Source organism: Arthrobacter sp. Leaf69, assembly GCF_001422645.1.
Classification (GTDB): Bacteria; Actinomycetota; Actinomycetes; order Actinomycetales; family Micrococcaceae; genus Arthrobacter.
Genome location: NZ_LMLR01000003.1, coordinates 1 through 50,098, shown reverse-complemented (window position 1 = coordinate 50,098; position 50,098 = coordinate 1). Strand labels below are relative to the sequence as shown.

The following is a 50,098-nucleotide window of genomic DNA, read 5'->3' as shown; positions in this document are numbered from 1 at the left end:
CCCTGGTCACCGAAATGCCCCACACTTTCGCTGCGTTGGAGGCCGGGCAGCTCAACGAATGGCGCGCCACCCTCCTGGTCCGGGAGACCGCGTGCCTGACCGCGGAGGACCGCACCGCCGTCGACGCCGAACTCGCCGCCGACACCGGGACGTTCGACGGCGCCGGAGACCGGCGCATCATCGCCGCGGCCCGGGCCGCGGCCTACCGCCGGGACCCGCGAACCGTCACCCAGCGGGCCAGCCACGCCGCCACCGACCGGCACGTCAGTCTCCGCCCGGCCCCGGACACCATGTGCTACTTCACCGCCCTGCTCCCCGCCGGTCAGGGCATCGCGATGTACGCCGCCCTGACCCGGCACGCCGACACCCTCCACAACAACGGTGACCCCCGCACCCGCGGCCAGCTCATGACCGACACCCTCGTCGAACGCACCACCGGCACCCCCGGCGGGATCACCGGCATCGAACTCCAGCTCGTCATGACCGACCGCAGGCGACAGCGAACCCGCCCGCCTCCCCGGCTACGGCATCGTCCCCGCCGGCTGGGCCCGGGACCTCCTCCAACATGGAGAACAAGCCACCCGCGCGCCCCAGGAACCGGAACACGGCACGGGAACAGGTGTAGACACGCCGGAAATAGTCGTGGGCCTGGCGCGAACAGGCATCGGCCGCGCCGGAGCAAGCGCCGGCGGCGCGCGAACCGCGGGAAGGGAGACGGACGTGGACAAAGCCTTCACCGTGTGGCTGCGGCGGCTCTACACCGCCCCCGGCACCGGCGAACTCACCTCCATGGACTCCCGCGCCCGGCTCTTCCCGCCCGGACTCCGCCGCTTCATCCAGGCCCGGGACGACACCTGCCGGACCCCGTACTGCGACGCACCCATCCGCCACATCGACCACATCATCCCCTGGCACCGCAGCGGACCCACCNCGATGCCACGAGCGGGATAATAACCACCGGCATCATGCCGAGGTCCGCTGGAGTGAGCTGGTGGACCAGCTCGAGGGACGGCTGGACATCCTGGCCCAGGCTTTCACCGCCCGGACTCCGCCGCTTCATCCAGGCCCGGGACGACACCTGCCGGACCCCGTACTGCGACGCACCCATCCGCCACATCGACCACATCATCCCCTGGCACCGCAGCGGACCCACCACCCGGGCCAACGGCGCCGGACTTTGCGAAGCCTGCAACCACACCAAAGAAAACCCCGGATGGAGTGTCCGGCCCCGGCCCGGCCCCAGACACACCCTCCAGATCCGGACCCCCACCGGCCACACCTACCACTCCACCGCACCCCCACTGCCCGGGCTGCTTCGTGGATTNCTCTGCGAAGCCTGCAACCACACCAAAGAAAACCCCGGATGGAGTGTCCGGCCCCGGCCCGGCCCCAGACACACCCTCCAGATCCGGACCCCCACCGGCCACACCTACCACTCCACCGCACCCCCACTGCCCGGGACGGGTCTGACCGGCTCGCCACCGCTGGGAAATGCCGGCCCCCTGATCAAAACCAGGAACCACCGCCGCAAACTGCGACACCAAGCGAAGACCCTCAAACGTGCCGGCAGACGCCTATCCTCGGCCGCGTAGAGGTCAGGGTGGCGGCTTCCGGGACGGTGTCGGAGCCAGTGCGTGGACAACTCCCCGGCGTCCCGATCGCCGTGGCCTACCGGGTGATGTTCAGCGGTTTCATCGGTATCACGCACGACACCCGCTCAAGGGCGAGCGCCGCTCCTGCCCCGGTGACCCGGTTGTTCCTGCCCGTGTCGTCGCACCAGTCGATGTTGAACGGCATCGCCGTGATGAGCGACTCTCCGGCTGCGGTCCTCGCCGGTACTGCAAAGGAATAGGTGAAGCCGCCGGCGCCGTCCATTGGGGCGGTCGCAGCCAAGACCTCCACGCCGGCGACGTCGGTCATGGTCACCTGGATGCGGGCCTTCCCGCCGTAGCGTGGGTCGCAGTTGGCGTCCGGCGCTGTGACGGTGACAGTATCGCCCGGTTTCGCACTTGAGGGAGTCACGGTAAATGCCGGCGGGAAACACGGCGACTCCCCGTTCCAGGGGAAGGAGGACGCACAACCTGAGGCCCCGGAAGCCAGAAGCAGGACACCCGCCGGCAGAAATGCCTGGGACAAGCGGCTCATGCGGCGGCCTGAATGCCCGGCGCGGGCGGTCAAAGCTTCACGCATGGCGGGGACCGCCGCCAGCGGATTGCACACGAGGGTCCGGTAGGCGCTGGCCACTAGTGGACGATTCTCATCTCGTGCGAGGTCTGGTTGAGTCGCCGTCCGCCGTCGGGAACTACCGTCACAATGTCCTCGATCCGCACGCCGAACCTGCCGGGCAGGTAGATTCCGGGTTCGATCGAGAAGCACATGCCGGGGTGGAGGATCTGGGTTTCGCCCTCCACCATGTACGGCGGCTCGTGCGTCGTCAGTCCGATTCCGTGCCCGACGCGGTGAATGAAGTAGTCGCCGTAGCCGGCTTCGGTGATCACCGCCCGGGACACGCGATCGATCTCCTGGCACTCGACGCCTGGCCGCACGGCCTCGAACCCGGCCTGCTGTGCGTGTCTGACGACGTCGTGAACCTCGCGCTCCTCGGCGGTGGGTTCGCCGACGTGCACGGTCCGCGTCGTGTCTGAGCCGTAGCCGTGTTTGAGGCCTCCGAAGTCGAGTACCACCATGTCTCCGTCCTCGATGATCCGCGGGCCGATCTCGTGGTGGGGGTTGGCCCCATTCGGACCCGAACCGACGACGGTGAAGTCCACCTGCGAATGACCGAATTGGCGAAGCAGGTCGGCGAGACCAGAGCCGACGTCGGTCTCGCTGCGCCCGGCGAACCGCACTTTGACGATCTCCTCGTACGCCTGGTCTGCTGCCGCGCCGGCCGCCGCGAGCCGCTCGATCTCATCGTCATCCTTGATCGCCCGAAGCATCGGCAGGGCGGTCGTCATCGAGACATAGGACGACTTGGGCACCCGACCCTGCAGGCCGAGGAGGTGCATGGCCCAGGCCGAGTCAGAGACGGCATAACGTCCGGTGCCGGCCAGCAGTCTCGCAGATTCCGTGTAGGGGTCGCTCCCGTCGGTCCAGTCGGTGATCCGTAGAATCGAGGCGCTGGCGGCCGCTTCCGCGTCGGGCCTCTCGAGCCTCGGAACGATCATGGCGGGCTCCGCGTCGACCGGGACCACGAGCATGGTGATGCGTTCAGTGATGGCCACGGGTGCATACCCGGTGAGGTACAGCAGGTCGGGTCCGGGAGTGACCAGGATGCCGTCGAGCCCGGCATCTTGGGCGGCGTGGGCTGCTCGCCGCAACCTCTCGGCGAAGTCATCGGCGGTGAACGGCGCCGGCTCGGAATGGCTGCGATGGTCACTCATGGTTCGCATTCTCGTGCGCGGGGCAGCACTGGTCAACCCATCGCCCGGACAGCCCCTGCTTCGGTGCAGCCGTTGCGGCAAAAGTAGCAGGACCATCCGCGATTCCCCGGGAAGCGGAGCACTGGCAGGCGCGCAGCCTTAGAAACTTGCTGGGCACGTTTCCCGACGATGGCTATCCTGACGATATGGACGTGCTGATGGCGCCCGGTGCAGGCCTGCTGTGATGGGTTCTGCTGAGTACAACCGGGCGACCCCGGCGGAGGGGTGGCCGGACGGCCCGGTGGTGCTGGGCGTGGCCTGGGAACCGTCCGGGCAGTTGATCCGCGCAGCCGCGGACCTGGCGGCTACGCTGGGCGCACATTTAATTTGCGCTTACGTGGATCCGGCCAGTTACCTTACGGAGTGGGAACCCGCAGACCTACGGACAAGCGCATCGTTGGATCCGGCCGACAACAGTGAGACTGACTTCCCATCGAGCCACGTTCGTGGGGTTCTCCAGGTTCTCCTGGGGCCGCCTGGCGAGGAGTGGTCGTTTCGGGTGCTGAACGGAGCCGTTGCCCGGGCCCTTGGCCGGCTTGCAGCGAGCACGGACGCCTCGTTGCTCATTGTCGGCGGGCAACGGCCCGGGCGGCTTGCTGCCATGGAGCGGATGCTGGAGGGATCGGTCGGAATGGATCTGGCCGGTCAGCAACGCACACCCGTGCTGGTCATTCCACGGCCGGGTGGCTAACGCCTGGCGGGCCCGCAGGCGCCTACGTCCAGCGGAGGGGCGCGGGGGGAGACGAGCTCCACGCGCCGAAGAATTTCCGGCGGGATTCCTCGCCAGCCAGCTCTTCCAGTGCGTGCAGCCGGCCATAGGTGAAAGCACTGGTGCCGGGAGCGCTGGCGGCCAATTCGCGCAGCAGGTCCCGGGTGACAGCGCTGTCGTGGTGATCGCCGAGATGCTCCTGGATCTCCTCCGCGGCCCGCGCCAGAGTGGAGGCGCGCTTCCCGAAAATCGGGGTGGCCGCTTCCGCCGCGTAGCGGAGTCTCTTTGCGCTCTTCCGGACTTCGTGGAGGGCGGCGTCCGCGGCCGGAGTGGAGGACTCGGCGTCGAGTGCACGCACCTCCTTTTTCAGGCGCTTGCGCTGCTTCGAGACGAGCCGACCCACTGTCGGAAGGGCGTCCTTCCCGGCTGTTTCGGTCAACGGAGGGTCCGCCAGGAAGTCGTCCAAAGCATCGAGGAGGCGGAAGTAACGGGAACTCTTCAGGGCAGCGAGACCCTTCGCGCGGGCACGGTGAGCGGCAGCATCGAAGTGCTCCTCGACGGTCTTCGCTACCGGCCCCAGTAGCAGCTCCGGCGGTTCGGCGCCGATCAATTCCAGCAGCCGCGCCCGCATCACCTCGTTGTCCCTGGCCTCTCCCACGGTGCCTGCCAGCCATTGAAGCTCTGAACGCAGGGATCCGGTGACGTCCGGATCGGCAAGTTTCCGGAAGGTCGCCAGCGCGGATCGGATCCGGCGGGCGGCCACCCGGAGTTGGTGGACGGCGTCCGGCGCGTTTTCCCTGACTCCGGGGTCATGATTCTTGAGTGCCTCGACCTGTTGCCTCAGGTAGGAAAGGAGGACTGCCGACGCCGGCCCCGTGGGTTCAGGACCGGGGGCAGGGTCCGCGCCAGCAGGATACTTCCTGCCCAAGCCGCGGGCGAGCTTGGAGGGCAGCGCCGACGGATGGTGGCCCGTCGAAGCGAACAGCGCGTCGGCTCCCTTGAGTAGCCCCTTGGGGCCGTCGATGAGCTCGATTTCCCACTCCCGCCAGGTGGCCCGTTCCTGGGGCGCCAATAGGGTTTGGGAATCCACCCGGTCATCACTGAAGTCAGCCAGGGCGGTCCCGTCGGCCGCAAAGAGACGCTGCGTAGTGCGCCTGGTCTTCAGCCTCGCAACCGGAATCACGTCATGATCCCTCGTATGGACTTGGACGAGTCGTCGCAGCCTCCGGGGCACCGACTCCGGGTTTTTGCCCAACCGCACCGTGAATTCCTGACGTTCCCCCACCGCGACAGGGAGCTTCAGGTGCCACCCGTCGTCGTGTCCACCGGTTCTCCGGCGCAGCGTGATCCCACGGGACGACAGCGCCAGCCCCGCGGTATCGAAATAGACGGCGTCAAGCGACTCGTCCTCGGGTGCCTCCACCCGGTCCACCCCCGGCAACGACTCCAGAACCGGCAACTCGTCGCCCTCGCCGACGTCGTACTTTCGCTCCACTTCGAGCACCTCGGAGTCGGTCATGGCACAGCCTAGGCCCGCTGGCGAGCCAGCGGGATGAGTCAAAGGTCCCGGTCTTGAGGCCCCTGATCCGGTGCCGCAACGCCCGAGGGCCACGCACCAGTTCGAGGCGGAACCCGGCGTCCCGGCTTTGTAGGCACAATGGAAGCGTGACTTCTCCGCCGGCCCCTGCTCCCGTGCCCTTCGATCTGGGGGCAATCGGTGCCGGCCTGGCGTTCGGGCGCGCCCTTGGCGAGCTGGCAGACGTGCTGCGGGCACGGGTCCCCAATGCAACCGCCGTGGTGCAGGCGCCTCCGGGAACGGGCAAAACAACTCTCGTTCCGCCGTTGCTGGCCAACCTCGCCCTGGGCGCCGTGCCGGGCCCGGGACGGGAGAACCGTCCGCGCATCATTGTCACCCAGCCGCGCCGGGTTGCAGCGCGTTCGGCGGCCCGGCGCCTCGCAGCGTTGGACGGCAGCCGGCTGGGGGACCGCGTGGGGTACACGGTCCGCGGGGAGCGCCAGACCGGCCCCGGCACCATCATTGAATTTGTCACGCCGGGCATCCTGTTGAACCGCCTGCTCGCCGATCCGGGACTGGAAACCGTCAGCGCCGTCATCCTCGACGAAGTGCACGAACGCGGACTCGAGTCCGACCTGCTGCTCGGCATGCTTAGCGAGGTCCGCCAGTTGCGTGGCGACCTCACGCTTGTCGCCATGTCCGCCACCCTGGACGCGCCGCGCTTTGCCGCGTTGATTGGCGAAGCGGGAGACACCGGAAACCACGACGGCGGCGGGCTGGCACCCGTCGTCGACTGTCCGTCCGCGCTGTATCCGCTGGAGGTGGAGTGGGTGCCGGCCGCGGCGCCTCGGCTGGATGAGCGGGGGGTGACGCGCACCTTCCTGGACCATGTGGCGGACACAGCTGCCTCGTCCCACGCCCAGGCACTCACCTCCGGCACGGACCTCGACGCCCTGGTGTTCGTACCGGGGGCATGGGAAGTGTCCTATGTCGCCGGCCGGCTGCGCGGCCGGGCGGGCGCGGAGATCCTGGAGCTTCATGGGCAGGTGGGCCCCGCGGAGCAGGACCGCGCCGTTTCCGGGCGGGAACCCGGGGGAAGCCCGCGGATCATCGTGGCGACGTCCCTTGCCGAATCCTCCCTGACGGTCCCGGGAGTCCGGCTGGTCATCGACTCGGGGCTGTCGCGGGAGCCCCGGCGGGACGCCGGCCGGGGTATGTCCGGCCTCGTCACCGTGTCCTGCTCCCGGGCCTCCGCCGAACAGCGGGCCGGGCGGGCGGCCCGCCAGGGACCTGGACGGGTGGTGCGCTGCTACGACCAGAAGACGTACGGCGCGGCCCCGGCCCACCCGACGCCGGAGATCGCCGTCGCGGACCTGACCGGGGCAGCCCTGGTTCTCGCCTGCTGGGGGTCTCCCGGCGGCCGTGGACTGTCGCTACCCGACGTTCCGCCGAAGGCTGCGATGGACGAGGCCGTCGAGGTGCTGCGGGAGCTCGGTGCGGTCGGTACGGACGGCCTCGCCAGCGATCTGGGCAAGGCACTGGCCCGGGTTCCCGCCGACCCCAGGCTGGCCCGGGCCCTGCTGGACGGGGCCGCCGTCGTGGGTGACCGCACGGCCGCGGAAGCTGTCGCCCTGGTCGCCGGGGACCAGCGCGCCCCGGGCGCCGATCTCCCGCGCCTCCTGGCCGCCCTGCGGGCGGGCAAGGACCCGGCGTCCCGGCGCTGGGCGGAGGACGTCCGGCGGATGCAGACGATCGCGCGCCGGGAGGGATCCGGTGGCGCCGTTCCTGCCATGCCGGCGGAGGTGACCGCCGCAGAGGCCGTCGGTTTCGTCGTCGCCCTCGCGTTCCCGGACCGTGTCGCGCGCAGGGTCCCCGGCGAAGGGCCGGAGCGGTACCTGCTCAGCTCCGGCACGCGGGCCGGTCTTCCGGCCGGAAGCTCCCTGTCCGGGCACGAATGGCTCGCCGTCGCCGAGGTCTCCCGGGCCCAGGGACGCGACGCGGCCGGCACCGGCGCTGTCATCCGGTCCGCGGCGCCCCTGGCGGCGGACACGGCCGCGGCCGCTGCCCGGCATCTCCTGAGCGACACCGTGGAGGCCCGGTTCAGCCAGGGCCGGGTCACGGCCCGGAAGGAACGCCGGCTGGGCGCGATCGTCCTTTCCTCCACTCCGGTGCGCCCCTCAGCCGAGGAAGGCCGCGCGGCGGTTGCCCGGGCGCTGGAAAAAGACGGGTTGGGAAGCATCGGGTGGTCCGCTGCCGCGGACGCGCTGCGCCGCCGGCTTGCCCTCGTGCGGCGGGAACTCGGGGACCCCTGGCCGGACGTGTCGGAGCAGGCGCTGCTGGCCCGGCTCGAGGAGTGGCTGGCACCGGAACTGCAGGCGCTGGCGGGCGGCGCCGCCACGAACGGTATCGACCTGGCCGAGCCGTTGAGGCGGCTTCTGCCGTGGCCCGAAGCCGGCCGGCTGGGGCAGCTGGTGCCGGAACGGCTGGAAGTGCCGAGCGGCTCCTGGGTGAGAATCGATTACCCGGAGGTGGACGACGACGGCGGCCGCCCGGTGGTGGCCGTCAAGCTGCAGGAATGCTTCGGCTGGGACCGGACGCCGCGGCTGGTGGGCGGCAGGGTGCCGGTGCTGTTCCACCTGCTGTCGCCCGCCCGGCGGCCCCTGGCCGTGACGGACGACCTGGCATCGTTCTGGTCCGGGCCCTATGCGCAGGTCCGTGCCGAGATGCGGGGCCGGTACCCGCGGCATCCCTGGCCGGAGGATCCGTGGACGGCTCCGGCGACCGCCCGGACCAAGAGCAGGAGCTGATTCCGGGCGGCTGTTACGCCATTGTGACGTGGCTCACGGCGTGTTGGGTATCCTGATAGCGGTCAGGAAGTCGGCCGTTCATGCTTCACAGGGGATATATATTATGACCAGCAAACTCGACATCAACGTCGCTGTCGATCTCAGCTCCAAGGCCGCACTCGTGTCTCCGGAGGGCCAACTGCCCGGAACAGGCAAGGCCGGCCGGGCGGGTGCCGCATGAGGCCCGCAGCGGCTCTCGGCGGTTCCCTTACGCATAGCCACGGTGCGGAATTGATGTTCGATTCCTTCCGCCGTTGGCCCCTGGTGCCCTCCTCGCAGTTGGTGCGGCTCCGCTCGGCGCTGCTGCAGTGCGTTGAGCTGGCCTCACCGGACACCGGCAGGGATCTCTCGGAGTCGGCCGGAAAACTACTGCAGCTTGTCACCGACGAGCTGGAGCGCCGCAATGACCCCTCGGCCGCGCCTGCAGTCCTGCCGGCACGGTTTCGGCGGGCGGCCCGGCGGCTACCCTACGCATAAATCGTGGGAATGGCCGGTTCGCCTCGCTGGAGCCGGTTGACGACGTCGGGCAGTTCGGCCATGGTCGCGCTGTGCCGCTCCCGGGCCCGCGCCACAGCCTCCGCCCCGGTCCATCCGGGCAGAAGCTCTCCAGCCCGGATGAACTGCCGCAGCAGGGGCCTGCTGCGGGGTTCTTCCGCCGGCGGGTGGCCCACCCCCAGAACTTCGTGGGTGGCCGTGCCCGAGCCGTCGAGTCGGCGCACCGCGTACTTCCGCCCGCCAACATTGATCTTGTTCTTGGAGCTCTTGGCGACGGCGACGAACTCTCCGGAGTCGTTGGTGCGGCTGACCAGTTTGTAGACCATGCCCGCGGTGGCGGCGCCGGAACACGTCACCAGCGCCGTGCCGATGCCGTACGCGTCGGCCGGGGCGGCCCGGAGCGCCGCGACGGAGTATTCGTCCAGATCGGACGTGACCACGATCTTCGTGTGCACGTTGCCCAGCCGGTCCAGCAGCTCACGGACCCACGTCGCCTGTGCCACCAGATCGCCGGAATCGAGCCGGACCGCGCCCAGTTTGTCCCCGGCGAGCTCGACGGCGGTACGGACGGCCGTCTCGACGTCGTACGTGTCGACCAGCAGCGTGGTTCCGGGTCCCAGCGACTCCAGCTGCGCCCGGAATGCGTCACGTTCGGTGTCGTGCAGGAAGGTGAAGGAGTGTGCCGCCGTGCCGACGGTCCGCAGGCCGAAGCGCCGGCCGGCTTCCAGGTTCGAGGTGGCGACGAAGCCCGCGATCACGGCGGCGCGAGCGGCCGCGGCGGCGGCTTCCTCATGGGCCCGGCGGGAACCCATTTCAAGGCAGGGCCTGCCACCTGCCGCGCTGACCATCCGGGAGGCCGCCGAGGCAATGGCGGTGTCGTGGTTGAGGACGGACAGCACCAGGGTTTCCAGGATGCAGGCCTCGGCGAACGTGGATTCCACAATCAGGACAGGGGAGTAGGGGAAGTACGCCTCGCCTTCCGGGTAGCCCCAGACGTCGCCGGAAAACCGGAAGTCCGCGAGGCGGTCCAGGGTATCGCCGTTGACGACGCCGGTTCTTGCCAGAAACTCCAGCTCCGGCGGGCCAAAGCGGAAACGGACGATGCCCTCCAGCAGTCGGCCCGTTCCGGCAACGATCCCGTACCGCCGTCCCTCCGGCAGCGCGCGGGCGAACGCCTCGAACACGGTCTTCCGCCCGGACGCCCCGGAGTGGAGGGCGGCCTGCAACATGGTCAGTTCGTAGTGGTCGGTGCAGAGGGACGTAACGGGGCCGTCCCGGGACGGCAAGGTGTCCATGATTCACCGTAGTCCTCCGCGCGCCCGCCGTCAGCGGCTATTCAGTTACCTGGCCTGGGGGTACCGTGTCCCCATGGTCAGGGAAGAAGCCACCGTCACTGTCAGCAGCCCCAGCGGAGAGCGCGAGCTGCGGATTTCCAGCCCCGGCAGGGTCCTCTGGCCGCAGCTCGGGCTCACCAAGCTGGATCTCGCCCGGTACATCGTCGACGTCGGGGATGCTTTTCTGGCGGCGAACGGCGGCCGTCCCGTGACGCTCCAGCGGTTCGGCGGCGACATCGACGGCGAGCAGTTCTTCTCGAAGAACCCGCCCAGGGGCGCCCCTGACTTTGTGCGGTCGGTCATGGTGGTTTACCCCAGCGGCCGCTCGCACCCCCAGCTTGTGATCGACGAGGTTGCCGCCGCAGTCTGGGCCGTGCAGATGAACACGGTGGTCTTCCACCCCTGGGCGTCGCGGGCCGGCAACCCGGACAATCCCGACCAGCTCAGGATCGACCTCGATCCGCAGCCCGGCACCGGCTTCGAGGAGGCGGTCCCGGCCGCGCAGGCACTGCGGGCCGTGCTGTCCGAGGCGGGGCTGGAATCCTTCATCAAGACGTCCGGCAACCGGGGGCTCCATGTGTTCGCCCCGATCGATCCCGTCCGCGAGTTCCTCGACGTGCGGCATGCGGTGATCGCCGCCGCCCGCGAACTGGAGCGGCGGATGCCGGAGAAAGTCACCACCGCCTGGTGGAAGGAGGAACGGGGAACACGGATCTTCGTCGACTTCAACCAGGCGAACCGCGACCGCACCATGGCCGGGGCCTACAGCCCGCGCGCCCTGCCCGGTGCCACGGTTTCCTGCCCCATCAGCTGGGAGGAGCTGGAGCACGTCAGCACCAAGGACTTCACTATCGTTACCGTGCCGCAGCGGCTCAAGGCCACGGGGGACCCGTGGGCGGCCATGCATGCGAACCCTGGCACGATCGACGTTCTGCTGGAGTGGTGGGAGCGTGACCTGGCTGCCGGGCTGGGGGAGTTGCCCTTCCCGCCGGACTTCCCCAAGATGCCGGGTGAGCCCATGCGGGTCCAGCCCAGCCGGGCCAGGACCACGGACTAGTTCTTAGGCGGACTAGACGCCCAGCAGCCGCTGCCCGTTGAACCAGCAGACAACCCGCAGCCAGTCGTCGTCCAGCCGTGGCTCCTTGTCCCGGAGCCGTTCCAGCGCCTCCAGCTGGTGGGCGTACGGATACGGGATGTTCGGGAAGTCGCTGCCGAGCACAATCCGGTCGGGCATCCCGGCCAGCCGTGCCAAAAGCTCAGGCGGGAAGGGGGCGGCCGCCTCGAAGAAGTCCGTGAAAACCATAGTGGTATCCAAGTGGACGCGCGGATACCGCTCCGCCAGGTCCAGGAACTCGCCATACTCAGGCGCCCCCAGATGGGCGACGACGGCGGTCAGCCGGGGATGGCGCCGCATCACACCCTCGAGCTTGTCGGGGCCGGTAAACCCCGGCCGTGGCACCGGCCCGCTGCCGACGTGCACCACCACCGGAATGCCGGCCTCGGCCAATACGCCCCACACCGGGTCGAGTATCGGCTCGCGCAGATCGAAGCCGCCCACCTGCGCGTGGATCTTGAACACCCGTGCGCCGCGTTCCAGGGCCGACTGTACCTGCGCCAGGACGCCTTCTTCGGGGTAGAACGTCGCGCTGGGGACACAGTCCGGCTCGGCTGCGGCCAGCTCGAGCGCGAAGTTGGTGAGGTCCGCCGCCATGCCCGGGCGGTGCGCGTAGGTCAGCGCGGTGAAATGCCGCAGCCCCAGCCGGCGCAGTTGGGCCAGCCGGCTGGCCTCGTCCGAGCGGTAGGTGATGGGCCAGGGCCGGCCGATGAGTGGACCGGCCTCATCGAAATGCGCCCACACGCGCTGCAGCATCCGTTCCGGGAGGAAATGCGTGTGGATGTCGATCAGGCCCGGGAGTCCGAGCGCTCCCCACCACTGCGGCACGTCCGTGTCCCGCATCGTTTCCACGTGGTCTCCTCTTCGACGTCGTCTCCGCTAGTCCCGGCCACTCGGCCCAGACCAGTCTGCCATTAGAGACTGGCAGCGGAAAACTACCGTCGCTGCGGTCGGAGGATCCCCCGCACGGTGTACCCGACGGCACAGACAAGTGGTGCCAGCCCCGCGAGCAGTGCGATGGTATTGGGCCGGAAAGCCACCTGCCCGCTCCCGTTGCGGCTGTAGACGCCGAGCGGGAGCACGAAGCCGCCGCCTCCTCCTCCGGCCGCATTCTCCGGGCCGCCGTCGGTGGCGATGCTTTCGGCTTCGGAGGCTCCGCCACCGCCAAACCCAAAGGTCACCAGGGCAACCGGGATTATTTCCTGCCCGTCCACCTTGACGGCCGGGCCATAGGCCCGGGACACACCCACATTCTTGAACGTCTCCGTAAGGGACGAAAGTGCTTCAGTCATGGCTACGACGATAGGCGTGCAGCCCGTGGGAGCGCCAGAGCCGTTCGCCCCGGAGTCGCTATGCCGTGGAACGCGTAGATCCTGGACCGCTTATGTCCTGCAACGCCGTGGCCGGCAGGGCCTTCCGACCCCTATTTTCCCGCCGGGCGTCGAAATAGATTGGGACCGGACTATCGCACCGGAAGAAAGGCCATGATCATGACGAAACAGACCGGGGTGGCGCCGCGGCTGGCGGAAGTGCTCGCCATCGTCCTGGGCGCTGAGGAAATCCCGCTGCGGCTGAAAGCCTGGGACGGCTCGGAGGCCGGACCGGCCGGCGCGCCGGTCCTCGAGTTCCGGTCCCGGCGGGCTTTGCGCCGGATGCTGTGGTCTCCCGGTCAGCTGGGCCTCAGCCGAGCCTACGTTGCAGGGGACGTCGACGCCCCGGGCGACGTCTTCGCCAGTTTCGCCGCTCTCAGCTCCACCGGCAAGTTCGCCGAGCCCGGTCCGTTCCGTCGTCCCACCGTCCGCGAACTCGCGACAATCCTGAAGAACGCCGCCCTGCTGGGCGCGCTAGGACCCAACCCGGCACCCCCGCCGGAGGAAGCGAAGGTGGTCCGCGCCGGCCGGCGGCATACGCCGACGCGTGATGCGGCGGCCATTTCCCACCACTACGACGTCGGCAACGATTTTTACGCTCTTGTCCTTGGCCCGTCCATGGTCTACTCCTGCGCGGTGTGGGAGGACGAACCGACCGGGCTCGAAGCCGCGCAGGACGCCAAAATCGATCTGGTCTGCCGGAAGCTGGGACTGCAGCCGGGCATGAGGGTGCTCGACGTCGGATGCGGGTGGGGGAGTTTCGCCCTGCACGCCGCCCGGAACTACGGAGTCGACGTCGTGGGCGTGACGCTTTCCGGCGAACAGGCGACCATGGCCGGCAAGCGGGTGGCAGAGGCCGGCCTGACGGACCGTGTGGCCATCCGCGTCCAGGACTACCGCGACGTCGACGACGGGCCGTTCGACGCGATCAGTTCCATCGGGATGTCCGAGCACGTGGGCCGCGAGCAGATGCCCGCCTACGTCGCCAGGCTGCACGGGCTGCTCCGGCCGGGCGGCAGGCTGCTCAACCACGCCATTTCCTGGAACGCGGGCCCCACCGCGCCGGATCCGGACTCGTTCATCCCGCGCTACGTGTTCCCGGACGGCGAGATGCTGGGCCTCGCGGAGATGGTGGGGGCGCTGGAGGCCGGCGGACTGGAAGTGCTCGACGTCGAAGCCCTGCGCCGGCACTATGCGCTCACCCTCCGGGCCTGGGTGCAGAACCTGGAGGATCACTGGAGTGACGCCGTGCAGGCGGTAGGAGAGGGGCGGGCCAGGGTCTGGCGGCTCTACATGGCCGCCAGCGCGCTGGGTTTCGAGTCGGGCATCACCGGCGTCAACCAGATCCTCGTCCAGCGTCCCGGCGGCGCCGAGCCGCCGCTGCGCCGGACGGCCTGGCTGTGAGGCCGCCGACGCCTCAGCCTGGGCCGTGGGCGGTGATGAAGGCCGCGGCGGACGCCGCCAGCGAGGCTCCGACGTCCTCCGCGCTGCGTTTCGTTCCGGCGACGTCGAAGGTATGGCCGCCGCCGTCACGCCACTCCAGCGTTGCCGAGGGGCCGATCCGGGCCACCACGGCCTCCAGCAGTTGGGGAGTGGCGAACGGGTCGCGGGTGCCCTGCAGGAAGAGCATGGGTAGCGTCACCCCGTAGAGGTGTTCATCCCGGAGTTTCTCCGGCTTGCCCGGGGGATGGAGCGGGTAGCCCAGATAGATCAGTCCTGCCGCCGGCATCCCCTCGGCAACCGCCATGGAGGCCATGCGTCCGCCGAAGGACTTGCCCGCGGCCCAGAGCGGCTCSCCCGCTGACCGGCCAGCAGCCTCGGCCATGGCCGCCCGCCACGTGGCGACGGCAGCGGGAGGCCGGTCCGGGAACTTCCGGCCGGCTTCCCGGTAGGGGAAGTTGAAGCGGAGCGTGGCGATGCCCAGTATATTGACGGCGCGGGTGAAACCGGCCAGGAACGGGTGTTCCATGCCGGCTCCGGCGCCGTGGGCGACCACCAGCGTGGCAGATGGCTGCTCAGGGCGGGCATAGACGCCCGATACGGTGGACTCGCCAACGGCGATCATGACGGGAGACTCGGGGATGGTCATGACTCCATCATGACGCCTGCGAGACGGCTAGGCTGGTGGCATGAGCAATACCGAGGTGGCCCCTCAGGAGATACTTTGCGGGACGGATAGCGACGGCGGCAGCGTGGAAATCCTGGTTCCCCGCCAGGTCCCTCTGGGCGGGCCGCGGGCCATGGACGTACGACGGACCCTGCCCCAGCGCCAGCGTAGCCTCATCGGCGCCTGGTGCTTCCTGGACCATTACGGCCCGGACCGGGTGGGCGACTCCGGGGGCATGCGCGTGCCGCGCCACCCGCACACCGGACTGCAAACGGTCAGTTGGCTGTTTACCGGTGAAATCGAGCACCGCGACTCGGCCGGTTTCCACGCCGCCGTGCGGCCCGCTGAGGTTAACCTGATGACCGCAGGACGCGGCATCAGCCACTCGGAGTTTTCCACGCCGGCCACGGAGCTACTGCATGGTGCGCAGCTGTGGGTGGCGCTGCCGGACCGGGCGCGCGGGATGGAGCCCACGTTCGAGCATTTCCGCCCCGAGCCGCTGTCCGGTCCCGGCTGGACCATCCGGGTCTTTCTGGGATCGATCGCCGGCGCCAGTTCGCCGGTCACCACCCACACGCCGCTGCTCGGCGCCGAGATTCGCCTGGAACCGGGAGCCAGGCTGACGCTGGATACGGATCCGTCCTTTGAGCACGGTCTGCTGGTGGACGCCGGAGCTCCCCTGGTGGATGGCCGTCCGGTTGCCAAGGACCACCTCGCTTACCTGCCCGTCGGGCGCACGTCCCTGACCCTGGAGGCCGGCGTCGAGCCCCTGCGCGTGCTGCTGATCGGAGGCGAGCCCCTGGGCGAGAAGATCGTCATGTGGTGGAATTTCGTGGGACGGAACCATGAAGAAATCGTCGGATTCCGGGCTCAATGGCAAGCGGAAATCGGCGTCGAGGCCCCTCCGTCAGTCCATCCGGAATCCGGTGGCGACAATGGCGGCCCGCGTTTCGGCACGTTCCCTCCGGGCGAACCGGCACCGCTGCCGGCCCCCGCCCTCCCCAACGCCCGGCTCCGCCCCCGCGACTGATGCCCGGTACGGACACCGTGCGCTGCGCACTCCGCGCGCCAGAAACGAGAAGTCGTTGAGCGATATCACCATCCGCAATAATCCGGCACGCCTGCGCTTTGAAGTGCTCGACGGCGACTCCGCAGTCGGCCAGGCTGCCTACGTCGACGACGGTGCAACCCACCGCATTTTCTACCACACGGTCATCGAGGACGGATACGGCGGCCAGGGGCTGGCCGGACGGCTCGCGGCGCACGCTCTCGACGAGACGGTCGCCGCAGGCCTGAAGATCGTTCCGGTGTGTCCCTACATCAAGAAGTACCTGGGAAAGCACCCACAGTATGAGGCCATGATTCAGAAGCCCACGCCGGCGCTGCTGGCTGTGCTCAAGAACGCCTTGGGGCAGCACGCCCGCGGCTGACCCGGTGCGCAGGAGGAGTTCCGGTCGGCGGGCCGGCTCAGGAGTCCGGGGTGTCCGCTCCGGCCGGGGGCTGCAGGCGGGCGCCTGCGGCAAGGAGGGCCTCGATGAGCGCTGCCGGCGCAGGACGGGACAGCAGGTATCCCTGCCCCAGGCGGCAGCCCAGGCCGCGGACCAGGGCCAGCTGCGCGGGGTCCTCGATGCCTTCGGCGATCGCGTCGAGGTTGAGCCTGCGCGCGAGGCCTAGAATGCCCTCGAGCATGGCAGCGGACGGTGCGTCGGCGGAACTGCCGGAGAGGAACGACCGGTCGATCTTGAGGATGTCCGCGGGCAGTTCGGCCAGGGCGCTCAGCGAGGAGTAGCCGGTCCCGAAGTCGTCGATAGCGATGCGGACGCCGAAGCCCTTCAGCCGGTTGAGGGCGGTGATGCCCCCGTCGACGCTGCTGGCCAGGGCCGTCTCGGTGACTTCCAGTACCACTTTGTCCGCCTGCGCGCCGGGGTCCCGCAGGATGTTCTCGATCGCGGCGAGGTTCCGGGGGCTCGGCAGCTGCAGGGTGGAGAGGTTGATGGAAACCCAGAGGTCGTGGCAGTGGGCCATCGAGTCACGCCACCGGGCGGCCTGGCGGCTGGCGGTGCTCAGCACCCAGCAGCCGATCGCTTCGATGTCGCCGGTCTCTTCGGCGAGCGGGATGAACTCGCCGGGCTCCAGAAGCCCCAGCGTTGGATGATCCCACCGCACCAGCGCCTCCACGCCCAGAATTTCGCCGGTGCGCAGGTCGGCCACGGGCTGGTACTCGAGCCGAAGCTGCCGCTGGGTCACTGCGGCAGCCAGGTCGGCCCGAAGGGCGGCGCGGTGCGTCATCCTGTCATAGCCCGCGGCGTCGAAGCGCTGATAGCGCCCCTTGCCGTTTTGTTTGGCCGTATACATCGCGAAGTCGGCCTGCCGCAGCAGCTCGGCGGGATCGCCGGTTTCCGGGCGGCGCTGCGCAGCTCCCATGCTGACTGAAACCTTCAACCGGACTTCCCCGACAGAGAACGGGGCACGGAGTGTGTCATGGATGCGCTCCGCGATCCCGGCGGTGACGGATCCATCGGCGTCGTCGCTGACCACAATCGCAAACTCGTCGCCGCCGAGGCGGGCGGCGAGATCGTGGGACCGCACGCAGCCCTGCAGCCGGCCGGCCAGTTGGACCAGCAGGGCGTCGCCGCCTTCGTGCCCGAGTGAATCGTTGACGTCCTTGAAGTCGTCGACATCAATGATCAACAGCCCCTCGTGCCGGGAGCGGCGGTCCGTACCGGGTTGGAAAGTCGCTGCGAGACGCTCGGTCAAGGCCGCACGGTTTGCGAGCCCGGTCAGCGGATCATGGGTGGCACGGTGGGTCAGCGCGAGGTGGCTGTCGTGGACGGCGGCGGCCATGGAGTTGAAGGCGTCGGCCAGCTCGCCCAGCTCGTCCCGACGGACGACGTCGATGCGGTGGCTGTAGTCACCCGACTGCAGCCTGAGGACACCATGCCGCAGGGCTTCCACGGGCCGGATCAGGAATTTGACGATCCTGGCGCGGAAGTAGACCACGCCTGCGGCCGCCAGTCCGAAAAGTGCGCTGCGGGCTGCGATCACGATCTGCTGGAGTTCGGCGCCGTAGGCCAGGCCGGAGTCCATCGATTCAAGGGCGGAGCGCTGGATCCGGTCCAGGAGTGTACGGACGCCCGCGCCGGACGCGGCGAGGCCGGGTGAATCGGCCACGCGGTCTCCGGTGAGGGACTCGACCTGGCTGCCCCAGAGTCCGTGCTCCGCGAGGCCGTCCTGCCACTCGTCGCGGGCCCGGCTCGCGGAGGCGCGCATGTCCCGCTCGGCCGGCAGCAGGAGGATGGCGTCCTCGAAGCGGCGGGTGACGTCCTGCTGCTGTTGGCGGTACGCCGAGCGGTCGGCCTGCGCACTGGACAAAAGGCGATGGCCGGCCTGTTCATGGGCATCGAGGGCAGAGCGCAGATCCGCGACGGTCTCCGATTCACGATGCAGGCGGGCGGCCGTTTCCTCAATCTGGTCCGCTACGGCCCTGACGCCGACAATCGTGGCCAGGGCCCCCAGGAGAAGCGCCACCAGCATGAGGGCGAAGGCCCTGGACCATTCGGCCTTCAGGCTCCAGGTCCGTCCGGGGCGCCGGCCTTCGCTGCCAACGGGGACAGCCCCGGTACCGGCAGGACCGGCGCCAGGGCTGCCAATGCCGGAGCTGTCGATGAGGAGCTGGCCATCAGCGGCGGCGTCATCCGCCATCGGAGGAGGTCCCTCCGGCATAGTGATCCAGTCCCGCATGAGTTCCGCCTCCGGCTACGTGCCGGCACGCCCCGCATCGTCTGTGAGGAGCGTATAGCAACCTGCCATGCAGGGCATGCCCGGCGGTGTTGTTGCGGAAATGTGAAGCTGAACGCCTGCTAGCTCATGCAGTCAGCGCAGTACGAATGACCCGCCTTTTCGCGTGCGAGCTGCGAGCGGTGCCGGACCAGGAAGCACGAGTAGCACGTAAATTCGTCTTCCTTCTGTGGAATGACGGTGACCGTCAGTTCCTCGCCGGACAGGTCGGCGCCCGGCAGTTCCACGCCCTCGGAGGTGTCAGCTTCGTCGAGCTCACGGGTGACGCTGCGGGCGTCCGGCGCGTTCGCGGAGCGAAGGGCCTCTAGTGAGGCGTTGCGTGATTCCGCAACGTCTGATCGGACTTCGTCATAATCGGTTGCCACCTGGTTGATTCTCGATTCCGTTGTTCTGGGTTTCCCGGGATTGAACCGTACAGCATCTACCCGTTAATTTGCTGGGTGTAAAGGGGCGGCATGCAGTGACGCTCATGACACGTGCGTGTGGCCGGCGAGACGGGCCCGTCGCCGCGTCCCGGCCCGCGAGGTGTTCGAGGATAGTCGTCGGGAGTTAATGCGCCGTTCATGGTGCGAACCTAGGCTGGTTCCTTAGGCACCACCCGCCCGAAGGGAATCATGATGGCCGATATCGCAGCAGTGCTCGGACGGCTCACGCCGGAAGAACTCGACGGCCTCCGGGCTCTGGGGCCCGCGGGTCACCTGCCCAGACACCTTACGGATGCATTGGACCGTGCAGCCGGTGGTCCGGGTGCCGGACGCGGGTATTACGTTCCGACCGGCAGCGTGAGTGCCACCGGAGGGCCCCACTTGGTCCTGCGCAGCGACGTTTCCGGCTGGCTGTTCGGGTCCCCTTCCCAGGTCCTGAAGGCCCCGAGGGACGCCTAGAGTCAGGACAGTGGCGTAACCCTGAGCCAGACGAACTGCTGCGGTTTGAGCACAATTCCTTGGCCAAGCCCCAGGCGGGTCCCGGTCAGGAGATCGAAGGCGTCCGCGGCGAATCCGGAGAGCGTCACCGCGGCCACTGCCTGGGCCAGGTCGCTGAAGTTGGCGAGCGCCAGGATCCTGGTCCCGTCGCCGGGCCGCTGATAGCCGAGGACACCCCGGTTCTGCGTGTCGAAATCCAGCAGCCTGGTCCCGGCCAGTTCCGGCGTGCGGGACCGGACGGCAATCATGTTCCGGAGCCCAGCGAACACCGCGCCCTCCGGAGTGGAGGGGTCATGGCGCCGGGCGTACCGGGCAGCGGGATAGGGCGGGCGGTGGACCCAGCGGCTGTCGGTGCCGTGGCCGTCCTCGAGGGCATAGCCATAGTCGTTGAGCTGTCCCACCTCGTCGCCCAGGTAAAGCAGCGGGACGCCGCCGGTGCTGAATGCGACCGAATGCGCCAGCAGGATGCGGTCCACAGCCTGGCCGGTGCCGCCCTCCAGCCCGCAGAGTGACGCCGTCGTGCCGGAAATGCGGCAGTCTCCCGTCCGCGGGTTGTCCTGGAACGGGACGCCCCGGGCGAAGCTGTCCGGGAAGCGGTTGACGTAGAAGGAGTTCAGGAACCTCCGGTGGTCGAAGCCGTTGATGCCCAGCTCGGCGGCGTCCTCGTCGGCAAACGTCCAGCCGATGTCGTCGTGGCTCCGGACGTAGTTGACCCAGGATGTTGCCTCGGGGATGTTGTGCCGCCGGTCCAATGCCTGCGCCAGCAGGGAAACATCCCGTGTGGCCATGGCTTCCCAAATGAGCGCCATCTGCAGCGGGTTGTAGGAGAGCTGGCATTCCGCGGGATCGATGTACTGCGCCACCTCGTCGGGGTGCACGATCGCCTCGGACTTGAACAGGAGGGACGGCGCCGCCAACCGGCACACGGCGTTGAACGCCCGCAGCAGCAGGTGTGCTTCGGGGAGGTTCTCGCAGGGCGTTCCGAGCTGCTTCCAGATGAAGGCGACAGCGTCCATCCGGAGGATGTCCACACCCTGGTTGGCCAGGAAGAGCATCTCGCCCGCCATGGCCCGGAACACCTCAGGGTTGGCGTAGTTCAGGTCCCACTGGAAGGTGTGGAACGTCGCCCAGACCCAGCGCCCGTCCGGCATCGGCACAAACGAGCCCGGGTGATCGTCCGGGAAGATCTCCCGTACCTGTTCCTCAAAGGCGTCCGGCATGGTCCGGTCGGGATAGATCCAGTAGTAGTCGCTGAAGCCGGGATCGCCGGCGGCGGCCTTCCGGGCCCAAACGTGTTCATCGGAGGTGTGATTGAAGATGAAGTCCACGACGAGGCTGATGCCGTTGGCCCGCAGCTCGGCGGCAAGAGAGCGCAACTCCTCCATGGTGCCGAGCGAGGGGTTGACTTCACGGTAGCTGGAGACGGCATAGCCGCCGTCGGAGTGCGGCTCCGGCGCCAGGAACAGGGGCATCAAGTGCAGGTACGTGAGGCCAAGTTCCTTGAAGTACGGGATCCGGCGGCGGACGCCATCCAGGTTTCCGGCGTAGCGGTCCACGTAGCAGACCCCGCCGAGCATCTCGTTGGACAGGAACCAGCCGCTGTCCTGCTCGCGGGCGGCGTCGAGGGCTTTGAGCTCCGCTGGCCGCTCCGCCCACGAACGGGCGGCCTGCTGCACCAGAGCCGTCAACTGGTCCAGCCAGTCCGTGCGGCTCCCGTAGAGACTGTGGAACAGCAGGGCGAGGTCCGGGAGGTGGGCATCCAGGCGGCGCCGGAAGGCAGCCCGGTCCTTGTCCCCGGGCATCGATCCCGCGGCCAGCCCGGCGAGCACGTGCTGCAGGGCCGTTTCGACATCGTCCGCGAATTCCACCATGAATGTCCTCCCTCTTCGGTTTAGCCGGGAACCCGGATGACGAGCGGATCCATCGGCTGCCCGGCCGCATACTGGCCGTCGAAGAGTTCGGACCCGTCCGGAGAAACCACGACGTCGACGTGATCCCAGACCAGGAAACCGCCGGCGTCGCGGGGTTTCGAGGGGCTGAGGAAGCCGACGGCGGTGCGGTCCTGGCCGCTGTCGTCCCCGGTGCTGATGGACAGCACGCCGCTGCCGCTGGAAAAGGTGACCCAGGGGTCCAGCAGCCGGACCAGGAGCATGCCGTGGTGCCCGGCGAGCCGAACGTCGCCACGGAAGCGCAGCACGCCGGTACCGCGCGCGACGTCGTAATCGGAGGTTTCGGGGCTGAAGCAGAACAGCGAAGTTCCGGCCACGGTTGCCCCGTCGGTCGCTGAAACGGACCCGTCCGGCAGGCTGGCGATGTAGTCGACGAAGCTGCGCTTGATGCCCCAGCTCAGGCCCAACGGCGACAGCGGATCGGGTGAAGCGGACGCTGGGTTCACGCGGGTTCTCCTGTGGCTCAAAGGCGGGTCTCCTCTGAGCCTAGCGGCCGATTGCCTGCGGTATGAACTGCCCTCCGGGCGGCGTGTCATGGAGCGTATTCTGGACTTGCCGTTTCCAAGGGGTGACCAGGAAGTTTCGGTTCCGAGCTGCACGCTGAAAAGCCGGGCACATGATGCGGCAATGGCCTTCTGAATTGTTTTTTTGCAGTTGGAACATGACCTTCCGCCGCTCGTCAATTTCCAAGGGAAAAGGCAGAATATTGAAATTTCCCTGCCGGACCGGTGCGGCATTCACTGGTATGGCGGATGGGTTTATTTCCGCCCGCAGTCGTGGGATGCCGGCTGTCGCGGGCGACACGAGAGTGGCCAAAAGACGGTCGCTTCCGGTCTGCGTCTGGCCTGCGGCGACAGTTGCCAGGTCCCGGGATTGCCTACTCGACACCGTACCGTCGACGGACAGCCGTGATACTTGCCAATCGACCGGAGTACTCACTTTAAATTCGCCGGTTACTTGGTGGCGTTCCCAGGGTGTACTCGACTTTACGCACGGTAAAGGAACGGGTAGCTTCATTGCTTGTTGTCCCCTGTTTTGCATGTCACGGTTTCCCTAGAAAGTCGGATGGAAGCGAGTCTCAGCACGACGTTCCAATAATTCTTTCCGGCTCTCCGAATAATGATTAAGTTGTAAATGGGGAAATCGGAGATCGATGTGGATAACTTGCGCGGCGCAACGCCGGTAATTTCTGTACGACTATTCGGCGCATTTGAGATCCGGCGAGATGGCGCAGTGCTCACGGCTGCGGACCTGGGTGGCTGCAAGCCCCGGCACATTCTGGAAATTCTTTTGCTGAATCTGGGGACACCTGTTTCCAAAACGCGCCTTGTGGAGATCCTGTGGGGGCCCCGGGCCAGCGGCGGCGCCGTCGCCACCCTGGAGAGCTACGTCAGTGGCATTCGCAGGGCGATCCAGCCGGGCAACACCAAGACGGGTCCGCTGCGCACCGCGAACAGCGGCTACGTACTGGACCCTCAACTGGTGGAACTGGATCTCTCGGCGTTCCAGCAGTTGCTCAATGCGGCCCGGCATGCCGCTCCGGCCGAGGCCCATACGCTGTCCATGCAGGCCCTGGAAATGGCCGCCGAGCCGCTGCTGGGATTTGAACTGGTGGCTGACTGGGCCGAAGAGGCCCGGTTGCGGCATGCTGCCGAGAAGGTCGCCGCACAGGTCCTCGCGGCCGAGACCGCGGCCTTTCTGGACAAACCAGACCTGACCATTTCACTGGCGCAGTCCGCTGTCCAGGCCGAACCGCTCAACGAACGTGCGTGGACCATTCTTGTTGCGGGATACGAACAGGCCGGTCTTCCGGTGGAGGGGCTGTCGGCCTATGAGCGCTGCCGCCGGCTCTTTGACCGCGACCTGGGCTGCACGCCGGGCCCCGCCCTGCAGGCCGCCCACCTGAGGCTGCTCCGACAGCGCGCCGAGGGAAACACCGAACTCTCGGAAGTCCTTGCGGCGCTGCTGTACCTGGGGGAGCGGCTGCACGGACCCAAGTGCACGCAGCACCCCGCCGAGGAATCCCGGCGCATGCAGGAGAACGCCGGCAGGGTCCTCGACTCGTTCCTGCAGCAGGCGCTGGCCGTCGCCGTCTGACCGGTTCGCGCGGAGCCTTTCCCGCAGTCGGTGTTGCCCGCCAGGGTGGTCACGCGGCTTTGACCACGGGGAGTTCTGCCCAGTGCGTCGTGTACCGCGGGGACAGCATGTCCCGCTTCATGCTCCAATCCGGTCCGCCCCGGATCCCGGCGAAGCCGAGGCCGATCGACCCCCGCCCGTATCTCCGGCTGACGTCCTCCAGCAGTGGGCCGATGCCTCGTTCCTCGTGCGGATTTTCGAAGATTGCCAGCGGCGCCTGGTTGCCGGTGGGGCGCAGATCGGTGACCATGATCCCCGCGCGGACGTACTTGACGCCGTCGTCAATCCGGGGGAGCAGGGCGTACGCCGCCCTCGCCAGGAGGACGGGATCGGCGGTGGGCATCGGCAGGGGCACGTAGACGGTGGGGTACGAGTTGTCCTGCGGGTTGTAGAAGGACGTGGCGGCGAACGCCGTCAGAAGCTTGGCCTGGAGCCGGTGCCGCGCCAGCCGGGCGCTGGCCTGCTGGGCGTAGATGCCCAGCACCTGGCGCACCCCGGCGCCGGTGGTGATCGGCGTGGCAAAGGAACGGCTGAAGATGAGCTGGTCGCGGCCGATCCGTTCCTCTTCCAGGGGGATGCACGGTGTTCCGTTGAGCTCCAGGACCGTCCGCATCAGCACCACCGAAAAGCGGTCCCTGATCTTGATGGGGTCTGCGCGGGCGAGGTCCAGGACCGTGTGGATATTCTGTGCGTTCAGCCGTTTGGTCAGCCGTGCTGCCACTCCCCAGAGCTCGACCACGGACAGGCCCGCCATGAGTTTCTCCCGCCGGGCGGCGGGAACAGCGTCCCAGTGGCAAACGCCGTCGAACGCCGGATTGTGCTTGGCCCACTTGTTGGCCAGCTTCGCCAGGGTCTTGGTGCCGGCGATGCCGACGCAGACGGGGACGCCGACGTTGCGGCGCACTGCGGTTTTCATGGTGTGGCCCAGCCGCTGCAGCTCCTCCGGGGTGCCGTTGACGCCGAGGAAGGCCTCGTCGATGCTGTAGACCTCCAGCCAGGCTGAGTAGCGGCCGAGGAGTTCCATCACCCGGGCGCTGATGTCCCCGTAGAGCTCGTAGTTGCTGGACCGAGCCACCAGCCCCCATTCCTTTGCCCGCGGTGCGAGCTTGAACCATGGCTCGCCGAGGCTGATTCCGAGTGCTTTCGCTTCGGGGGAGCGGGTGACCGCGCAGCCGTCGTTATTGGAGAGCACCACCAGCGGACGGCCCTCCAGCGAGGGGTCGAAGGCGCGTTCGGCGCTGGCATAGAAGCAGTTCACATCAACAAGGGCCACGCTGCCCCGGCCCGGCATGGCCCTAGACATGGTGCAGGCAACGGGTCGCGACGCCCCAGATGACCAGGTCCGACAGTGCCGGCACCCTGATGTCCGGGTACCGCGGGTTGTCGGCCTGCAGCACGACGCCGGACGCCGTGATGCGCAGTCTCTTGACTGTGAGCTCGCCATCGAGGACCGCGACGACGACGCAGCCGTCGCGCGGCTCGAGGGCGCGGTTCACGATCAGCTCGTCGCCGTCGCTGATCCCGGCACGCTCCATGGAGTCCCCGGACACCCTGACGACGTAGGTGCTGGTGATGTCCTTGATGAGGTGTTCGTTGAGGTCGATGCGGCCGTCAAAGTAGTCCTGCGCCGGAGAAGGGTAGCCGGCGGCAACCGGCACCGGCGAGATAAGGACCGAAAGTAGAGAAGTGCCCGCGTCTATCACGCGGGGCCCGATGATTACGCCCACAACACACCCTCGCTACACCCATATTCGAATATATGTTCGATACTTCAGTGTAGCTCCGGACGCCGACATTGGGCATTCTTTGCCGCATTACGCCTAACGCATGGTTGGCGCCATCTGGCGTTGCATGAGGTTCCTCGGACTGCCGTCCGGGTCCACTGTCACCGCGGACTCCTCAGGACTCTCCCGCGTCTCATGGAGGAAAGTTGCGGCTGAAGGGGGCTGGTTGCTTCTGAGTTGGGCCCGGTGTGTCCGACGCTAGACTCCGGTTATGACAATGGGGGAAAACCGGACCAAGAGTGAGAGCCAGAGGCGCCTGGTTTGGATTCTTGTCACTGCACTGCTGCTGGTGGGGCTCGCCACCTGCCAGGGGATGCGTGACCCTAACCCTGTGATCCAAAGGTGCAAAGACGCTGGCGGAACGTGGATCGGCGCAGAATTCAGCCCCAACCCTTACTGTGCTCTGGGCTAGCATGCGCCCAGGGCGGGCCGATTTGGGGACAACGCAACATGAGACGTAGCGAGATCTGGGGTTCAGCCCTGCTCATTCTTACTGCCGCCATCTACACGTGGGTGACCTTCTACTTCTCGGCACATCCGTTGGCTCCCGATGGTCAGCGGCTCATTTTCTTCTGGGGGATTGACGGGGATGCCGTAGTTGGCCTGACCTACCTGGTCGGCGGCTTAGTCGGCTGCGCCGGGCTACTTCTCCTGGTTCCGTCGCTGATTCGCCGGGTCTCCCTCCGCTGGCTTCGAGTGCTCACAGGGTGGGCGACAGCCGTTGCCGGCATTGCCGCAGCCCCGTTCGTTGGGCTTTTTCTGCTGGTCTCGTTGATCCTCTGCTTCGGAACTACCGTCCGTGAAGTAGCCCCGGACGGGCGCTCGATCATCGTCACCCAGGATGAATTTGATGGCGATGTAGTTCATATCTACTCGGAATTCGATGCCTTCCACTACAGGTGGTCCGGGGAAGCGCCAGAGCTCTCCGGCCCGCGGACCATCAGCAGCGAGAACTGCCGCCTCGAAACTTCCGGGGAAGCGCTTGTACTTAGCTGCGGCGCAGGCACTGTGACGATCCATTCCGACCAGCGCCCCGCTGGCTGACAAAAGCACCGATGAGCCACCGAGGGTTCCCTTCCGGAAATCTCCGTTCCCTTCGGAGACCTATTCGTTCTAAAGCAAATCCGCAAGTTGCCGAGATGCCTCAACATGTTGCATCTGACGGAGGATCAGATCCGCGCTGCGGCGCAGCTTCCGCCTCCCGTCCTTAATGTGCCGACTGCCGTAGCTTTGACTCTCAGCGCTGGGCAGGGGAGGGACTCGAAGTCTGGCCGACGGCGAAAAGTATTTTGGCGGAGCGGGAACCTTTTCGGGTCCTGCGGACACTACAAGGCATGAGGCTAATGGGGGACACCGACGAAGACCTGTGGCGTAAGTGCATTGCAGGCGATGCTGATGCCTTCGGGGTCCTGTTCGACAGGCACGCCGATGCGGTCTTTCGGTACTGCCTGTCCCGGTGCGGTTCCTGGCACGACGCGGAGGAACTCGTCTCGATCACCTTTTTGGAGGCGTGGCGGCAGCGGAACAAACTCAGGCCGGAGAGGGACACTGTCCTGCCGTGGCTGCTAGGAGTGGCAACGAACGCGAACCGCAATCGTGCCAGGGGATCGAGGAGGCACGCCGACTTCCTGGCCAGGCTGCCGCACTCCGATCCCCGGCACGGCCAACCTGCAGCAGACCATGCGGAGGCAGTCGCCTCGAGGCTCGACGCAGAACGTGCCGTCCGCGAATTGCTTGACACGACCGCGGGCTTGAACGATGGGGAACGTGACGTCGTGATTCTGTGCCTGATGAACGGAGTTGGTCAGGAAGAGGCCGCCAAGACCCTCGGCGTCCGAATCGGGACAGTGAAATCGAGACTGCATCGCGCACGGGCCAAGCTGGCTGCCACGAACCGGGACCTGGAGCCCAAGGAACAACTCGACACGACGATCGTTGAAGCGAGGCTCTCATGAACCTGTCTGAAGTGACCTACCCGAAAGACACCAAAAACCGCGTCCAGAACCTCCTCGTCCAGGAGGCCCGCCGGACGCCCAAGCCGACCCCCCAGTGGCGCAAACCCGCAATGCTGACCTTCGCCGGGCTGGCACTGGCCGGCACCACCGCCGCCGGCGTCTACGTGTCATTGGCACCAGTGGAGGATAAACGGGACATCCGCTGCTACTACCACGCCGACATCACCACCAGAATGCCCGTCATCGGCTCGCCCGGGGAGACAAGGCCTCCTTACATCACCACCGGGACTTTCATCGCAGGTTTCGACACGGAGAACAACCCAAACCCGGACGATAGGAACGCCGGAATGAAACAGATCAACGACCCCATCAACCAATGCAGCAAAGCGTGGGATATCGGGACAATGAACCAAAGCGGAGAAACCGATGACCTCATCCCGGACGGTTTCGTGTCGCCTCCCCAAGGTCCCAGGGGCGACCGTATCGTCCCTGAGGACGCGAACATGGACCAGAATGGCAATCCCCTCTACCCCGGACCGGACAACCTGGCATTGGGACACTACGTTCCATTCCTGACCCCGTGCGTCGTCGACAACACCGTCGCCGTCATCCCCGGCCCAGCCGAAGTCTGCGCCCGGCTCGGAATCCCCGCGCTCGAGAAATAGCCGGAAGCAATCTGAGCGCTGGAACGCGTGCCCCCGGGGCCCGCCGGAACGAGTGCGCCCATCCGCCGACATCGGCGTCACTGCGGCCATCGTCCTGCGTCCTCGGGGGCCATGCGTACAAAAGCTCCTCCGCAGGTTACCGGCAGACTCTGCGGACTGCCGACCGCCCAGGACGCTGAGGCGGACAGGTACCAGCGGCCGGGATCAGGTGGGCTCATATGGAGTGCGGAAGAGGGTGGCTGTCCACTCCGGGTCGTGCAGGACGATGACCCTGACCGTGCAAGAAGCACACGGGAACCGCACCGTCATCAACGGGTGACCGGTTAGGCGGTATCGATCCAGTAGCGTCGTTTGCCGTTGCGGGTGTCCTCGTATACGCCGCCGTTCTTTTCGATGGTCGCCCGGGAGCCGGTGTTGTTGTCATCGCAGGTGAGCAGAACCCGGGGAATTCCCAGGTTTCGCGCTACCGGCAGGGCGTCGGCCAGCGCGGCAGCCGCGTGGCCGCGGCGTCTCGCGGAAGGCCTGATGCTGTAGCCGATGTGCCCACCCTCGTTGAGGAGGAATTCGTTCAGCTCGTGCCTGATCGCCAGTGAGCCAAGGAACGTGTCACCCTCCACGATCCACAGGTAGGTGCAGGGCACGTATCCCGGCTTCCGCGGGCTCTCCGGCAATGCATCCATAGCAAGCGCCTCCACAAACCGGTGGAATGTCAGGGCATCCCTGAGTTCTTCCAGCGGCCAGTCCTCCGCGCCCCCGCCGTCCCTGCGGGCGCCGGAAAATTCAGCGGATCCTTCCAGCCAGGAGGAGTGGTATCTGACGTCCGGAGCGGTAAGGCGAGGCATCACAAGATCGTATGCGCAGGATCCCCGTTTCCCGTGCCGCCGGCCCGGCATTTCACGCCCTCTGACAAGGGGAAATCAGATTTTCAGGTTCAAGCTGGTTCGCGACGCCGTCCCAGCAGCCGCTCGCCCGCACCCAGGACGATGGGCGCGATGTGGAGCCGCAGTTCCACCGCCCGGCGGTTCAGGGCAGGCTCGGCGAAGGAATTCGCAGCGACGTTCGTTAGCTTCGTCACGTCGCGGGCATTCGACGAAAATCCGGTTGCGGCGGGCCCCATACTTGGAATGACCCCGGCGGATTCTCTCCACCGCCAGGCATGAGGAGGGTCCATGAAAACCTTGATGATTTTGCAGAGCACCGTGAAAACCACTGTCTCGAGCGAGTACTTCCCCGCGGCAGCGGTATTGGCCGGCGTGGTCTTGTTTTGGGGCATCGGGCTCCTCGGCGGGCTCTCCCTGCTGAGCAACCACCAGACGCTGCTGACGACGCTCAGCTGGTTGCTCTTCGTCTACGTCGCGGCCGTGCTCACGCCCCTCGCAGGGCTTGTCGCCGTAGTGGATCTGTCGCGCCGCTTGCTCCGGAACCGGGCGTCGGGCGACGCCGGTTCGGCCGGGACCGCTTCCGCGTAGGTTCCCCCGGCGGGGTTATTCGAAGCGCGACGGGTCGCCCATGCCGCGCCGGACGACTTCCGCCGTGCCGCTGGAGTAGTCAATGACAGTGGTCGGCTCCGCGCCGCAGTCGCCGGAGTCGACGACTGCGTCCACCACGTGCTCCAGCCGTTCCTTGATTTCCCAGCCCTGCGTCAGCGGTTCTTCCTCATCCGGCAGCAGCAGCGTGCTGGAGAGCAGCGGCTCGCCCAGTTCAGCCAGCAATGCCTGCACCACTTTGTTGTCCGGGATCCGAACGCCCACCGTCTTTTTCTTCGGGTGCAGCAGCCGCTTTGGGACCTCCTTGGTGGCTGGCAGGATGAACGTGTAGCTTCCCGGTGTGACGGCCTTGATGCTGCGGAACACGTCATTGTCGATCTGCACGAACTGGCCCAGCTGGGCGAAGTCCTTGCAGACCAGCGTGAAGTGATGTTTGTTGTCGAGGTGGCGGATGGTCCTGATCCGGTCCAGAGCATCCTTGTTGCCCAGCTGCGCGCCGAGCGCGTAGCAGGAATCAGTGGGATAGGCGATCAGCCCGCCGGAACGGACGATTTCCACCGCCTGGGTGATGGACCGTGCCTGTGGGTTCTCGGGGTGAACATCGAAGTATCTCGCCATGGCACGAGCTTACGCCCGACGGCGGGCGGCGCGGCGCGGCGCGTCCAGCCGGCAGTCACCGACGCTTGTGCACAGACAGTTCTGTCTGGTAGCTTCGTGCCCGACCCGGACAAATCTGTCTAAGTCCGCTGACGGAAGTGTGTCCGGCGAACGAGCACCGAGAGCGAGACCCGAATGCAATCAATGGCAGGAAAAACCGTCCTGATCACCGGAGGCACCGGCGGGATCGGCAAGGCCACAGCGCTGGGACTGGCCGCCAGGGGTGCCCGTGTTGCCGTCACCGGACGTGATGCCGCCCGGGCCGCCAGGGCGGCGGAGGAAATCCGCGCTGTTGCCTCGGCCCCGGTCGACGTGTTCATCGCAGACCTCTCCTCCCAACAGGAGGTGCGCCGCCTGGCTGGCGACGTGCTGCAAACTCTGGACCGGCTCGACGTGCTCGTCAATAACGTGGGTGGGTTCTGGAACACCCGGCGCCTCACGGCCGACGGGCTCGAGCACACTTTCGCCCTGAACCACCTCGCGCCGTTCCTGCTGACCAACCTCCTCCTCGAGCGGTTGAAAGAGAGCGGACCGGCCCGGGTGGTGACAGTCTCCTCCGGAGCCCAGGCCATGGGCCGCATGGACTTTGCGGACCTGCAGGCCGAGCGGTCCTACTCCGGACAGCGGGCGTACAACCAGTCGAAACTGGCGAATGTCCTGTTCACCTACGCACTGGCCTCCCGGCTCTCCGGCACCCGGGTCACCGCCAACGCGCTGCACCCAGGAGTTGTGGCGACGGCGTTCGGAGCCGAGGACCCCGGTTCAGTGCAGGCGTTCCTGACGCCGCTGGTCCAGCGGTGGATGAAAACTCCGGAGCAGGGTGCCCTGACGTCCATCCATCTCGCCTCGGCTCCGGAGCTGGAAAACCTCACTGGCCAGTACTTTGCCAACAGCAAGCCCAAGAGATCATCAAAACGCAGTTACAGCCAGTCCGATGCTGACCGTCTTTGGCAGGTCAGCATGGCCCTGGTCGGCCTCGGATCCGATTCTGAAAGAAGCACAATCCATCCATGACTCCACACCGCACCCTCGTCATCGTTGCCCATCCAGACTTGGCGGCGTCCCGGATTACGGCACAACTCACCGACGCCGTCAGGGACCTCGACGGCGTGACCATTCGTGACCTCCCATCCGCTTACCCGGACCGGCGCGTCGACGCCGGCCGGGAACAGAAGCTCCTGCGCGAGCACGACACCATCGTGTTGCAGTTCCCCTGGCACTGGTACTCCGTTCCCGGGGTACTGAAGGAATGGATGGACCAGGTCCTTACCTACGGGTTCGCCTACGGGGCCGGCGGGGACGCTTTGCACGGTAAGCGGCTGCAGCTGGTCACCTCCACCGGCGGCCCGGAATCGTCATACACGGCCGAGGGGCACAACCGCTTCACCATGACCGAGCTGTTGCGGCCCCTGGAAGCCACCGCGCACCTCTGCGGGCTGAACATGGCAGAACCCCTGGTTCTGCATTCCGCGCGCCAGGTGTCGGCCGAGGAGCTGGCGGCGCACGCCGCGCGCTACCGGGAGTTGCTCTCTCCCGTGGCGGCAACTGTCGGCAGCTGATTATCCGGATGCAGCCCGTGCCGGCGTCATGCCGCGAGCGCCGCGAACATAACGGCAATGGACGCCGAGCCCGCGAGTTCCAGGAGCGCTTCCCCGCTGCGGGGACGGCCGGGGGTGCTGAGCCGCCGAAACAGGAGCAGGCACCACACGGCTCCCGCAAGCCCGAAGGCGAGCGCCAGGACGACGGCGGACTGGCTCACCCAGCCTTGCTCCGCCACGGGAAGGGCACCCGGCAGGGACAGCGCCACCGCGGGGCCAGCGTGGTGCGGCGCCTGGTCAGGGATGCCTGCGGCATCAGAAACCGCCAGCGTTCCATAGGCGCCGTGTAGGTCCATGGCCACCAGCATGTAGGCCATGGCGGCCATGGTCAGCGCGTCGTACAGCAGGCTGCCGCGGCCGGCTCGTTCCGCGCGGCCGCGCCCCGGACTGGCGGCGGGCGCATGCATCCCTGCAGGCGCCGGCCGCCAGGCGACGGCCCGGAGGACGAACCACCACGCGGCGAGGCCGAAGAGCAGGATCTGGGGGAGTGCGGGCCACTGGAGTCCGGGAACGACCATCAGCACCATGGCGAACATCATCCCGGCATGGAGCCCAAACCCCACCCGGGTGGCGGGAGGCGACGGGCGGCCGGCGCGGAACACCGCATAGAGAGACGCTGCCAGCAACAGAGCCGTCAGCCCCCAGCGCAGGAACTCGCTTCCGAACACGGTGCCCCGTCAATGCTGCTCGTCGTGGTGGATGCGCTCGCCGAGCCGCCGGAGGGGTTCCCCACTCCCGCTCCACTGCTTCGCGATGAACTCCGCTGCGATGGACACGGCTGTCTCCTCGGGGGTCCGGGCGCCGAGGTCCAGGCCCACCGGGCTGTGCAGTCGGGCAAGCTCCTCGGCGCCCAGGCCGGCCTCGCGCAGCCTGGCGATCCGGTCCGCATGCGTCCGGCGCGAACCCATGGCACCGATGAAGGCGACCGGCCGGCCGCGCAGGGCTACCTCCAGCAGCGGAATATCGAACTTCGGATCGTGGGTGAGGACGCATATCACCGTGCGCTCATCCACCAGGCCCTGTTCCAGCTGCTCTGCAAGGTAGCGGTGCGGCCAGGCGTTGACTACCTCGGCGGCATCGGGAAAGCGCGCGGGCGTCGCGAAAACTGCCCGGGCGTCACACACCGTGACGCGGTAGCCCAGGAAGGTGCCCAGCCGGGCCAGCGCCGAGGCAAAGTCGATCGCGCCAAAGACCAGCATTCGCGGCGGCGGGGCGTAGCTTGCGAAAAAGACGCGCATCCCGGCGTCCAGACGCTCCCCATCTGGTCCGTAGCTCAGGATGCCGGAGCGGCCGGCGGCCAGCAACCCTTGGGTGTCATCGCCCACTGCATGGTTGGCCCGCTCGGAACCGAGGTCGCCCTCGAAGCCGTCCGGCCGCACGATCAGGTGCCGGCCCAACCAACTGCTGTCGGGGTGCTCGATCACCGTGGCGATGCCGACGCGGCGCTCGCCGGCGATGTCCGCCCTGACGGCGTCGAGTTCGGCGAAGCTGTGCCGCGACACTGGCTCGACGAAGATGTCGATGATCCCGCCGCAGGTCAGGCCGACGGCGAACGCGTCGTCGTCGCTGATTCCGTACCGCACCAGGACGGGCGTGCCGTCGGCCTTGACCTGCGTGGCCAGCTCGTACACGGCGCCCTCGACGCAGCCGCCGGAGACCGAGCCGACCGCTTCGCCGTCGGCAGTCACGAGCATGGACGCGCCGGGGAGCCGCGGGGCCGATTTGAACGTGCTCACGACGGTGGCCAGGCCGGCGGTGTCACCTTTCCGCCAGCCGGGCATCATGGCTGCCAGGACATCACGCACGGTCGGTCTTCAGCCTCCCGATCGCCCGGATCAGCCGGAACGCGGAACACCGGCCCGCCCAGTACGAGACGCACGCCACCACCGCCACGAGGGCCAGAACCTTCCCCGGGCTGGACAGCTGCTCCGCCGCGATCCCCTTCGCGAGGCTGAGCGCGTCCAGGCTGCCAGCGGGGGCGGGCACCGGTAAGGGCGCGGATGCCCGTGAGGGTGCCGCGGGAACGGCACCCGGCGGCACGCCCGGAAGTTCCGCCGCCGGGGCGGGGGCCGTCGCTGCGGAAACCTTCGCCGCAGCGGCTGCCGCTTCAGCCTCCGCGTCCAGCCCGGGCGCGGGCGCCCCGGCTGCCGCTTGTTCTCCGGCTTCCGCTGGTTCTCCGGCTTCGCCGGGAGCCGCAATCATGGCCTGCAGGTTGCCGGCGAACAGGCCCATCATCTGTTCCGTCACGCTGCCGATCACACCCTTTCCCATCGCGGCGGCCTTGCCGGACAGCGACAGATCGGCGCTGACAGTGCCGCGGGTGGTGCCGCCGGCCACTTCCGCCAGGAGCAGGGTCACCGTGGCCTCGGCCGTGCCCTGGCCGCGGGTTTCCTGGGCCTTGCCGCCCAGCACGGCGCGGTGTTCGGCGGCGTTCCGTTCGATGACGTTGAGCAGCCCCTTGTATTGCATGTTGACCGGGCCGAGCTTCACGGTCATGCCCACCTGGTAGGCGTCGTCCGAAAGCTTGTTCAGGATCCGGGCGCCGGGGACGCAGCCGGCCACGCGTTCAAAGTCCATGATGGTTTCCCAGACCGTGTCGATCGGCGCGACGACCGAGAATTCGCTGTTTATCTGCATTGGGTCCCTCTTCCCTTGAGTGATGTCCGGCCGTCGCCGCGGATTGCGGCCGCCACTTCCGCCAAAGCCGTGTAGCTGTGTCCGCTGACGAACGCGTCGCAGTAGGGCAGGGCCGCTGCCATGCCACCGGCCAGCGGCCGGTAGCCCGAGGCCGCCTTACGGGGATTGACCCAGATGATCCGGTGCGCCAGGCGCCGCAGCCGCGCCATCTGGACCGCCACCTGGTCGGGGTCCTCCTGCGCCCAGCCGTCGGAGAAGATCACCACTACCGCGCCCCGGGCTAGCCCGCGGCGGCCGTACTCGTCGAGGAAATGCCGGATGCTGTCACCGATCCGGGTCCCGCCGGCCCAGTCCGGCGCGGCCACTGCGGCGCGGGCCAGGGCCTCGTCCGGGTCGCGCAGCGCCAGTTGCCGGGTGAGGCGTGTCAGCCGGGTGGAAAAGACGAAGGCCTCGGCACCGGCCGTCGCCACTGCCCCTTGCAGAAGGGAGACGAAGATGCGCGCATACGGTTCCATGGAACCGGAAACATCGCACAGCATCACCAGCTTGCGGCGCTGCTCCCTGCGCCGGGCATACAACAGTCGGGTGGTGTCGCTCCCCGAGCGCCGGGCGGCGCGGACGGTGGCGCGGACATCCAGGCGGGCGCTGCTGTGGGCTGACTTGCGGGTGCGTCGGCTCAGGCGCGTGGGCGTGGCGAGCAGCAGCCGGGACGCCAGCCGCCGGATCTCCAGCACTTCCGCCTCGGTCAGCCGGGCGAAGTTCATCCCATGCAGCCGCTCCTCGGTGGAGGCCATGGCCAGCACGGCTTCCCGTTCGGGGACGTTGCGGTCCCCGGCGCTGTCCGGTCCGGCGGAGGCAATGGCCGGTGCAGTGGGCAGGTGGGCCGGCGCGCGTCCAGGGGCGCGGTCCTCGGCCGGGGAAGGACGGGTGCGTGCTTCCTCGGGGAGGGCAGCCGGGGACGCGGCCGGTGCCGCGGCTTTGCGGGCCGGGGCGGACGGGTCGAAGCCGCCGCGGAATACCGCGGCGAAGACGGCGTCGAACACCGGGAGTTGCTCACGCGAGGCCACCAGCACGACGCGGGACGCCCAATAGAGCGATTCGACGTCGGACGGCGGGACCAGGCGGAGGGCCTCGGCCAGCCGGACCGCCCGGTCCGGGGAGCATGACAGCCCGGCCCGGCGCAGGGCGGTGACAAACGCCGCAGCCACGGCGGCTCCCTCCACCACGGGGAATGCGGCGGCCGTGTCCGGTGTGGTCCCGGCCATCACCGGGCTCACCCGCCCGTCCCGGCCACGAGCCAGTCAGCCCCGCGGGCGCCGACCAGTTCCAGGTCGTCGCGGTTCTTGACGATCGAGCCCAGGGTCCGGTCCGCCGTTGCGGCGTCGATGCGGTCGATGCCCAGCACGGCGAGCGCCGACACCCAGTCGATCGCCTCTGAAATCCCCGGCGGCTTGGCGAGGTCCAGGGTGCGCAGCTTCGTGATCACCGCGGCGGCTTGCAGCGCCAATGGGCCGCTGCTGGCGGGCACGCGGCGGCGGACGATTTCTGCGATCCGTTCCGGGCCGGGATAGTCGATCCAGTGGTACAGGCAGCGCCGGGTCAGCGCGTCGTGCAGGTCCCGTGTCCGGTTGGAGGTCAGGATGACGATCGGGGGGTGGGTGGCCCGGATGGTGCCCAGTTCCGGGATGGTGACGGCGGCCTCGGCGAGCAGTTCGAAGGTGAAGGCTTCGAATTCGGCGTCGGCGCGGTCGATCTCATCCAGCAGAAGGACGGCCGGGCGAGGACCGGGATGTTCGATCGCCTGCAGCAGCGGCCGGCGCAGCAGGTATTCCGGGCCGAAGAGGTCCGTTTCGGTGACCGCGGCGTCACGGACCTCGGCCAGCCGGATCCCGAGCAGCTGCCGCTGGTGGTTCCACTCGTAGAGGGCCTCACCGGCGTCGATCCCCTCGTAGCACTGCAACCGGTACAGGGGCGTGTCCAACAGCCCGGCCAGGGCCTTCGCCGCCTCGGTCTTGCCCACGCCGGCCTCGCCCTCGAGCAGGATGGGCTGCGGCAGCCGCACGGCGAGGAACAGCGCCGTGGCCAACCCGACGTCGGCCAGGTAGTCGCTGCCGTCCAGCGCCGAGATGAGGGTTGCGACGTCGGGGATCCGCCGCTGGACGTCCTCCTCCGCTCCGGTGCGAGACGGTGTGCTCATAGCGCCCCCGCCAGAACGGCCAGGACGCGCCGGTAGTCGTCTTCCGTGTCCACGTCCAGGGGCACCGCCCCCGGCACGGCGAGTTCGACGACGTCGTCCGCCCGTTGCTCCAGCAGTTTCCAGACCGCCTTGTCGCCGTGCAGGCGGGACAGCTCCGGGAACATCCGCCGGGTGAACGCCATAGGGTGGCCGACGCCGTCGGCGTAACGGCAGACGGCGATGCCGGGGGAGTCCTGGCCCCTTTGCCCGGAAGTTGCCGGCTCTCCGGTGAAAAGCAGCTCCAGCAGTGCCCACGCATTGACGGCCACGACACCGGGCTGGTCACCGAGCAGCAGGACCACGGCGTCCGTGTCCGGGTGGAGCGTCTTGATGCCGGCGGCGATCGAGGAGGCGCAGCCGGCACCGAAGTCCGGATTGAGCACGATGTCGCAGCCTGTGGTGTCGACAGTGCGCTGCACTTCCGCGGCCGAGCCGCCCAGGGCCAGCACCGTCTGGTCAAAGCCGCAGTGCCGGGCGGTCTCCAGCACGGCGTCGAGGAGTGCCCCGTGCCCGTAGGGGAGCAACTGCTTGGCCCGGCCCAGGCGGCGGGAGGCCCCGGCCGCGAGGACCAGCCCTGCCGTCCGGTGCTGTGCGGGGGTGTGTTCAGGGGGTGAGGGCATAACGCTCCGGATCTTTGCGGAAGGCCGCGCGGCAGCCGGGGGAGCAGAAGTAGACGGTGACGCCGTTGTACTCGATCTGCAGTGAGGATTCCATGGCGGGGACGGTCATGCCGCAGACGGGATCGACTGCCGTCGGTGGAACGGCCCCTGCAGCCGCCTCCGCCCGGTCCGGGGACAGTGCCGCCGGGGCCGTGTGCCGGGACGTCGCCCGTTCCTGGATGAGCTGCGCCAGGATCGACAGCGCGATCTCGCCGGGGGTGCGGGCGCCCAGCCGCAGCCCCGCCGGCGTGAAGACCCGCGAGCGCTGCGCCGGGTCGACGTCGAGCGACTCCAGCACCGCAGCGCCCCGCGTCCCGCTGGCCACCAGCGCCACATACGGGACCCCGGCGCGCAGGGCCGCCTCAAGCGCGGCTTCCTCGGCTTTGCCGTGCGAAGCCACAATCAGCGCCGCGTCCCCGGCCTGCGGACGGGCGGATTCCCCGTCCATGAGTTCCACGGCGAGGCCCACGCCGGCGCCGAGGGTTTCCAGGGCCTGCGCCACCGGGGTGGTGCCGACCACGAGCACCCGGGGAGCGGGGACGCGGGGCTGGAGGAAGATCTCGATGGCTCCGCCGCTCAGGCAGGGGTTGGACACCTCCACCGCGCCTTCCTCTGCGGTGCGGGACGGTTCACCGGGGACCACGCGCAGCAGCAGGGGTTCCCGGGACGCCAGGACCTGCAGGCTGTATTCCCGCACCGAGGACTCCACGCAGTTCCCGCCGACGAAGCCCAGAATGTCGCCGCCGGGCATTACGAGGGCCGTATCCCCGGCGTGGGCGCTGGTGGGGTGCTGGGCGCGGACCACCGTGGCGTGCACAAACGGCTCACGGCGGGAGGCGAGGTCGTTCGCCCGGGCCGCGAGGGAATCTGCCATCGACGTCATGTCAGATCGGCGGCGTCGCCCGGCCCTGCATGGCGGCCCAGACCCGGGCCGGCGTGCAGGGCATGTCCATGTGGACCACACCGTAGGGAGCCAGCGCGTCGACGACGGCGTTTACGATCGCCGGCGGTGAGCCCACCGTGGCGGACTCGCCGATGCCCTTGGCGCCGATGGGGTGGTGCGGGGACGGGGTGACGGTGAACCCCGTCTCCCAGTCCGGCACTTCCATCGCGGTGGGGATCAGGTAGTCCATAAAGGACCCGCCCAGGCAGTTGCCGTCGGCGTCGAACTCGATGATCTCCATCAGGGCCATCCCGACGCCGTCGGTCAGCCCGCCGTGCACCTGGCCCTCGATGATCATCGGGTTGATCCGGGTGCCGCAGTCGTCCACCGCAATGAAGCGGCGCACCTTCACGTGCCCGGTGCCCGGATCGACGTCGACCACGCAGATGTAGGCGCCGAACGGGAAGGTGAGGTTTGGCGGGTCGTAGGTGACTTCGGCGTCGAGGTTGCCGTCAACCCCTTCGGGCAGGGTCATGGTGCCGTGGGCAGCCATGGCGATTTCGGAGATGGTCTTCCCGGCGCTGGGATCGCCCTTGACGAACCAGCGGCCCTTTTCCCACTCAAGGTCGTCCGGCCGGGTCTCCAGCATGGCCGCGGCGATCAGCTTCGCCTTCTCCCGCACCTTGCGGGCCACAAGGGCGACGGCGCCGCCGCTCACCGGCGTCGAGCGGCTCCCGTACGTGCCGAGGCCGAACGGCGTCTGGTCGGTGTCGCCGTGGACGACGTCGATGTCCTCCGGCGGGATGCCGAGCTCCTCGGCCACGATCTGCGCAAAGGTGGTCTCGTGCCCCTGCCCCTGGCTTTGCACGGAGAGCCGGACCACGGCCTTGCCGGTGGGATGGACCCGCAGTTCGGCGCCGTCGGCCATGCCGAGTCCCACGATGTCGAAGTGCTTGCGCGGGCCCGCGCCCACGGTTTCCGTGAAGAACGAGACGCCGATCCCCATCAGCTCGCCGCGCTCGCGCTTTTCCCGCTGCTCGCGGCGGAGCTCGTCGTAGCCGGCCAGCTGCATGGAGAGCCGCATGGCGGGTTCGTAGTTGCCGGAGTCGTACACCCAGCCGGTCTTGTTGGCGTAGGGGAACTGTTCGGGCTTGATGAAGTTCTTCAGCCGCAGTTCCGCCGGATCCATCTCGAGCTTGCGGGCCAGGATGTCCACCATCCGTTCGACGAGGTAGACGGCCTCGGTGACGCGGAAGGAGCAGGCGTACGCGACGCCGCCTGGCGCCTTGTTCGTGTAGACGCCCGTGACGGAGCAGTAGGCTGCCTTGATGTCGTAGCTGCCGGTGAAGATGGAGAAGAAACCGGCGGGGTACTTGGTGGGCTGGGCGGTGGCGTTGAACGCGCCGTGGTCGGCCAGGACGTTGGTGCGCACCGCGAGGATCTTGCCGTCCTTGGTGGCCGCGATCTCGCCCTGCATGATGTAGTCGCGGGCGAAGGAGGTGGACATCAGGTTCTCCGAGCGGTCCTCCACCCATTTCACCGGCTTGCCGGTGACGATCGAGCCGACGACGGCGAGGATGTAGCCGGGGTAGATGCCCACCTTGTTGCCGAAGCCGCCGCCGATGTCCGGGGACACCACGCGGATCTTGTGCTCGGGGATCCCGGCGACGATCGCGAACAGGGTGCGGTGGGCGTGCGGGGCCTGGGTGGTTTCGTACAGGGTCAGTTTGCCGTCGACGGCGTCGAAGTCGGCGATCGCGCCGCAGGTCTCCATCGGGGCAGGGTGCACCCGCGGGTAGACCATCTCCTGGGAGACGACCACGTCGGCGCTCGCGAAGACAGCCTCGGTCTCGGCCTTGTCGCCCATCTCCCAGTCGAAGATGTGGTTGTCCGTCTTGCCCTCGATCTCGTCGCGGATCACGGGGGCATCGGCGTCGAGGGCTTTCCGGGCGTCGATGACCGGGGGCAGGACGTCGTACTCGACGTCGATCAGTTCCAAAGCGTCGCGGGCCGCGTAGCGGTCCTCGGCCACGACGAACGCGACCTCCTGGCCCTGGAAGCGCACCTTGTCGGTCACGAGGACGGCCTGGACGTCCGCGGAGAGGGTGGGGGCCCAGGCGAGCTTGAGGCCGAGCAGGTCCTTGCCGGTGATGACGGCGAGGACCTTGGGGTGGGCCAGGGCGTTGGTGGTGTCGATGGAGACCAGCCGGGCGTGCGCCACCGGGGCGCGCAGGATGGCCCCGTGCAGCATGCCGGGCAGGACTATGTCGTCCAGGTAGTTGCCTTTGCCGCGGACAAACCGCGGGTCTTCCTTCCGCTGGATCCGGCCGTAGCCGATCGGGCGGTTCTCGTCGCCGGCCGCCGGGTTGACGGGGCGTTCGTGGATGACGGTCATGCCTTCACCTCTGTGTCTTGTGTCTGCGCCGGGATGTCCTCGATGACGGTGTCCGTGCCGTCGATGACGTCGGCTGCCGTGGCGTCGCTGTCGCCGCCGGCCGGGTGGGCGGCGGCCCACTGCACCGACCGGACGATGGTGGCGTAGCCGGTGCACCGGCAGATCTGGCCAGAAATAGCCTGCCGGATCTCCGTGGTGTCCGGGTGCGGATTCTTGTCGAGCAGGGCGCGGGCGGTCAGCATCATGCCGGGGGTGCAGAAGCCGCACTGCAGCCCGTGTTCCTCCATGAAGCCCTGCTGGACGGGATCCAGCGTTCCGCCGCTGGCGAGCCCCTCCACCGTGCGGATGTCGTGTCCCGCGGCCATGGCCGCGAGCACCGTGCAGGACTTCACCGGCTGGCCGTCCATCAGGACCACGCACGTGCCGCAGTTGCTGGTGTCACATCCCCAGTGGGTGCCGGTCAGGCCGAGGACCTCGCGGATGTAGTGGACCAGGAGCACGCGGGGCTCAATGTCGGACGTGACTTCGTTGCCGTTGACGGTCATGCTGATCTGCATCCGCTTCAGCCTTCCTGTGTCTGGGCGGCGCGGGCACAGGCCTGTCGCAGGACCCGCCGGGTGAGTTCGTCGGCGAGATGCCGTTTGTAGTCAATCGGGCCGCGCTGGTCGGCCACCGGGTCGCTGGCTGCGGCGGCCAGCCGTGCGGCCTCCGCGAAGAGTTCCTCTCCGGGTTGCCGGCCGCGGAGAAGCTCCGCGGCCCCGGCGACCGTGTGGTCGAGCCCGAGGGCCGTGAGCCCGACGGCGGCGTCGGCGATGGTGCCGTCCTCCGCGAGGGTCACGGACGCGCCGGCGGCGCCGACGGCCCAGTCGCCCACGCGGCGTTCGACTTTCTCGTAGGCGCTGCCGGACCGGGGCCGGACGGGAAAGCGGAGCTCACACAGCAGTTCGTCCTGGCCCACCGCCGTCTCATAGGGCCCGCGGTGGAAGTCCGCCATGGCCAGGATGCGCTCGCCGGCCGGTCCGCGGATCACGGCTTCCGCGCCGAGGACGTCGCAGACCGTGGAGAGGTCCTCGGCCGGGTCGGCCTGGCAGAGCGAGCCGCCGATGGTTCCCCGGTTCCGTACGATCGGATCCGCGATCACGGCCTCCGCGTCCCGGACGATGGGGAAGAGCGCCGCGATTTCGTCCGACTCCAGCAGCGTGGTGTGCCGGGTCAGCGCGCCGATGCGCAGTTTGTCGCCGTCGCGCAGGATGAAGTCGAGTTCGTAGAGGTCATTGATGTCGATCAGCCACTCGGGCCGGGAGAGCCGGAGCTTCATCATCGGCAGGAGGCTGTGGCCCCCGGCGACGACCCTCGATTCCGGGCCGTGGCGCGCGAGGAGTTCGAGTGCGTTGTCCACGGACGTGGCGCGCACATAGTCGAAAGGAGCCGGAATCTGCATAGTCCCTACCTCACTCCAGGGCGCTGGCAACGTCGCGCAACACCGGTGTGAGGTCAGTCTTGCCCCGCCTGATACGGAGTGTCAATATCGTCATAAGCGAAAGGTTATGACGCCGTGTCGATGACATTGAGCCAGCTCCGCACGTTCGCCCTGGTCGCCCGCCTGGGCTCGCTGCACGCTGCCGCGGAGGCCCTCGGCGTCAGCGAACCGGCGGTGTCCTCGGCCCTGGCGGCACTCCGGCAGGACCTCGGCGATCCGCTGTTCGTCCGGGCCGGGGGCGGGATCGCGCTGACCCCGGGCGGCCGGGCGCTGGCCGACTACGCCCAGGACATCGTGGGGCTGGCGGACCAGGCCCGCTGGGAAGTGTCCAACGCCCAGAACGACGCCGGACGGCTGAAGATCGTTTCGACGGCTCCCTTTGCCGAACACGCGGCGGGCCGCCTGCTGGACCTCTTCACCAAGCGCGTCCCCGGCGCGTCTGTGGACGTGGTGGTGGAATCCGCGGAGGACCTGGGCTCGCTCCTGCAGGAACGCGCCTACGACATTGCCCTCGGTGCCCGGCCGACGGCGCCGGCCGGTACCGCGGTTACGGAGCTGCGCCTGGAGTGTGTTCCGTTCCTGCGCTACCAGCGCGCCCTGGTGGCGTCGGCGGCGCATCCGCTGGCTCCGCTGCATGGACCCGTCTCCGTCGCCCGGCTGCTGGACCGGCCGTGGTTTGCCGGACCGGCGGGGATCCAGGACAGCTCGGAGGAGGGACGCTGGCTGGCGTCCATGGGGGTGGCGCCGGAGATCATCAGGCTCAGCAGCGAGACGGAAGCCCTCGCGGCGGTGCGGGCCGGGGAGGGCATCATGCTGGCGCTCGGCCACATTGTCCGGGCCGACATCCAGGCCGGGGTCCTGGTGCGGCTGCCCGTCGTCGGGACACCGGTCACAGGCCTGTGGTGGGCCAGCACACTGGACCACCGCCGGACCACCACCTTGGCCAGGACGCTGCAGCGCTTCGCCGGGACCGCGGATGCGACGGCCGCGATGGTGGCCCCCGGCGGCTCGCGGGGCCTGGAGCGCCGCGGGTCGAAGTTCCACGTCGCGCTGTGGAGCTGAGGCAACTCCACAAGGCCGCTCCGGCGTCGGACTGTCCCTGTGGACTTTTCGCCGCGGACTTTTGTCGCGGACATTTCGCTGCGGACTTTTCGCTGCGGATTTTTCGCTGCGGATTTTTCGCTGCGGATTTTTCGCTACGCGGTGTGCCTGTGTCGCGTTGCGGAACGCAGGTGTCGGTGCTAACCCTTGTGGGGGTACGCGATCGACTGACGCGCCCTACGAAGAGGAGTAACAATGACTTTGCCCCGGGACGAAGACAGCACGCTGCGGCACTGGAGCGCCCGCCTGATCCAGGCGCTGCAGATCCTTGACCTCGAAGTGGACCACGAGAAGATCGTCCAGGTCGCGGATGAGTCACTGAAATCCGTCGGGCCGCACGCGGACGCCATCAGCGCCTTCATCGTCGGCTACGCCGCAGGAACCGCGTCCACCGAGGGCCGGAAGAGCACGCAGGACGCCGTGCACGCCGCATCGAACAAGGTCCTCGAATTGTGCGAGCATGGCGAGTCCGGCGGCCCCGACGAAAAGGGCTGGGCCAAGCGGGCCCAATAACCCCGGCCGCGAGCCGGCCCCGGGGGGACATGCCCTCCCTGTGCGCGCGTGGATGGACATATTGGTGTTCTGTCCATTGGTCGCGTCAAAGACTGGGCATGTCCCGTGGAGCCGGAATTGGGCCACTCAGGACATGCCCTCTCTGTGCGCGCCGGACTGGACATATTGGTGTTCTGTCCAGTGGTCGCGTCAAAGACTGGGCATGTCCCGTGGAGCCGGAATTGGGCCACACAGGACATGCCCTGCCTGTGCGCGCGTGGATGGACATATTGGTGTTCTGTCCATTGGTCGCGTCAAAGACTGGGCATGTCCCGTGGAGTGCGCGCGGGGGAGCCGGTGCCCTAGTGCATCCTGGCGGCGCCGGATGCCACGGCAGCCGCACCGTCGGGGGTCTGGTCCGCGCTGGGTTCCAGCCGGACAATCACGGCCTTGGAGACGGGCGTGTTGCTGCCCTCGGCCGTGTGGTTCAGCGGGACCAGCACGTTGGCTTCCGGGTAGTAGGCGGCCGCGCAGCCGCGGGCCGTGGGGTAGGAAACCACGCGGAAGTGGCGGACCATACGCTCAGCACCGTCCTTGTACTCGCCCCGGATGTCCACGAACATCCCGTCGGCCAGGCCCAGTTCGGCGATGTCCTCCGGATTGACGAACACCACGTGGCGGCCCTTCTTGATGCCCCGGTACCGGTCGTTGTGGCCGTAGATGGTGGTGTTGAACTGGTCATGGGAGCGCATGCTCTGCAGGATCAGCGTCCCTTCCGGCTTCTCCACGTGCTCCAGGTGATTCACGGTCAGCACCGCTTTGCCTGTGGGGGTGGGGAAGGTCCTGGAGTCCCGGGGCCCGTTCGCCAGGATGAAGCCGCCCGTCTGCCGGATGCGCTCGTTGTAGTTCTCGCAGCCGCCGACGACCCGCGAGATGTGGTCCCGGATCAGGTCGTAGTTCTTCTCGTAACCGTCCCAGTCGGCCTTAATCTTGTCTCCGACCAGCGCTTTGCCGAGCCGGCTGACGATGGCCGGCTCGGAGAGCAGGTGGTGCGAGACCGGTTCGACCCGGCCCCAGGAGGGGTGCACGGCGCAGACCGTGTCCTCCACTGAGACGAACTGCGGGCCGGACTCCTGGATATCGATCTCGCTGCGGCCCATCGTGGGCAGGATAAGCGCTTCCGCGCCGGTCACGGTGTGGGACCGGTTGAGTTTCGTGGAGATCTGGACCGACAGTTCGGTGTTCTGCATGGCCGCCTCGGTGGCGTTGGTGTCCGAGATGGCACCGACGAAGTTGCCGCCGAGTGCGACGAAGGCCCGGATCCCGCCGTCGCGCATTTTGTTGATGGTTTCCACGGCGTCCACGCCGTGTTCGCGGGGCGGTTCGAAGCCGAACTCCTCGCCGAGGGAGTCCATGAAGGACTGCGGCATCTGCTCCCAGATGCCCATGGTGCGGTCGCCCTGGACGTTGCTGTGGCCCCGGATGGGGGAGGCGCCGGCGCCCGGCTTGCCGATGTTGCCGCGCAGCAGGAGCAGGTTGATGATCTCCTTGATGGTGGCCACGCCCTTCTTCTGCTGCGTGATGCCCATGGCCCAGGTGATGATGACTTTCTCGGCCTTCAGGTAGCGGGCGGCGAGTTCATCGATTTCCTCGGTCCGCAGGCCCGTCGCAGCCAGCACGGCGTCCTCGTCCAGCAGGCTGAGGTGTTCCTTGAGTTCCTCCAGCCCCTCGCAGTGCTCGGCGAGGAACGCGTGGTCCAGGACGGTGCCCGGGTTGCGGTCCTCGGCGTCGAGCACCCGCTTGGAGAGGGCCTGCAGCAGCGCCATGTCGCCGCCGATCCGGATGTGCAGGAACTGGTCGGCGATCTCCGTGCCGCGGCCGATGATGCCCTTGACCTTCTGCGGGTTCTTGTACCGGCGCAGGCCGGCCTCCGGCAGGGGATTGACGGCGACAATTTCACCGCCGTTGTCCTTGCACGCTTCGAGTTCGGTCAGCATGCGCGGGTGGTTGGTGCCCGGGTTCTGGCCCATAACGATGATGAGGTCCGCGTGGGCGTAGTCGTCGAAATTGACGGTGGCCTTGCCGATGCCGATGGTCTGGCCCATGGCCCAGCCCGAGGACTCGTGGCACATGTTGGAGCAGTCCGGCAGGTTGTTGGTGCCGTAGCCGCGGACCATCAGCTGGTACAGGAAGGCGGCCTCGTTGGAGGTGCGGCCGCTTGTGTAGAAGGCTGCCTCGTCGGGCGAGTCCAGGCTCTTGAGCTTGTCCGTGATGATCCGGATCGCCTCCGGCCAGCTCACCGGCTTGTAGTGGTCCTCGCCGGCCGGTTTGTGCACCGGTTCGGTGAGTCGGCCCTGCATCCCCAGCCAGTACTCGGAGCGGGTCCGCAGTTCGCTGACGGAGTGCTCCGCCCAGAACTCCGGGGCGATGACCACCGGCGTTGCTTCCCACGTGACGGCCTTGGCGCCGTTTTCGCAGAACTCGAAGGCTTTGCGGTGGTTGGGGTCCGGCCACGCGCAGCTGGGACAGTCGAAACCGTCCTTCTGGTTCATCGCTAGGACGGTCTTGCGGGTGCGGTTCAGGCCCATGTGTTCGATCGCGGGCTTCATGGAGTGCAGCACCCCCGGGATGCCGGCGGCCCAGTCCTTTGGACCGTCGCCGACCACGAGGTCCTTTTCGTCGTTATCCTCGACCATGGGATTCTTGCGGGTCACGTGAACTTCCCTTCTGCAACCACCGCCTGTTCAGGCCGGCGCGTCTCTACTACCAAGCACCCTACCTTTAGGCCCATTACAGGCCTATCAGGTGGCCGGGAGTGCCGCAAGGGATTAGTGCCGTCGACGGCGGCCCCGCTGTTCCGTAGCATGTGCGGTACGCGCGGTGGCTGAAGTGAACCGGACAGTGCCGCCCCGGAACCGAAGGGGGCCTTGCATGCCGGAGCAACAGGAAACGCTGGAGGGCTTCACAGAGTCGACCTTCAGTCACGGAGGCATCCATCACCAGGTTTTCCGGGCGGGAGCGGGCCCGGCCGTGGTCCTGATCCACGAAGTTCCCGGGATCCATCCGGGGGTGCTGGACCTCGCCCGGCGGCTGATCGGGCGGGGCTACACCGTCTACCTTCCCTCCATGTTCGGGAAGCCCGGCGAAGCAGCGGGCGGCCGTGCCATCGCGAAGTCCATCGCAAAAGTGTGCATTGCCCGCGAATTCGCCGTGCTGGCGGACCGGAGCAGTCCGGCAACGGGTTGGCTGCGCGCCCTCGCCGCCCAGGCGCATCGGGAATGCGGCGGTCCCGGCGTCGGAGCGATCGGCATGTGCATGACCGGGAGCTTCGCCCTCGCCATGGCCCTCGAACCCGCCGTCCTGGCGCCGGTCATGAGCCAGCCCGCGCTGCCGGCGGGCCTGACCGCGCGGCGGAGGGCCGCCGTCGGGCTGGATGACGAGGAGCTGGCGCGGATGAAGGACCGGACCAGCCAGGGGCTTCGAATCCTGGGACTGCGGTTCAGCAATGACCGGGGGTGTCCGGCGGCGCGTTTCGCAACCATGCGGCGCGAATTCGGTGAGAGCTTCGAAAGCATCGAAATCGACTCCTCGCCGGGCAACCCGTTCGGGATCGCCCGGTCCGCGCACTGCGTCCTGACAGTGGACCTGGTAGACACCCCGGGCCACCCGACGAAGGCCGCGCTGGACCGGACCATCGAGTTCATCGGCGAGCGCCTGCACCCTGAGCCGGCGTCAACGACGAAAACCGAGGAGAAGTGATGAAACTGATGACAGTGGTGTGGACGGCGGCTGCGACCGCCGCGACGGCGGCGGCCGGCGGAGTGGCGACGGATCCGGAGAGTGCCTGGTACCGGCGGCTGCGCAAACCGGACTGGCAGCCGCCCGCCATCGCCTTCCCGGTGGTCTGGACGGCGCTCTACGCGGACCTCGCCGTGAGTTCGGCCGTCGCGCTGGACAGCAACGATGTGCCAGACGTCCCCGGCGGCAAGACCGCGGAGCAGGAGATCCGCTCCTACCGGGGTGCTCTGGCCGCGAACCTCGTCCTCAACGCAGCGTGGAGTTGGCTCTTCTGGCGCAGCCGCCGGCCGTGGCTGGCTGCGGCGGAGTGCGCCGTGCTGACGGCCAGCAGCGCCGACCTGGTGCGGCGGACGTACAGACTCAACCGCGGCGCCGGGGCGTCCCTGGCCCCCTACGCTCTGTGGTGCGGCTTCGCCACTGTCCTGTCGACGGCAATCGCGGCACTCAATCCGCGGGCGGCCGGCCGGCAGGGATAGGCCGCCGCCTCAGCGCCCTGCCACAAGCGTGTCCCGGATCTCCCGGCGGAGGACCTTCCCGATCAGCGAGCGCGGCAGGGAATCCAGCACCACCACCCGGCGCGGCACCTTGTAGGCGGTCAGGTGTTTCCGGGCGAAAGCCAGGAGCGCGTCAGGATCGAGGGTGGTTCCCGGGATCGGCACGACGGCGGCCACTACGTCCTCGCCGCCCCCGGGGCGCGGCAGCCCGACCACGGAGACGTCTGAGACGCCCGGGAAGGTGGCGATAACATCCTCCACCTCACTGGGGGAGACGTTGAAGCCTCCCGTGATGATGAGTTCCTTGATCCGGTCCCGGATCGTCACGAAGTAGTCGTTGTCGACCGAGACGATGTCGCCGGTCCGGAACCAGCCGCCGTCGAGGAGTGCCTCCTCCGTTTCGTCCGGCCGGTTCCAGTAGCCGCTGAACACCTGGGGGCCGCGGATGAGGAGTTCGCCTTCCTCGCCTGGTGCCACGTCCAGGGCGGTGTTCTTCGGGTCCACCACCCGGATGTCCGTCAGCGGGAACGGCACTCCCACTGTTCCCGGTTTGCGGCTGGGGCCGAAGGGGTTGCCGATCGCGATGGGCGACGTTTCGGTCAAACCGTAGCCCTCGATCAGGTAGCCGCCGGTCGCCTTCTCCCAGGTCTCCACCGTCGCCGCCGGCAGGTTCATGGCGCCGGAGATCGAGAAGCGGATGCTTTCCAGCCCGATCCCTCGTTCCGCCGCCGCGGCGGCGATCCGGTCGTAGATCGGCGGCACCGCCGGCAGGAAGGTCGCCGGTGACTTTTTGAGCGCCTTCAGCACCAGATCGACGTCGAACTTGGGGAACAGGACCAGCTTCGCGCCGATGCTCAAGGCAAAGGTCATGCACAGCGTCAGTCCGTAGGCGTGGAACATCGGCAGCACGGCGTACACGGTTTCCCGGCCGTCCTTGAGTCCCGGCACCCAGGCCCGGCCCTGTGCGGCGTTGGCCTGCAGATTGGCATGGCTGAGCATGGCGGCCTTGGGCTGGCCGGTGGTGCCGGAGGTGTACTGGAGGACGGCAAGGTCCTGCGCCGCGGGACGCGGATGTCGCTTCTTGAGTTCGCCGGCGTGAAGGAGCTCGCGCCAGGGCAGCACCGGCCGCGCGGCAGGAGCCGGCCCGCCCTTCCGCTGCCCCGTGCCGCCGGACAGTGCGGCGCGGGCCTTGCGGGCCGCCGGGACCGGAAGCCGCAGCGCCAGGCGCTGCAGCAGCGGCATCTCCGGGATCAGCTCCACCGAGACAATACTGCGGAGCCTGACGTCGGCCGGCAGCTGGCGGACCCGCTCCACTGCCTTGTCCCAGACGATCGCGACGACGGCGCCGTGGTCCTCGAACTGGTGGCGCAGCTCCCGGTCGGTATAGAGGGGATTGTGCTCGACCACGACGGCGCCGAGGCGCAGGGCGGCATGGAAGGCAACGATGTGCTGCGGGCAGTTCGGCATGACCAGGGCCACCCGGTCACCTGCTTTGACTCCGAGTTTCTGCAGGCCGGCGGCCGCCCGGCTGATCAGGGTGCCCAGCTCGCGGTAGCTCGTGCGGGCGCCGAAGAATTCCAGGGCGGTCTTGGACCCGTAGCGGCGCACTGAGTTGTCCACGAGGTCCACGAGCGACCCCTTGGGGAGGGCCGGGCGCGCCGGCACACCGGGCCCGTAGGAACGGGTCCACGGGCGGTCGCTCCAGCGCGGCTCCGGCTGGTGGCCCGCGCCGTCCGCAGGCGGGGCCGCGGCGCTGGCATTGGCGCCAGCCCGCGTGGATTTCTTCTTCATGATCAGTCCTTGCCGCTTCAATCCGCCGGGTGTCCGCGAACCAAAGGGCCCGCCGGAAAATCCTACCGGTGCCCACGGCCGCATGCGGCGGCGGCCGCGTGCGGCGGTGGCCGCCGCCGAGCCTGCCGCGGGCCCGGTGCGGCCGCGAAGCGTTCGTGACTTTCGGCCCTAGGTGTACTGAGCCATCAGGTTGGTGACACCCGGATGATGGGTGTGGTTCCGATGCCGGTGTGGATGCGTTCAGTGTTGTAGTGCTGGAGCCAGGGC

46 protein-coding genes and 2 pseudogenes are annotated in these 50,098 nt (G+C 68.1%); 20 read left to right on the top strand and 28 right to left on the bottom strand.

Annotation, left to right across the window (positions count from 1 at the left end; all coding sequences use genetic code 11):
• Together ASE96_RS18740 and ASE96_RS19100 are read left to right on the top strand one after the other, a co-directional pair.
• Positions 1-930: pseudogene (locus ASE96_RS18740) on the top strand (DUF222 domain-containing protein); the annotation flags it as partial.
• A gap of 1 nt (position 931) precedes the next feature.
• A pseudogene (locus ASE96_RS19100) lies at positions 932-1,324 on the top strand (HNH endonuclease); the annotation flags it as partial.
• A gap of 344 nt (positions 1,325-1,668) precedes the next feature.
• Here ASE96_RS19100 and ASE96_RS05015 read toward each other — a convergent pair.
• The gene (locus ASE96_RS05015) at positions 1,669-2,022 is read right to left on the bottom strand and encodes a hypothetical protein (RefSeq protein ID WP_056427006.1); all 354 of its coding nucleotides are present in this window, start codon (positions 2,020-2,022) and stop codon (positions 1,669-1,671) included.
• Positions 2,023-2,243: 221 nt separating this feature from the next.
• Positions 2,244-3,383: a M24 family metallopeptidase gene (locus ASE96_RS05010; RefSeq protein ID WP_056426983.1), complete on the bottom strand. Its 1,140-nt coding sequence runs from the start codon at positions 3,381-3,383 to the stop codon at positions 2,244-2,246.
• A 223-nt stretch (positions 3,384-3,606) separates the two neighbouring features.
• Here ASE96_RS05010 and ASE96_RS05005 point away from each other — a divergent pair, with 223 nt between their 5' ends.
• The gene (locus ASE96_RS05005; protein ID WP_056426980.1) at positions 3,607-4,113 is read left to right on the top strand and encodes a universal stress protein; all 507 of its coding nucleotides are present in this window, start codon (positions 3,607-3,609) and stop codon (positions 4,111-4,113) included.
• A gap of 22 nt (positions 4,114-4,135) precedes the next feature.
• On the opposite strand, the gene ASE96_RS05000 is transcribed toward ASE96_RS05005, so the two are convergent.
• Positions 4,136-5,650: a CYTH and CHAD domain-containing protein gene (locus ASE96_RS05000; protein ID WP_056426977.1), complete on the bottom strand. Its 1,515-nt coding sequence runs from the start codon at positions 5,648-5,650 to the stop codon at positions 4,136-4,138.
• Positions 5,651-5,796: 146 nt separating this feature from the next.
• On the opposite strand from ASE96_RS05000, the gene hrpB reads away from it, so the two are divergent.
• Both hrpB and ASE96_RS04990 read left to right on the top strand, forming a co-directional pair.
• Positions 5,797-8,454 (top strand): ATP-dependent helicase HrpB, encoded by a 2,658-nt coding sequence (gene hrpB / locus ASE96_RS04995; protein WP_056426974.1) that lies wholly within the window; start codon positions 5,797-5,799, stop codon positions 8,452-8,454.
• 273 nt (positions 8,455-8,727) lie between these two features.
• On the top strand, positions 8,728-8,970 hold the full coding sequence (locus ASE96_RS04990; RefSeq protein WP_056426971.1) for a hypothetical protein: 243 nt from the start codon (positions 8,728-8,730) through the stop codon (positions 8,968-8,970).
• Here ASE96_RS04990 and ASE96_RS04985 read toward each other — a convergent pair.
• Positions 8,961-10,283, bottom strand: coding sequence for a nicotinate phosphoribosyltransferase (locus ASE96_RS04985; protein ID WP_056426968.1), 1,323 nt, complete (start codon positions 10,281-10,283; stop codon positions 8,961-8,963). The two genes, ASE96_RS04990 and ASE96_RS04985, sit on opposite strands and share 10 nt — an antisense overlap.
• Before the next feature lie 73 nt (positions 10,284-10,356).
• On the opposite strand from ASE96_RS04985, the gene ligD reads away from it, so the two are divergent.
• Positions 10,357-11,379, top strand: a complete 1,023-nt coding sequence (gene ligD, locus ASE96_RS04980) for a non-homologous end-joining DNA ligase (RefSeq protein ID WP_056426965.1) — start codon at positions 10,357-10,359, stop codon at positions 11,377-11,379.
• Positions 11,380-11,391: 12 nt separating this feature from the next.
• Here the strand turns inward: ligD and ASE96_RS04975 are convergent, their stop codons facing one another.
• Both ASE96_RS04975 and ASE96_RS04970 read right to left on the bottom strand, forming a co-directional pair.
• A complete protein-coding gene (locus ASE96_RS04975; protein ID WP_056427003.1) occupies positions 11,392-12,279 on the bottom strand; it encodes an amidohydrolase family protein in 888 nt (295 codons plus the stop codon).
• Positions 12,280-12,371: 92 nt separating this feature from the next.
• Positions 12,372-12,728 carry a hypothetical protein gene (locus ASE96_RS04970; RefSeq protein WP_056426964.1) on the bottom strand — a complete coding sequence of 119 codons (357 nt, stop codon included), beginning with the start codon at positions 12,726-12,728 and terminating at the stop codon, positions 12,372-12,374.
• Between the two features lie 198 nt (positions 12,729-12,926).
• Here ASE96_RS04970 and ASE96_RS04965 point away from each other — a divergent pair, with 198 nt between their 5' ends.
• Complete coding sequence (locus tag ASE96_RS04965) at positions 12,927-14,210, top strand: class I SAM-dependent methyltransferase (protein ID WP_056427000.1); 1,284 nt, start codon at positions 12,927-12,929, stop codon at positions 14,208-14,210.
• A 13-nt stretch (positions 14,211-14,223) separates the two neighbouring features.
• Here ASE96_RS04965 and ASE96_RS04960 read toward each other — a convergent pair whose 3' ends face one another.
• Positions 14,224-14,895 (bottom strand): alpha/beta hydrolase family protein, encoded by a 672-nt coding sequence (locus ASE96_RS04960; protein WP_056426961.1) that lies wholly within the window; start codon positions 14,893-14,895, stop codon positions 14,224-14,226.
• Positions 14,896-14,935: 40 nt separating this feature from the next.
• Between ASE96_RS04960 and ASE96_RS04955 the strand changes: the two genes are divergently transcribed.
• Both ASE96_RS04955 and ASE96_RS04950 read left to right on the top strand, forming a co-directional pair.
• Entirely contained in the window at positions 14,936-15,943 is a 1,008-nt protein-coding gene (locus ASE96_RS04955; protein WP_056426958.1) for a pirin family protein, read from the top strand.
• Between the two features lie 55 nt (positions 15,944-15,998).
• Positions 15,999-16,343 (top strand): GNAT family N-acetyltransferase, encoded by a 345-nt coding sequence (locus ASE96_RS04950; protein WP_056426955.1) that lies wholly within the window; start codon positions 15,999-16,001, stop codon positions 16,341-16,343.
• Between the two features lie 37 nt (positions 16,344-16,380).
• Here ASE96_RS04950 and ASE96_RS04945 read toward each other — a convergent pair whose 3' ends face one another.
• The 4 genes from ASE96_RS04945 to ASE96_RS19310 all read right to left on the bottom strand — a co-directional run bounded on the left by ASE96_RS04945 (position 16,381) and on the right by ASE96_RS19310 (position 22,029).
• Positions 16,381-18,615, bottom strand: coding sequence for a putative bifunctional diguanylate cyclase/phosphodiesterase (locus ASE96_RS04945; RefSeq protein ID WP_082492588.1), 2,235 nt, complete (start codon positions 18,613-18,615; stop codon positions 16,381-16,383).
• A gap of 158 nt (positions 18,616-18,773) precedes the next feature.
• Positions 18,774-19,076: a DUF4193 domain-containing protein gene (locus tag ASE96_RS04940; protein ID WP_056426952.1), complete on the bottom strand. Its 303-nt coding sequence runs from the start codon at positions 19,074-19,076 to the stop codon at positions 18,774-18,776.
• A 521-nt stretch (positions 19,077-19,597) separates the two neighbouring features.
• Positions 19,598-21,505 (bottom strand): amylosucrase, encoded by a 1,908-nt coding sequence (locus ASE96_RS04930; protein ID WP_056426950.1) that lies wholly within the window; start codon positions 21,503-21,505, stop codon positions 19,598-19,600.
• A gap of 20 nt (positions 21,506-21,525) precedes the next feature.
• Entirely contained in the window at positions 21,526-22,029 is a 504-nt protein-coding gene (locus tag ASE96_RS19310; RefSeq protein ID WP_056426947.1) for an HtaA domain-containing protein, read from the bottom strand.
• Between the two features lie 688 nt (positions 22,030-22,717).
• Here ASE96_RS19310 and ASE96_RS04920 point away from each other — a divergent pair.
• A complete protein-coding gene (locus tag ASE96_RS04920) occupies positions 22,718-23,680 on the top strand; it encodes an AfsR/SARP family transcriptional regulator (RefSeq protein WP_056426945.1) in 963 nt (320 codons plus the stop codon).
• A gap of 49 nt (positions 23,681-23,729) precedes the next feature.
• Here ASE96_RS04920 and ASE96_RS04915 read toward each other — a convergent pair whose 3' ends face one another.
• Entirely contained in the window at positions 23,730-25,010 is a 1,281-nt protein-coding gene (locus ASE96_RS04915; RefSeq protein WP_056426943.1) for a Y-family DNA polymerase, read from the bottom strand.
• Between the two features lie 4 nt (positions 25,011-25,014).
• Entirely contained in the window at positions 25,015-25,446 is a 432-nt protein-coding gene (locus ASE96_RS04910; protein ID WP_056426942.1) for a LexA family protein, read from the bottom strand.
• A gap of 570 nt (positions 25,447-26,016) precedes the next feature.
• On the opposite strand from ASE96_RS04910, the gene ASE96_RS04905 reads away from it, so the two are divergent.
• The 3 genes from ASE96_RS04905 to ASE96_RS04895 all read left to right on the top strand — a co-directional run bounded on the left by ASE96_RS04905 (position 26,017) and on the right by ASE96_RS04895 (position 28,123).
• Complete coding sequence (locus tag ASE96_RS04905) at positions 26,017-26,547, top strand: hypothetical protein (RefSeq protein WP_156367513.1); 531 nt, start codon at positions 26,017-26,019, stop codon at positions 26,545-26,547.
• A gap of 299 nt (positions 26,548-26,846) precedes the next feature.
• On the top strand, positions 26,847-27,458 hold the full coding sequence (locus ASE96_RS04900; protein WP_162238813.1) for an RNA polymerase sigma factor: 612 nt from the start codon (positions 26,847-26,849) through the stop codon (positions 27,456-27,458).
• Positions 27,455-28,123, top strand: coding sequence for a hypothetical protein (locus ASE96_RS04895; RefSeq protein ID WP_056426936.1), 669 nt, complete (start codon positions 27,455-27,457; stop codon positions 28,121-28,123). Before ASE96_RS04900 ends, ASE96_RS04895 begins: the two co-directional genes overlap by 4 nt.
• A gap of 323 nt (positions 28,124-28,446) precedes the next feature.
• On the opposite strand, the gene ASE96_RS04890 is transcribed toward ASE96_RS04895, so the two are convergent.
• Together ASE96_RS04890 and ASE96_RS04885 are read right to left on the bottom strand one after the other, a co-directional pair.
• The gene (locus tag ASE96_RS04890; RefSeq protein WP_056426934.1) at positions 28,447-28,965 is read right to left on the bottom strand and encodes a GNAT family N-acetyltransferase; all 519 of its coding nucleotides are present in this window, start codon (positions 28,963-28,965) and stop codon (positions 28,447-28,449) included.
• Positions 28,966-29,054: 89 nt separating this feature from the next.
• On the bottom strand, positions 29,055-29,198 hold the full coding sequence (locus ASE96_RS04885) for a hypothetical protein (RefSeq protein WP_156367511.1): 144 nt from the start codon (positions 29,196-29,198) through the stop codon (positions 29,055-29,057).
• 94 nt (positions 29,199-29,292) lie between these two features.
• On the opposite strand from ASE96_RS04885, the gene ASE96_RS04880 reads away from it, so the two are divergent.
• Positions 29,293-29,592, top strand: a complete 300-nt coding sequence (locus ASE96_RS04880) for a hypothetical protein (protein ID WP_235500128.1) — start codon at positions 29,293-29,295, stop codon at positions 29,590-29,592.
• Positions 29,593-29,607: 15 nt separating this feature from the next.
• On the opposite strand, the gene ASE96_RS04875 is transcribed toward ASE96_RS04880, so the two are convergent.
• Positions 29,608-30,228: an L-threonylcarbamoyladenylate synthase gene (locus ASE96_RS04875; protein WP_056426929.1), complete on the bottom strand. Its 621-nt coding sequence runs from the start codon at positions 30,226-30,228 to the stop codon at positions 29,608-29,610.
• 183 nt (positions 30,229-30,411) lie between these two features.
• On the opposite strand from ASE96_RS04875, the gene ASE96_RS04870 reads away from it, so the two are divergent.
• Both ASE96_RS04870 and ASE96_RS04865 read left to right on the top strand, forming a co-directional pair.
• Positions 30,412-31,281: an SDR family NAD(P)-dependent oxidoreductase gene (locus ASE96_RS04870; RefSeq protein ID WP_056426928.1), complete on the top strand. Its 870-nt coding sequence runs from the start codon at positions 30,412-30,414 to the stop codon at positions 31,279-31,281.
• Positions 31,278-31,826, top strand: a complete 549-nt coding sequence (locus ASE96_RS04865; RefSeq protein WP_056426927.1) for an NAD(P)H-dependent oxidoreductase — start codon at positions 31,278-31,280, stop codon at positions 31,824-31,826. Before ASE96_RS04870 ends, ASE96_RS04865 begins: the two co-directional genes overlap by 4 nt.
• A 26-nt stretch (positions 31,827-31,852) precedes the next feature.
• Here the strand turns inward: ASE96_RS04865 and ASE96_RS04860 are convergent, their stop codons facing one another.
• From ASE96_RS04860 to ASE96_RS04815, 10 genes are read right to left on the bottom strand one after another with little or no spacing between them, the layout of a single operon-like run.
• Positions 31,853-32,533 (bottom strand): DUF5134 domain-containing protein, encoded by a 681-nt coding sequence (locus ASE96_RS04860; protein ID WP_056426924.1) that lies wholly within the window; start codon positions 32,531-32,533, stop codon positions 31,853-31,855.
• Between the two features lie 9 nt (positions 32,534-32,542).
• A complete protein-coding gene (locus ASE96_RS04855; protein ID WP_056426921.1) occupies positions 32,543-33,670 on the bottom strand; it encodes an XdhC family protein in 1,128 nt (375 codons plus the stop codon).
• On the bottom strand, positions 33,663-34,502 hold the full coding sequence (locus ASE96_RS04850) for an SRPBCC family protein (protein ID WP_056426918.1): 840 nt from the start codon (positions 34,500-34,502) through the stop codon (positions 33,663-33,665). The genes ASE96_RS04855 and ASE96_RS04850 overlap by 8 nt, the downstream gene beginning before the upstream one ends.
• Positions 34,493-35,779 carry a vWA domain-containing protein gene (locus ASE96_RS04845; RefSeq protein WP_235500127.1) on the bottom strand — a complete coding sequence of 429 codons (1,287 nt, stop codon included), beginning with the start codon at positions 35,777-35,779 and terminating at the stop codon, positions 34,493-34,495. Before ASE96_RS04845 ends, ASE96_RS04850 begins: the two co-directional genes overlap by 10 nt.
• Positions 35,776-36,699 carry an AAA family ATPase gene (locus ASE96_RS04840; RefSeq protein ID WP_056426913.1) on the bottom strand — a complete coding sequence of 308 codons (924 nt, stop codon included), beginning with the start codon at positions 36,697-36,699 and terminating at the stop codon, positions 35,776-35,778. Before ASE96_RS04840 ends, ASE96_RS04845 begins: the two co-directional genes overlap by 4 nt.
• On the bottom strand, positions 36,696-37,358 hold the full coding sequence (locus ASE96_RS04835; protein WP_056426910.1) for a nucleotidyltransferase family protein: 663 nt from the start codon (positions 37,356-37,358) through the stop codon (positions 36,696-36,698). Before ASE96_RS04835 ends, ASE96_RS04840 begins: the two co-directional genes overlap by 4 nt.
• Positions 37,342-38,271, bottom strand: a complete 930-nt coding sequence (locus ASE96_RS04830) for an XdhC family protein (RefSeq protein ID WP_235500126.1) — start codon at positions 38,269-38,271, stop codon at positions 37,342-37,344. The genes ASE96_RS04835 and ASE96_RS04830 overlap by 17 nt, the downstream gene beginning before the upstream one ends.
• Before the next feature lie 10 nt (positions 38,272-38,281).
• Complete coding sequence (locus tag ASE96_RS04825; RefSeq protein WP_056426906.1) at positions 38,282-40,675, bottom strand: aerobic carbon-monoxide dehydrogenase large subunit; 2,394 nt, start codon at positions 40,673-40,675, stop codon at positions 38,282-38,284.
• Complete coding sequence (locus tag ASE96_RS04820; RefSeq protein ID WP_056426903.1) at positions 40,672-41,232, bottom strand: (2Fe-2S)-binding protein; 561 nt, start codon at positions 41,230-41,232, stop codon at positions 40,672-40,674. The genes ASE96_RS04825 and ASE96_RS04820 overlap by 4 nt, the downstream gene beginning before the upstream one ends.
• Positions 41,233-41,237: 5 nt before the next feature.
• Positions 41,238-42,116 (bottom strand): FAD binding domain-containing protein, encoded by an 879-nt coding sequence (locus tag ASE96_RS04815; RefSeq protein WP_056426901.1) that lies wholly within the window; start codon positions 42,114-42,116, stop codon positions 41,238-41,240.
• A 120-nt stretch (positions 42,117-42,236) separates the two neighbouring features.
• Between ASE96_RS04815 and ASE96_RS04810 the strand changes: the two genes are divergently transcribed.
• Both ASE96_RS04810 and ASE96_RS04805 read left to right on the top strand, forming a co-directional pair.
• On the top strand, positions 42,237-43,217 hold the full coding sequence (locus ASE96_RS04810) for a LysR family transcriptional regulator (RefSeq protein ID WP_056426898.1): 981 nt from the start codon (positions 42,237-42,239) through the stop codon (positions 43,215-43,217).
• Between the two features lie 234 nt (positions 43,218-43,451).
• Entirely contained in the window at positions 43,452-43,769 is a 318-nt protein-coding gene (locus tag ASE96_RS04805; protein WP_056426893.1) for a DUF6457 domain-containing protein, read from the top strand.
• A gap of 341 nt (positions 43,770-44,110) precedes the next feature.
• On the opposite strand, the gene ASE96_RS04800 is transcribed toward ASE96_RS04805, so the two are convergent.
• Positions 44,111-46,462 carry an FdhF/YdeP family oxidoreductase gene (locus ASE96_RS04800; protein ID WP_056426890.1) on the bottom strand — a complete coding sequence of 784 codons (2,352 nt, stop codon included), beginning with the start codon at positions 46,460-46,462 and terminating at the stop codon, positions 44,111-44,113.
• A gap of 217 nt (positions 46,463-46,679) precedes the next feature.
• Between ASE96_RS04800 and ASE96_RS04795 the strand changes: the two genes are divergently transcribed.
• Entirely contained in the window at positions 46,680-47,507 is an 828-nt protein-coding gene (locus tag ASE96_RS04795; protein WP_056426887.1) for a dienelactone hydrolase family protein, read from the top strand.
• Positions 47,507-48,022, top strand: coding sequence for a TspO/MBR family protein (locus ASE96_RS04790; protein ID WP_056426884.1), 516 nt, complete (start codon positions 47,507-47,509; stop codon positions 48,020-48,022). The genes ASE96_RS04795 and ASE96_RS04790 overlap by 1 nt, the downstream gene beginning before the upstream one ends.
• Positions 48,023-48,031: 9 nt before the next feature.
• Here ASE96_RS04790 and ASE96_RS04785 read toward each other — a convergent pair whose 3' ends face one another.
• The gene (locus ASE96_RS04785; RefSeq protein WP_082492585.1) at positions 48,032-49,831 is read right to left on the bottom strand and encodes a long-chain-fatty-acid--CoA ligase; all 1,800 of its coding nucleotides are present in this window, start codon (positions 49,829-49,831) and stop codon (positions 48,032-48,034) included.
• Positions 49,832-50,098: the final 267 nt, after the last annotated feature.

Excerpts from the sequence above, each read along its gene's own strand:
- ASE96_RS04865 (WP_056426927.1), top strand. The coding sequence starts at position 31,278 with ATGACTCCACACCGCACCCTCGTCATCGTTGCCCATCCAGACTTGGCG.
- ASE96_RS04825 (WP_056426906.1), bottom strand. The coding sequence starts at position 40,675 with ATGACCGTCATCCACGAACGCCCCGTCAACCCGGCGGCCGGCGACGAG.
- ASE96_RS04810 (WP_056426898.1), top strand. The coding sequence starts at position 42,237 with ATGACATTGAGCCAGCTCCGCACGTTCGCCCTGGTCGCCCGCCTGGGC.
- ASE96_RS04815 (WP_056426901.1), bottom strand. The coding sequence starts at position 42,116 with ATGCAGATTCCGGCTCCTTTCGACTATGTGCGCGCCACGTCCGTGGAC.
- ASE96_RS04945 (WP_082492588.1), bottom strand. The coding sequence starts at position 18,615 with ATGGCGGATGACGCCGCCGCTGATGGCCAGCTCCTCATCGACAGCTCC.
- ASE96_RS04990 (WP_056426971.1), top strand. The coding sequence starts at position 8,728 with ATGTTCGATTCCTTCCGCCGTTGGCCCCTGGTGCCCTCCTCGCAGTTG.
- ASE96_RS04820 (WP_056426903.1), bottom strand. The coding sequence starts at position 41,232 with ATGCAGATCAGCATGACCGTCAACGGCAACGAAGTCACGTCCGACATT.
- ASE96_RS04900 (WP_162238813.1), top strand. The coding sequence starts at position 26,847 with ATGGGGGACACCGACGAAGACCTGTGGCGTAAGTGCATTGCAGGCGAT.
- ASE96_RS04970 (WP_056426964.1), bottom strand. The coding sequence starts at position 12,728 with ATGACTGAAGCACTTTCGTCCCTTACGGAGACGTTCAAGAATGTGGGT.
- ASE96_RS04870 (WP_056426928.1), top strand. The coding sequence starts at position 30,412 with ATGGCAGGAAAAACCGTCCTGATCACCGGAGGCACCGGCGGGATCGGC.
- ASE96_RS04785 (WP_082492585.1), bottom strand. The coding sequence starts at position 49,831 with ATGAAGAAGAAATCCACGCGGGCTGGCGCCAATGCCAGCGCCGCGGCC.
- ASE96_RS04985 (WP_056426968.1), bottom strand. The coding sequence starts at position 10,283 with ATGGACACCTTGCCGTCCCGGGACGGCCCCGTTACGTCCCTCTGCACC.
- ASE96_RS04975 (WP_056427003.1), bottom strand. The coding sequence starts at position 12,279 with ATGCGGGACACGGACGTGCCGCAGTGGTGGGGAGCGCTCGGACTCCCG.
- ASE96_RS04880 (WP_235500128.1), top strand. The coding sequence starts at position 29,293 with ATGAAAACCTTGATGATTTTGCAGAGCACCGTGAAAACCACTGTCTCG.
- ASE96_RS05000 (WP_056426977.1), bottom strand. The coding sequence starts at position 5,650 with ATGACCGACTCCGAGGTGCTCGAAGTGGAGCGAAAGTACGACGTCGGC.
- ASE96_RS05010 (WP_056426983.1), bottom strand. The coding sequence starts at position 3,383 with ATGAGTGACCATCGCAGCCATTCCGAGCCGGCGCCGTTCACCGCCGAT.
- ASE96_RS04920 (WP_056426945.1), top strand. The coding sequence starts at position 22,718 with ATGGGGAAATCGGAGATCGATGTGGATAACTTGCGCGGCGCAACGCCG.
- ASE96_RS04830 (WP_235500126.1), bottom strand. The coding sequence starts at position 38,271 with ATGGCAGATTCCCTCGCGGCCCGGGCGAACGACCTCGCCTCCCGCCGT.
- ligD (WP_056426965.1), top strand. The coding sequence starts at position 10,357 with ATGGTCAGGGAAGAAGCCACCGTCACTGTCAGCAGCCCCAGCGGAGAG.
- ASE96_RS04965 (WP_056427000.1), top strand. The coding sequence starts at position 12,927 with ATGACGAAACAGACCGGGGTGGCGCCGCGGCTGGCGGAAGTGCTCGCC.
- ASE96_RS04795 (WP_056426887.1), top strand. The coding sequence starts at position 46,680 with ATGCCGGAGCAACAGGAAACGCTGGAGGGCTTCACAGAGTCGACCTTC.
- ASE96_RS05005 (WP_056426980.1), top strand. The coding sequence starts at position 3,607 with ATGGGTTCTGCTGAGTACAACCGGGCGACCCCGGCGGAGGGGTGGCCG.
- ASE96_RS04850 (WP_056426918.1), bottom strand. The coding sequence starts at position 34,502 with ATGCAGATAAACAGCGAATTCTCGGTCGTCGCGCCGATCGACACGGTC.
- ASE96_RS04805 (WP_056426893.1), top strand. The coding sequence starts at position 43,452 with ATGACTTTGCCCCGGGACGAAGACAGCACGCTGCGGCACTGGAGCGCC.
- ASE96_RS04835 (WP_056426910.1), bottom strand. The coding sequence starts at position 37,358 with ATGCCCTCACCCCCTGAACACACCCCCGCACAGCACCGGACGGCAGGG.
- ASE96_RS04875 (WP_056426929.1), bottom strand. The coding sequence starts at position 30,228 with ATGGCGAGATACTTCGATGTTCACCCCGAGAACCCACAGGCACGGTCC.
- ASE96_RS04840 (WP_056426913.1), bottom strand. The coding sequence starts at position 36,699 with ATGAGCACACCGTCTCGCACCGGAGCGGAGGAGGACGTCCAGCGGCGG.
- ASE96_RS04890 (WP_056426934.1), bottom strand. The coding sequence starts at position 28,965 with ATGCCTCGCCTTACCGCTCCGGACGTCAGATACCACTCCTCCTGGCTG.
- ASE96_RS04915 (WP_056426943.1), bottom strand. The coding sequence starts at position 25,010 with ATGCCGGGCCGGGGCAGCGTGGCCCTTGTTGATGTGAACTGCTTCTAT.
- ASE96_RS04930 (WP_056426950.1), bottom strand. The coding sequence starts at position 21,505 with ATGGTGGAATTCGCGGACGATGTCGAAACGGCCCTGCAGCACGTGCTC.
- ASE96_RS04895 (WP_056426936.1), top strand. The coding sequence starts at position 27,455 with ATGAACCTGTCTGAAGTGACCTACCCGAAAGACACCAAAAACCGCGTC.
- ASE96_RS04790 (WP_056426884.1), top strand. The coding sequence starts at position 47,507 with ATGAAACTGATGACAGTGGTGTGGACGGCGGCTGCGACCGCCGCGACG.
- ASE96_RS04955 (WP_056426958.1), top strand. The coding sequence starts at position 14,936 with ATGAGCAATACCGAGGTGGCCCCTCAGGAGATACTTTGCGGGACGGAT.